The organism is Aeromonas sp. R10-2 (assembly GCF_040908445.1).
Classification (GTDB): domain Bacteria; phylum Pseudomonadota; class Gammaproteobacteria; order Enterobacterales; family Aeromonadaceae; genus Aeromonas; species Aeromonas veronii.
Genome location: NZ_JBFODS010000019.1, coordinates 44,235 through 87,563, shown reverse-complemented (window position 1 = coordinate 87,563; position 43,329 = coordinate 44,235). Strand labels below are relative to the sequence as shown.

Annotated in this window: 41 protein-coding genes and 1 tRNA gene; 26 read left to right on the top strand and 16 right to left on the bottom strand. The window is 60.0% G+C overall.

The genetic code is table 11. From position 1 onward, the window contains the following. Window positions 1-181 precede the first annotated feature (181 nt). A tRNA-Asp gene (locus tag AB5Y97_RS04355) sits at window positions 182-258 on the top strand. Between the two features lie 480 nt (window positions 259-738). Here AB5Y97_RS04355 and AB5Y97_RS04350 read toward each other — a convergent pair. Continuing rightward, complete coding sequence (locus AB5Y97_RS04350) at window positions 739-1,104, bottom strand: YijD family membrane protein (protein WP_005348493.1); 366 nt, start codon at window positions 1,102-1,104, stop codon at window positions 739-741. A gap of 19 nt (window positions 1,105-1,123) precedes the next feature. Continuing rightward, window positions 1,124-1,744: an HTH-type transcriptional repressor FabR gene (fabR, locus tag AB5Y97_RS04345; RefSeq protein WP_005339921.1), complete on the bottom strand. Its 621-nt coding sequence runs from the start codon at window positions 1,742-1,744 to the stop codon at window positions 1,124-1,126. A 147-nt stretch (window positions 1,745-1,891) separates the two neighbouring features. Here fabR and AB5Y97_RS04340 point away from each other — a divergent pair, with 147 nt between their 5' ends. After that, on the top strand, window positions 1,892-3,010 hold the full coding sequence (locus tag AB5Y97_RS04340; RefSeq protein ID WP_201947798.1) for a fatty acid desaturase: 1,119 nt from the start codon (window positions 1,892-1,894) through the stop codon (window positions 3,008-3,010). Between the two features lie 211 nt (window positions 3,011-3,221). On the opposite strand, the gene AB5Y97_RS04335 is transcribed toward AB5Y97_RS04340, so the two are convergent. Next, on the bottom strand, window positions 3,222-3,377 hold the full coding sequence (locus tag AB5Y97_RS04335; RefSeq protein WP_005348505.1) for a hypothetical protein: 156 nt from the start codon (window positions 3,375-3,377) through the stop codon (window positions 3,222-3,224). Window positions 3,378-3,552: 175 nt separating this feature from the next. Here AB5Y97_RS04335 and AB5Y97_RS04330 point away from each other — a divergent pair, with 175 nt between their 5' ends. Continuing rightward, entirely contained in the window at window positions 3,553-4,179 is a 627-nt protein-coding gene (locus AB5Y97_RS04330) for a lysoplasmalogenase (RefSeq protein ID WP_005348507.1), read from the top strand. Window positions 4,180-4,257: 78 nt separating this feature from the next. Here the strand turns inward: AB5Y97_RS04330 and AB5Y97_RS04325 are convergent, their stop codons facing one another. Next, entirely contained in the window at window positions 4,258-5,811 is a 1,554-nt protein-coding gene (locus AB5Y97_RS04325; RefSeq protein WP_201947796.1) for a DHA2 family efflux MFS transporter permease subunit, read from the bottom strand. Further along, window positions 5,811-6,863: an HlyD family secretion protein gene (locus AB5Y97_RS04320; protein ID WP_021231553.1), complete on the bottom strand. Its 1,053-nt coding sequence runs from the start codon at window positions 6,861-6,863 to the stop codon at window positions 5,811-5,813. Before AB5Y97_RS04320 ends, AB5Y97_RS04325 begins: the two co-directional genes overlap by 1 nt. A gap of 96 nt (window positions 6,864-6,959) precedes the next feature. On the opposite strand from AB5Y97_RS04320, the gene AB5Y97_RS04315 reads away from it, so the two are divergent. Both AB5Y97_RS04315 and AB5Y97_RS04310 read left to right on the top strand, forming a co-directional pair. After that, the gene (locus AB5Y97_RS04315) at window positions 6,960-7,862 is read left to right on the top strand and encodes a LysR family transcriptional regulator (protein WP_019444678.1); all 903 of its coding nucleotides are present in this window, start codon (window positions 6,960-6,962) and stop codon (window positions 7,860-7,862) included. A 9-nt stretch (window positions 7,863-7,871) separates the two neighbouring features. Further along, window positions 7,872-8,186, top strand: a complete 315-nt coding sequence (locus tag AB5Y97_RS04310; RefSeq protein WP_005339933.1) for a DUF2007 domain-containing protein — start codon at window positions 7,872-7,874, stop codon at window positions 8,184-8,186. Between the two features lie 11 nt (window positions 8,187-8,197). Here AB5Y97_RS04310 and AB5Y97_RS04305 read toward each other — a convergent pair whose 3' ends face one another. Next, complete coding sequence (locus tag AB5Y97_RS04305) at window positions 8,198-9,481, bottom strand: dicarboxylate/amino acid:cation symporter (protein ID WP_005357632.1); 1,284 nt, start codon at window positions 9,479-9,481, stop codon at window positions 8,198-8,200. Between the two features lie 209 nt (window positions 9,482-9,690). On the opposite strand from AB5Y97_RS04305, the gene AB5Y97_RS04300 reads away from it, so the two are divergent. Together AB5Y97_RS04300 and AB5Y97_RS04295 are read left to right on the top strand one after the other, a co-directional pair. Further along, entirely contained in the window at window positions 9,691-9,936 is a 246-nt protein-coding gene (locus AB5Y97_RS04300) for a YecH family metal-binding protein (RefSeq protein ID WP_005357633.1), read from the top strand. Window positions 9,937-10,035: 99 nt separating this feature from the next. After that, window positions 10,036-10,635 (top strand): YhgN family NAAT transporter, encoded by a 600-nt coding sequence (locus AB5Y97_RS04295; protein WP_040069536.1) that lies wholly within the window; start codon window positions 10,036-10,038, stop codon window positions 10,633-10,635. A 76-nt stretch (window positions 10,636-10,711) separates the two neighbouring features. Here the strand turns inward: AB5Y97_RS04295 and AB5Y97_RS04290 are convergent, their stop codons facing one another. After that, window positions 10,712-11,680 (bottom strand): LysR family transcriptional regulator, encoded by a 969-nt coding sequence (locus AB5Y97_RS04290; protein WP_005339942.1) that lies wholly within the window; start codon window positions 11,678-11,680, stop codon window positions 10,712-10,714. Between the two features lie 276 nt (window positions 11,681-11,956). On the opposite strand from AB5Y97_RS04290, the gene tatA reads away from it, so the two are divergent. From tatA to AB5Y97_RS04275, 3 genes are all read left to right on the top strand, one after another. Then, window positions 11,957-12,118, top strand: a complete 162-nt coding sequence (gene tatA / locus AB5Y97_RS04285) for a twin-arginine translocase TatA/TatE family subunit (RefSeq protein ID WP_005339944.1) — start codon at window positions 11,957-11,959, stop codon at window positions 12,116-12,118. Between the two features lie 16 nt (window positions 12,119-12,134). Beyond that, a complete protein-coding gene (locus AB5Y97_RS04280) occupies window positions 12,135-12,437 on the top strand; it encodes a YfcZ/YiiS family protein (RefSeq protein WP_005339945.1) in 303 nt (100 codons plus the stop codon). Window positions 12,438-12,665: 228 nt separating this feature from the next. Beyond that, window positions 12,666-14,087, top strand: a complete 1,422-nt coding sequence (locus tag AB5Y97_RS04275) for a lytic transglycosylase F (protein WP_021231555.1) — start codon at window positions 12,666-12,668, stop codon at window positions 14,085-14,087. Here AB5Y97_RS04275 and AB5Y97_RS04270 read toward each other — a convergent pair. Then, on the bottom strand, window positions 14,065-14,241 hold the full coding sequence (locus AB5Y97_RS04270; RefSeq protein WP_005339947.1) for a hypothetical protein: 177 nt from the start codon (window positions 14,239-14,241) through the stop codon (window positions 14,065-14,067). The genes AB5Y97_RS04275 and AB5Y97_RS04270 overlap by 23 nt on opposite strands. Window positions 14,242-14,314: 73 nt before the next feature. On the opposite strand from AB5Y97_RS04270, the gene AB5Y97_RS04265 reads away from it, so the two are divergent. Continuing rightward, window positions 14,315-15,568 (top strand): phospholipase D family protein, encoded by a 1,254-nt coding sequence (locus tag AB5Y97_RS04265; protein ID WP_323907167.1) that lies wholly within the window; start codon window positions 14,315-14,317, stop codon window positions 15,566-15,568. A 532-nt stretch (window positions 15,569-16,100) separates the two neighbouring features. On the opposite strand, the gene AB5Y97_RS04260 is transcribed toward AB5Y97_RS04265, so the two are convergent. The 6 genes from AB5Y97_RS04260 to AB5Y97_RS04235 form a co-directional block, all read right to left on the bottom strand. Beyond that, the gene (locus AB5Y97_RS04260) at window positions 16,101-18,656 is read right to left on the bottom strand and encodes a TRAP transporter permease (protein ID WP_047434608.1); all 2,556 of its coding nucleotides are present in this window, start codon (window positions 18,654-18,656) and stop codon (window positions 16,101-16,103) included. A 103-nt stretch (window positions 18,657-18,759) separates the two neighbouring features. After that, a complete protein-coding gene (locus tag AB5Y97_RS04255; protein ID WP_005339950.1) occupies window positions 18,760-19,731 on the bottom strand; it encodes a TAXI family TRAP transporter solute-binding subunit in 972 nt (323 codons plus the stop codon). 413 nt (window positions 19,732-20,144) lie between these two features. Beyond that, entirely contained in the window at window positions 20,145-22,298 is a 2,154-nt protein-coding gene (locus tag AB5Y97_RS04250) for a S9 family peptidase (protein WP_194494925.1), read from the bottom strand. A 234-nt stretch (window positions 22,299-22,532) separates the two neighbouring features. Next, window positions 22,533-22,964 carry a DUF411 domain-containing protein gene (locus tag AB5Y97_RS04245; RefSeq protein WP_101531249.1) on the bottom strand — a complete coding sequence of 144 codons (432 nt, stop codon included), beginning with the start codon at window positions 22,962-22,964 and terminating at the stop codon, window positions 22,533-22,535. Window positions 22,965-23,010: 46 nt separating this feature from the next. Then, window positions 23,011-23,334: a hypothetical protein gene (locus AB5Y97_RS04240; RefSeq protein WP_368157279.1), complete on the bottom strand. Its 324-nt coding sequence runs from the start codon at window positions 23,332-23,334 to the stop codon at window positions 23,011-23,013. Window positions 23,335-23,422: 88 nt separating this feature from the next. After that, entirely contained in the window at window positions 23,423-24,145 is a 723-nt protein-coding gene (locus AB5Y97_RS04235) for an SDR family oxidoreductase (protein ID WP_368157278.1), read from the bottom strand. A gap of 142 nt (window positions 24,146-24,287) precedes the next feature. Here AB5Y97_RS04235 and AB5Y97_RS04230 point away from each other — a divergent pair, with 142 nt between their 5' ends. From AB5Y97_RS04230 to AB5Y97_RS04210, 5 genes are all read left to right on the top strand, one after another. Further along, complete coding sequence (locus tag AB5Y97_RS04230; protein ID WP_005339957.1) at window positions 24,288-25,130, top strand: LysR family transcriptional regulator; 843 nt, start codon at window positions 24,288-24,290, stop codon at window positions 25,128-25,130. A 101-nt stretch (window positions 25,131-25,231) separates the two neighbouring features. Further along, window positions 25,232-25,828 (top strand): NAD(P)H-dependent oxidoreductase, encoded by a 597-nt coding sequence (locus AB5Y97_RS04225; RefSeq protein WP_368157277.1) that lies wholly within the window; start codon window positions 25,232-25,234, stop codon window positions 25,826-25,828. Between the two features lie 67 nt (window positions 25,829-25,895). After that, window positions 25,896-27,752 (top strand): monovalent cation:proton antiporter-2 (CPA2) family protein, encoded by a 1,857-nt coding sequence (locus tag AB5Y97_RS04220; RefSeq protein WP_274161689.1) that lies wholly within the window; start codon window positions 25,896-25,898, stop codon window positions 27,750-27,752. Next, complete coding sequence (locus AB5Y97_RS04215) at window positions 27,749-28,135, top strand: SirB2 family protein (protein WP_274161688.1); 387 nt, start codon at window positions 27,749-27,751, stop codon at window positions 28,133-28,135. Before AB5Y97_RS04220 ends, AB5Y97_RS04215 begins: the two co-directional genes overlap by 4 nt. A gap of 287 nt (window positions 28,136-28,422) precedes the next feature. Further along, complete coding sequence (locus AB5Y97_RS04210) at window positions 28,423-29,409, top strand: YafY family protein (RefSeq protein ID WP_005339987.1); 987 nt, start codon at window positions 28,423-28,425, stop codon at window positions 29,407-29,409. A gap of 855 nt (window positions 29,410-30,264) precedes the next feature. Here AB5Y97_RS04210 and AB5Y97_RS04205 read toward each other — a convergent pair. Both AB5Y97_RS04205 and rsmD read right to left on the bottom strand, forming a co-directional pair. Then, window positions 30,265-30,576: a DUF1145 domain-containing protein gene (locus AB5Y97_RS04205; RefSeq protein ID WP_019444692.1), complete on the bottom strand. Its 312-nt coding sequence runs from the start codon at window positions 30,574-30,576 to the stop codon at window positions 30,265-30,267. Then, on the bottom strand, window positions 30,560-31,189 hold the full coding sequence (gene rsmD / locus AB5Y97_RS04200; RefSeq protein WP_005339991.1) for a 16S rRNA (guanine(966)-N(2))-methyltransferase RsmD: 630 nt from the start codon (window positions 31,187-31,189) through the stop codon (window positions 30,560-30,562). Before rsmD ends, AB5Y97_RS04205 begins: the two co-directional genes overlap by 17 nt. 110 nt (window positions 31,190-31,299) lie before the next feature. Here rsmD and ftsY point away from each other — a divergent pair, with 110 nt between their 5' ends. From ftsY to hutH, 10 genes are all read left to right on the top strand, one after another. After that, complete coding sequence (gene ftsY / locus AB5Y97_RS04195; protein WP_368157276.1) at window positions 31,300-33,141, top strand: signal recognition particle-docking protein FtsY; 1,842 nt, start codon at window positions 31,300-31,302, stop codon at window positions 33,139-33,141. Window positions 33,142-33,230: 89 nt separating this feature from the next. Beyond that, window positions 33,231-33,899 carry a cell division ATP-binding protein FtsE gene (gene ftsE / locus AB5Y97_RS04190; protein WP_005339995.1) on the top strand — a complete coding sequence of 223 codons (669 nt, stop codon included), beginning with the start codon at window positions 33,231-33,233 and terminating at the stop codon, window positions 33,897-33,899. Continuing rightward, entirely contained in the window at window positions 33,899-34,852 is a 954-nt protein-coding gene (gene ftsX, locus AB5Y97_RS04185) for a permease-like cell division protein FtsX (protein WP_005339996.1), read from the top strand. The genes ftsE and ftsX overlap by 1 nt, the downstream gene beginning before the upstream one ends. Window positions 34,853-35,303: 451 nt before the next feature. Beyond that, entirely contained in the window at window positions 35,304-36,158 is an 855-nt protein-coding gene (gene rpoH / locus AB5Y97_RS04180; protein WP_005339997.1) for an RNA polymerase sigma factor RpoH, read from the top strand. Between the two features lie 125 nt (window positions 36,159-36,283). Continuing rightward, a complete protein-coding gene (can, locus tag AB5Y97_RS04175; RefSeq protein ID WP_042076162.1) occupies window positions 36,284-36,943 on the top strand; it encodes a carbonate dehydratase in 660 nt (219 codons plus the stop codon). Window positions 36,944-36,954: 11 nt separating this feature from the next. Beyond that, window positions 36,955-37,659 carry a histidine utilization repressor gene (gene hutC / locus AB5Y97_RS04170; RefSeq protein ID WP_368157280.1) on the top strand — a complete coding sequence of 235 codons (705 nt, stop codon included), beginning with the start codon at window positions 36,955-36,957 and terminating at the stop codon, window positions 37,657-37,659. Window positions 37,660-37,813: 154 nt separating this feature from the next. Beyond that, on the top strand, window positions 37,814-39,049 hold the full coding sequence (gene hutI, locus AB5Y97_RS04165) for an imidazolonepropionase (RefSeq protein WP_368157275.1): 1,236 nt from the start codon (window positions 37,814-37,816) through the stop codon (window positions 39,047-39,049). Further along, window positions 39,042-39,986, top strand: a complete 945-nt coding sequence (gene hutG, locus AB5Y97_RS04160) for a formimidoylglutamase (RefSeq protein WP_368157274.1) — start codon at window positions 39,042-39,044, stop codon at window positions 39,984-39,986. Before hutI ends, hutG begins: the two co-directional genes overlap by 8 nt. Before the next feature lie 53 nt (window positions 39,987-40,039). Next, entirely contained in the window at window positions 40,040-41,749 is a 1,710-nt protein-coding gene (gene hutU, locus AB5Y97_RS04155) for a urocanate hydratase (protein ID WP_064338911.1), read from the top strand. A 4-nt stretch (window positions 41,750-41,753) separates the two neighbouring features. Beyond that, the gene (gene hutH / locus AB5Y97_RS04150; protein WP_368157273.1) at window positions 41,754-43,286 is read left to right on the top strand and encodes a histidine ammonia-lyase; all 1,533 of its coding nucleotides are present in this window, start codon (window positions 41,754-41,756) and stop codon (window positions 43,284-43,286) included. Window positions 43,287-43,329 lie beyond the last annotated feature (43 nt).

The following is a 43,329-nucleotide window of genomic DNA, read 5'->3' as shown; positions in this document are numbered from 1 at the left end:
ATCCCATGCCGAACTCAGAAGTGAAACGCGGTAGCGCCGATGGTAGTGTGGCATTCGCCATGCGAGAGTAGGACACTGCCAGGCACCCAATTAAATGGTGATGTGAAGAATCACATCACTGGCTGCGAGGTTGACACCTCAAAAGAAGCAGCAGAAGATTTAGCGAAAGCTAACCGAATGCGGAGCGGTAGTTCAGTCGGTTAGAATACCGGCCTGTCACGCCGGGGGTCGCGGGTTCGAGTCCCGTCCGCTCCGCCACTAATTTGAAGGCCTTCCCGATGGGGAAGGCCTTTTTGCTATGGGCGTTCTTTACCCAGTGACCTCCAGATTTGCACACCAGAACGTGCGCCAAAGCCCGGCCCCATGACCGGGCTTTTGTATTTTTAGCGCGTTAAACCGCCAATATCTGGCTTTTCTCTGCCAAGTAAGAGTGCCAGATAGCGGGCTATTTCTACCATTTTCTGGCTATATCAGTGTCTTATCAGTTTCATTTACAGCCATCTGAATGACTCTACAGGGGGCCAAATCATGCTTCTGCTGCTTTCTGACTACAGGGCAGCTCCATATTGACCATCCTCTCTTCTATTTGCACATCGATCTTGAAGCCCAGCAGCTTGGCTAGGTTGGGAATACCGAGATTGCCGGATTAATCAGGTACCGTTCAAGCAAAGAGGCCTTCCCGACGGGAAGGCCTCTTTGCTTTATCTATCAACTGATTACCATCACTCGGTCGATTTATCAGCGCTTCTCTTTGTTGCCAATGCTCAGGCCGAGCTTGATGGAGAGGGCCGCCAGTAACAGCAGCATCATGATCAGGGAGAAGAAGTTGCTGCCAAGCTCCGGGTATTGCACCTTGAGCAGCGCGGAGTGGCCGAAGACACCGATAAAGAAGCAGAGCAGGGTGCAGATGGGGGTGTTACCCACCATGGGTTCATGACGATAGTGCTGGAACAGCTGATAGGCCGCCAGCCAGAGGGCAATCAGCGGAAAGAAGGAGAAAGGCACAACCGAGTTGGTCAGCACGGCCAGAGAGGCATCGCCACAGATACCAATCAGCATGGCCATGGCGAGCGGTTTTTTCGGGATCATAAGCTGTTCAGGCATGTCGTTCTCCATCCTGTGGTCATGGGTGAGGTTCACGGCGCTTCTGGTTTTGTACCTCGGCGCCCATGGCGATCATCCGCAGTTGGCGAATAGTGCGATCGGAGAGTGCACGGCACTCTTCGCTGGTCATGTCGAGTGCATCGGCACCGGCACTGAAGACGATGGTGACCATGGCTTCTGCCTGGATGTAGGCATCTTCCCGTGGTGCTTCTGTGGTGGCTTCCAGATAATCGGTCAGCTCTGCGATAAAGTGCTGGATTTCGCGAGCCACCGCCTGACGAAAGGCGGCCGAGGTGCCGGAGCGTTCCCGCAGCAGTAGCCGGAAGATGTTGGGGTTGTTCTCGACGAACTCCATAAAGGTCTGCACCGAGGTGCTGATGACACTGCCACCACCGGCAATGCGCTGGCGTGCCTGTCGCATCAGTTGGCGCAAGGTAAGACCTCCTTCGTCAACCAGGGTCAGGCCCAGCTCCTCCATATCGCGAAAGTGGCGATAGAAAGAGGTAGGAGCGATACCCGCTTCGCGAGCGACTTCCCGCAGGCTGAGATTGGAGAAACTCCGATTGGCGCACAGTTGGCTGAATGCAGCATCGATCAATGTACGCCGGGTTTTTTCTTTTTGTTGAGCGCGAATACCCACGAAATCAGTCACCTTCAGCTTAACGAGGACAAATGATAACCCGAAGGCGCCTCAGGATCAGGTTTGTATCCTACTTTTTTACCATTGACCGTGAGGAAATCACCATAGAAAATAGCTAACAGCTGTTCGCTGAAAGGATGCAATGAGATGGCCAGACCCCCCATTATTTTCACCAATACCCTGCTGTTCTCCCTCTCCGGGATAGTGGCGTTGATTGTCGTGCCCTGGTACGGCATGAGCCACGGTTACGATCTCTGGCAGTGGGCCAGTTTCCTGTTGTTGTTCTGCCTGAGTGGCCTATCCATCACCGCAGGCTATCACCGGCTCTGGTCGCACAAGGCCTACAAGGCGCACCCTACTTTGCAGTGGTTGTTTGCCATCGGCGGTGCGTTGGCGCTTCAGAATTCTGCCCTGCACTGGTCGGCCGATCACCGCCGTCACCATCGTCATGTGGATGACAACGATAAAGACCCCTACAGCGCGGGGCGCGGCTTCTGGTATTCCCACATCGGCTGGATGTTGCGGGAGCATCAAGGAGATCGCTATGGCGATTACAATAATGTGCGTGACCTGCAGAACAACCCGGTGGTCGCGTTTCAGCACCGTCACTATCTGACGCTGGCGCTGGCTGCCAATCTGGGGCTGCCGCTGCTGCTCGGCCTATGGCACGGGGATATGCTCGGCATGTTGCTGTTGGCGGGCGTACTGCGGATGGTGATGACTCACCACACCACCTTCTTCATCAATTCGCTGGCCCACATCTGGGGCAGTCAGCCCTATACCGACCGCAATACCGCTCGCGATAACGGCATCCTGGCTTTTTTCACCTTTGGCGAGGGGTACCACAACTTTCACCACCTGTTCGAGAATGACTACCGCAACGGCATTCACTGGTGGCAGTTCGATCCGACCAAGTGGTTGATTCGGCTCGCCTCCTGGTGCGGTCTGGCGGGGGATCTCAGATCCTCGCCGGAGGAGCGTATCGAACAAGCCCGGCTGCAGATGCAGCTGAAACGGGCACAAGCCAAGTTGCGCAAGCAGGAAGATCGCGAACTGTGGCAGGCGCTGCTGCAGGAGGAGTACGACAAGCTGAGCCAGCAGTTGCAACACTATTACGCCAGTCGCAAGCGGCTGCTGGAGCTGCGCAAGCGCAAGGCGCTGGCGCGCTATGACCGCCTCAAGCTGCAACTGGAGTACCGGGCCCTGCGTGACGGCTTCATCGCTGGTAAACGCAACTGGAGTCGTTTGCTGGCTGGTATTGCATGATGCCGTCCGGTTATCACAGAGACTAAAAGAGAAGACCGCCTGCTGGCGGTCTTCTCTATTTATGATTCAACTCAAGCTAGTTGGCTTGGCTCTGCTGTTGCTGCAACTGATCCAGTGCCTGTTGCTCCTGCTGGCTAAGACCCAGTTGTTCACAGGCCTGCTCAAAGCTAACCCCCGGATGGCACATCATGATATCCAATAACGGGAGGGCTTAGTTGGCTTGGCTCTGCTGTTGCTGCAACTGATCCAGTGCCTGTTGCTCCTGCTGGCTAAGACCCAGTTGTTCACAGGCCTGCTCAAAGCTGATCCCCAGATGGCACATCATGATATCGATGGCGGGCAGATAGTTTTTCATAGCTTCTTCCATGGTGATCCTCCAGACCCGTCACTTATGCCCTGAACCACTCGGGGCGGCAATTAGACTTTAGGCTTAGCCTGCCCATTTGATAAGCACCCCTGCCACTGGGGGAGGGAATTTGTTACCCTGCACCATGATAAAAACGGTTGCCGTATGACTGCGAGCAACAGGTGAGGAGCAGGGCATGTTATTGAGTTTCTTGATCATCGCTTCAGGTTGGTGGCACATCCGTGCGGCCTACGGTTCAGACAGCCGCCAGTTCTATATCAGCAAGCCTCTGACCATGCTGCTTATCATCGCGTTGGCGTTCGGCTACCAGAGTTATGACCACGATGGTTCCCACGCCTGGATCCTGCTCGGCCTTTGTCTCTCGCTGGCGGGCGATGTGCTGCTGATGCTGCCAAGCGATCGCTTCATTCAGGGGTTGGCGGCATTTCTTGTCGCGCATCTCTGCTATATCGTCGGTTTTGCTCAGGGGCCGTTGTTGCTCAATCTGGTGGATGGTTTGCTGCTGTTGCTGATCGCTGGCATGGTTTTTGGCCTGCTGTGGGGCAAGCTGGGGGAGATGCGGATCCCGGTCTTCTGCTACATGCTGGTGATCATTGGCATGGCCTGGGTGGCCGCCGGTGCCTGGCACGCCTCTCTCACTGCCGGTTCGGCCGCCGCTCTGGTGGGGGCGCTGATGTTCCTCTTCTCCGACAGCATGCTGGCGCTCGATCGCTTCCGCCGCCCCTTTCCCCACGCCCGCGCCTGGGTGATGAGCAGCTACTTCGCAGCGCAATTCCTGATTGCAGGGTCGCTGGCGGGATAACGTCTTCTGGTTGAGTGCAGGCAACAGATAACGAAAAACGGGCGCTTGCCCGTTTTTCGTTTTATGCCCTGCGGTTTTTCACGCCTCTAGCGGTTCGGCATCTGCTGCCCGTGGGGCGGGGGATTTGAGCAACAGCATCAGGCCGCTGGCGACCAGCAGGAAGATCCCCATGATGTAGAACACCTGGTTATAGGCCATGATGGCCGCTTCCCGGTTGATGGTGTTGGCGAGTATGGCGTGGGCTTGCTGCTGGGCAATCTCGGGGCCTGAACCCTGCGCCATCATGCTCTGGGCCAGCTGCAGCAGATAGTTTTGCCCCTCGATACTGCTGGCGGCCAGAGTGCTGCCAATCTGTAGCACATGGGTGCGGGTATCGTTGTCGAGCAGGGTCGCAATGATGGCGATACCGAACGCACCACCCAGGTTGCGCAGCACGTTGAGCAGAGTCGAGGAGGAGGGGATCTCGTCGTGGCTCAGGCTGGCGGTGGCGACCAGGGAGAGCGGCACCATGATGAAGGGCTGCCCCAGCGCCCGCACGATAAGCGACTGGATCAGCTGCGGCCCGGCGTAGTCGGCACTCATGTTGACGTTCATAAAGCAGCTGACGGCGAAGATCAGGAAGCCGAAGCTCACCAGATAGCGCGGGTCTATCTTGTGGGTCAGTTTGGGCACCAGTGGCAGCACCAGCAGTTGCGGCAGCCCCATCCACATCAGGACTTCGCCGATTTCCAGCGCGTTGTAGTTGTGGATCTGGGTCATGTAGAGCGGCAGCACATAGATGGAGCCCATCAACGCCATGCCGAGGATCAGATAGGCGAAGCAGGCCAGCGCGAAGCGCGGGTTGTGCAGCAGTCGCAGATTGACCAGCGGGTGACGGCGGATCAGCTGGCTGATGACAAAGAACACCAGCGCCACCGCCGAGATGACCGCCAGTCGCACGATGAAGCTTGAGCCGAACCAGTCTTCCCGGTTGCCCTCTTCCAGTACCACCTCCAGCAAGCCGAGGCCAAGCGCCATGGTGACAATCCCGATGAGATCCACCCGCTTGATCACGGCCCAGTCCACCGGTTTTTTATCCAGCCCGTGGGCCAGCATGGCCATCACCAGCAATCCTGGCGGCACGTTGAGATAGAAGATGTAGTGCCACGACATCTGCTCGGTGAGCCAGCCGCCGAGGGTTGGGCCGATGGCGGGGGCGAAGGTGGCGCAAAGGCCAAACAGCGCCATGCCGGTGGCCCGCTTCTGTAACGGCAACAGGGTGACGATGAGGGAGAAGGCCATCGGGATCAGCGCCCCGCCAGTGAAGCCTTGCAGCGCCCGGAAGACGATCATGCTGGTGAGGTTCCAGCTGAACGAGCAGAGCACGGAGGCAGCGATAAACGCACCGGTGGTCCAGAGCAGGTAGCGGCGCACACTCAGCCCCCGGCTCAGCCAGCCGCTCAGGGGGATGGCGATCATCTCCGCCACCAGATAGGAGGTGGAGATCCAGGAGCTTTCGCTCAGGGTGGCCGACAGGGCCCCCTGAATATCCTTCAGGGAGGCATTGGTGATCTGGATATCGAGGATGGCCATGAAGGCGCCGATAAGCCCCCCCATGACCGCGATCCAGTTGCGACGTGGAATGGGTTCCATCAGTTGGCAGCCACCACGGGCTCAGGAGTGCGGGTATCCACGATCACTTCGGTGGAGAGACCCGGCAGCAGCTTGCCTGCCAGCGGGCCTGGCTCGGGGATGCGGATCTTCACCGGTACCCGCTGCACGATTTTGGTGAAGTTGCCGGTGGCATTCTCCGGCGGCAGCAGAGCGAACTTGGCGCCGGTCGCCGGGGCCAGGCTGTCGATGATCCCCTCGACCGGTTGATCCGGGTAGGCATCGAGTACCACTTCGACCTTCTGGCCCGGCTGCATATGGGCGAGCTGGGTCTCCTTGAAGTTGGCCTCGACCCACACCTGCTGCAGCGGCACCAGGCTGGCGACCTGCATACCGGACTGGACGTAGAGCCCTTCCCGCAGGCTACGCTTGCCGATGATGCCATCGGCCGGTGCCCGCAGCTCGGTATAACCTAGCTCCAGCTTGGCCTGCTCCAGTTGCGCTTCGCTCAATGCCAGTTTGGCCAGATTCTGTTTGCGCTCGGCATCCAGTACCAGCAGTCGCTCACGGGCCGCTTGCAGGGCGGCTTGGGCCTCCCGGGCTTGCGCCTGATTGACCTGCAGGCCGGCACGCACCTCGTCCAGACTGTCTTGCGAGCTGTAGTGGCGCTGGTTGAGCTGACTGATCCGGTTGACCTGCTGGCTGGCGCGCAGCTGTTCGGCATTGGCGGAGGCGACCTTGGCCTCGGCCTGCTGGATCAGGCTCAGTTGTTGGGTGCGGGTGGCGGCCAGATTTTCGGCCGTCGCCTGATTGAGGCGCAGGTCGGCTTCGGCCTCCGCGACCCTGGTTTTGTATTCGCGATCATCGAGACGAGCGATCAGTTGGCCCGCTTTGACCGGCTGGTTGTCGGTGACCAGCACTTCGCGGATATAGCCGGGCAGTTTGGAGCTGATCCCGGTCACTTCACTTTGCAGATAGGCGTTGTCGGTGCTTTCAAAATAGCGGCCGTGAAGATACCAGTAACCGGCGAACAGCAGACCGAGCAGCGCCAATATCATGGCTGCCAGCAGGGGAATTTTTTTGTGTTGACTCATTTTTGTGATTCCTGAACTTAAGGGGCGCAGGCTAACACTGGTCAACTGTTTCGATTAGTATTGGTTCACGAGATATACAGTTTCACTGGTGCAACAATGGATCTCAATGCCGCGTTAATTCTGGTGCGTATCGTCGACAAGGGCTCGTTTACGGGGGCTGCCCGCGAGCTGGGGATGACCAAGGCGATGGTCAGCCGCCGCATCGCCGAGCTTGAACAGCGGCTCGGAGTGCGTCTGCTCTATCGCTCCACTCGTCAGCTCACTTTGACCGAGGAGGGGGAGAAGTACTACCTGCACTGCAGCAAAGCGGTCGATGCCCTGACCGAAGCCGAGCTGATGCTGAGCGCCAGCCAGCAGGAGGTAACCGGCACCCTCAAGCTGGCGGTGCCTATCGAGACGGGGCAACTGGTGGTCGGGCGCTTGGTCGCCAAGTTTTTACAGGCCTATCCCGCCCTGCAGGTTGAGCTGGAGCTGACCAACCGGGTGGTGGATCCCATCAGCGAAGGGTTGGATGCGGTGGTGCGGATTGGCGACATGAGCGACTCCAATCTGGCGGCGCGCCGACTCTGGAGCACCGGAAGGCTGCTCTGTGCCAGCCCGGACTATCTGGCCCGCAGCCCGGTCATCGAGCGGCCGGAGGATCTGGCCAACCACGAGCGGGTGACGGTAAGTAGCGGGTTTCTCGCCTCTCACTGGTGTTTCGAGCTGGATGGCAGAGAGGTGCTGGTTGACCCCCCATCCCGTTTTCGGGTCAATAATATTACCTGTGCCCGGGAGGCTGCGAAGGCGGGGCTGGGGTTGGCCTCGTTACCCGCTATGCTCTGTCAGGATGAGCTGGCCAGCGGCGAATTGGTGATCCTGCTGCCAGAGTGGCAGCAACCCAGGGTGCCGATTTATTTGCTGTTTCCGGAGCGGCAACTGATGCCGCGCAAGTTGCGGGCATTCATCGATTTCATGATTGAGAACGGTGCCGAGTTTGGCATCGACAAGTTGTTGTAAGGGGGAGCTATGGATAACTGGATCAATCTCTATCGCGCCTCACACACCCTGGAGGCGCACGCGTTGAAAGGGGCGCTGGAGGCGGAAGGGGTGCTGGTGCGCCTCAATGGCGAGGGGCTGTCAGGCGCCCTTGGCGAGCTGCCGGTCGACATGTTGCAGGTGACCCTGATGGTGCGGGCCGAGGATCGCAGCAAGGCAGGACGGGTCATCGAGCGTTACCAGCAGCGTCAGGGTAACGGCTGGCTGTGCGGCCAGTGCGGGGAGGAGAACGGCGCCAACTTCGACGTCTGCTGGCGCTGTCATCACGATCCCCACGACAGCTGAGCTTTCTTCCGCTAGCGCGGCGGGAACTCGATATCTTCCCCTGCGCTGGCATCGTGATAGGTCGCCAGATCCAGTTCGTTTTCGCTGCGGGCGATCAGCACCGACACCAGAATATCCCCCGAAACATTGACCGTGGTGCGCGCCATGTCGAGGATCCGGTCAATGCCCGCAATCAGTGCCACCCCTTCCAGCGGCAAGCCCACCGCCGTCAGGGTCAGGGTCAGCAGCATCAACCCGGTGCCCGGGGTGCCAGCGGTACCGATACTGGCCAGGGTGGCGATGCTGATGATGGTCAGGTAATCGACCATGTGCAGATCCACACCGAATGCCTGAGCTACGAACAGCGCAGTCACTCCCTGATAGAGGGCGGTGCCATCCATGTTGATGGTGGCGCCGATGGGCAGCACCTTGGCGGTGATGGCGGGGGAGACTCCCAGCCGCTTCTCGGCGCAGGCCAGACTGATGGGCAGGGTGGAGTTGCTGGAGCTGCTGGTGAAGGCCACCGCCTGAGCGTCAACGATGCTCTTGAAGTAGTGCAGCGGATTGAGCCGTGCCAGCAGGAGCAGCAGGGTGCTGTAGACCCCGAGCACGTGCAGCAGGCAGCCGAGGTAGACGGCGCCGATCACCTTGAGCAGCGGCAGCAGCAGATCGAGACCGTACTTGCCGGTCATCCAGGCCATCAGGGCGCAGACACCGTAAGGGGCGAGAGCCATCACCATCTGGGTCAGCTTGAACATCCCCTCTGCCAGCGAGGTGAAGAAGAGGATGGCGGGGCGGCCACGGCGACCGCTGGCATTGAGGGCCACCGCCAGCGCCACCGCAAAGACGATCACTTGCAGGATCTTGCCATCCACCATCGCCTGTACCGGGTTGCTCGGCACCAGATGGCTCAGCACGCTGGCCAGGGTGGGTGGCTCCGACATACCGACCCGCTCATAGGGGCCCATGTCGGCACCCATGCCGGGCTCCAGCAGCCAGCCCATCATCAGGCCGATGCAGATGGCGATGGCGGTCGAACAGAAGTAGAGACAGATCGCCTTGCTGCCGATGCGATCGAGGGCCTTGCCCTTGAGCAGCGAGGTGAGACCGGCGATGACCGAGCAGAAAATGAGGGGCACCATCAGCATCTGGATGGTGTTGACGAACAGGACGCCAAGGGGCTTGAGCAACAGGGCTTGCTCTTCAAAGCCGACGCCCAGACCCACCCCTGTCAGCATGCCGATCAGGGTCTTGAGCCAGAGTGGTCGGCGGGTCCAGATCTGCCAGGGCTTGAGAGCCTCTCCATGGAACAGCATGACGCCAATATCCTTATACATTGTCTGCGATGGCCAAAAAGGGGCGCCAGTGTAGCGATCCCTGACGCGGGTTGCCACATTATCGACAAAGCGGTGGCGGTGACCACTCCCCTGACCAGGTAATGCGCAATTTATTGGCCTATATCAAGATCCCTCCGGGCGTGGAGATATTAAATTGGCATTAAATATGTTCATTATTGAGGTGAGAGATGTCGCAATCGGTTCATGGTCACGAAGTGATGGAAATGATGCTGGCGCAAGGGGGGCAATTTACCCGTGCCAGCCTGAAACAGGCGATGGCCGAGCGGTTCGGTGCCGAGGCCCGTTTTCATACCTGCAGCGCCAGCGAGATGGATGCGGAAGCGCTGATCGACTTTCTGGCTGCCCGCGGCAAATTCATCGACTCGGCCGAGGGTTTCCAGACCCGCGCCGACAAGATCTGCAACCACGGTTAATCCCGCTGCGAGCGCATCATGGCGCTCGCTCAATTCTTCGCCCTTTGCTATATTTCGCCCCCTCTCTTTTCCCTATTCAGGGCGTAGCCCGGGCGTTGTATGGATACTTTCTCTGCCGCAGTCATGCTGTTTCTGATCATGGACCCGCTGGGCAACCTGCCGGTCTTCCTCTCTATCCTGCGTCATATCGATCCCAAGCGACGTCGCAAGGTGATGGTGCGCGAGCTGCTCTTCTCGCTGGCCATCATGATGCTGTTCCTGTTCGTCGGTCAGCAGATCCTCGGTTTCCTCAACCTGCGGCAGGAGGCGGTCAGCATTGCGGGGGGTATCATCCTGTTCCTGATCGCCATCAAGATGATCTTCCCGAGTGAGGGGGGCGTGACCGGGCTGGCGGCGGGCGAGGAGCCCTTCCTGGTGCCGATGGCGATCCCGATGATCGCCGGTCCCTCGATCCTCGCCTCCTTGATGCTGCTGGCCAATCAGGAGCCCAGCCGGATGGTGGACTGGTCGCTGGCGCTCTTTATGGCCTGGGCCGCCAGCGCGGTGATCCTGATGTTCTACGAGGTATTCAACAAGCTGCTGGGTGAGCGGGGACTCACTGCGGTGGAGCGGCTGATGGGGATGCTGCTGGTGATGATTTCGGTTCAGATGTTGCTGGACGGGGTACATCACTATCTGGCGGTGACTGGTCAGGGCTGAGCGGTTTACATGTTGAAGTGAATGAAACGGGGCTACGCAGAGCCCCGTTTTTTGTGCCGCCGAGAAGGGGGGGCGGTCACCCGTGAGTGGTCGCAGCGGGTTCCAGTTTGCTCATGATGAGGGAGAGCAGCAGCTCCCGCAGCCAGCGGTGGCCCGGATCCTCGCTGTGACGCTGATGCCAGATGAGCAGATGGGAGATGCTGTCCAGCCCGATGGGCAGCGGTAGCTGCAACAGCGGATAGACCTGGGTAGCGTGGCGGGCGTAGAGCCTGGAGAGCGTCACTATCATGTCGGAGTGCATCCCCATTCGCAGCGCCGCCTCGAAGGAGGGCACGGTTGCCTCGATACGCCGGTAGAGATCCTGCTCTGCCAGCTTGTGATCCAGCATCCAGCGGTCTCGCCCCTCGCAGTAAGTCTGCACATGGGGATAGCTGAGGTAGTGCTCCAGATTCCAGTTGGGCTCTCGCAGCGCGGGGTGGTGCTGCTGCACCAGACAGGTGAGATCATCGACCGCCAGCACTCGCTGACAGATGCTGTCGGGCAGGGTATCGAGCCGATAATCGGAGTTGATGCAGTTCTCTCGCACCGCGAAGGCGATGTCCACCTGTCCCTGACTCATTTCGGTCAGACTGTTCTCGGTCCACTCCTCGTAACGCAAGCGGATCCTTGGTGCCTGCCGCTTCAGTTCGCTCAGGTAGAGCGGGGCAAACAGGGTAAAGGCGCTGTCCATGCTGGCGATGACGAACTCTCGCTCCGAGCTGGCGGGGTCGAACTCGGGCGGCTGGATCAGGTTGTCCAGCGACAACAGGATGGGTTGCAACTGTTGTTGCAGTGCAAGGGCGCGGCCGGTGGGTTCCAGCCCGTAGGCGGAGCGGATGAAGAGGGGATCATTGAAGGTATCGCGCAGACGGCCGAGGGCTTTGCTGACCGCGGACTGGCTCAGATGAAGGCGGCGTGCCGCCTTGCTGCCGTTGCGCTCTTCCAGCAGTACCTGCAGGATAATCAGCAAATTGAGGTCGATGCGACCCAGTTGTTCCAGCAGCATGATATGAATCCTCTTCAATTCTAAGATGAATTTATACCATTTGTTTTCATATCTTGGCGATCTTATCCTCGAATGGTCTCAGGTTCGCATGAACCACTGGTACAGGATGTAGCGGTTGAGGGGACATGTAGCACAATCAATATGGCGACCTCAGGGTCGCCCTATTTTTTGGCTATGATTTATTTGCTCACTTGCACCTGCCTTGATTTTGCCCAACAATCCCTGCGCTCTATTTTGATACAAGTAACAGATATCTCTTTGTGAGGGAGTATCCCTATGGGACTCGGTGGAATTCATATCTGGCATATGCTGATCCTCTTGCTGGTCGTTGTGCTGGTCTTCGGCAGCAAGCGTCTTGCCAGTGCAGGTGAGGATCTGGGTACCGCCATCAAAGATTTTCGCAAGGCGATGCGTGACGACGCAAATCATCCGAAATAAGCAGTAGGAGTAGAAAATGTCTGTAGACGAGAAAGTTGAACTGAACGAAACCTGTGACAGCTGTGGCTGTTTTGCCGAGATCGGCACCATCATCGGCGAAGGCGACGATGTGATGGATCTGGTTATTGAAGCCGCTGCCGAGGCGGATGCCCGCGCCAAGCTGGCTGCCTATGAAGCTCTGGCCAAACAGGTCACTGCTGAAGCTCAAGTGAGCAGCGAACTGACTCAGGGCGCCAATGGCGTGATCCTGAAAGCCCGCCTGCAATTCACCTGCACCGCCGAAAAACTGATTTTCGAAATGCGGGCTCGCTCTATCTGAGTTGTCTGATAACGCGGCAGGTTTGCCTGCCGTGTTGACCCTTCTGCTGTGGGTCGGCGTTCTATAGTTACTCTATCCCACAGACGTTTTGCCCGGCGCGAGTCGGCCAACAGAAGGCGTAAACATCATGACGCAGCGATGGATCTCTGCCCCCAATCCCACCCTCTATCGTGATCCGTGCTGCCAACAGGCAGCGGGCGTGACCTCAGCACAGGGGCAGCCATCGTGATGCGACGCTGGATCTGGGCTCTGCTGGCCCTCTGCTGTTTTCCCCTGCTCGCGGCTGAACTAAAGCCACAGCGTCTGCCCCAACCCGGGGACCTCGAAAGCATTCTGCAAAAGCGCGAACTCAGGGCTCTGGTGGTCTATGAGCGCGGCTTCTACTTTCTCGATCGCGGCGCCCAGTACGGCATTCTGGTCAATCAGCTGCAAGGGTTCGAACGCTGGCTGAACAAGACCTATCTCGCCAAAGAGAAGGTCAAACTCAAGGTGGTCTACATCCCGGTGCGGCAGGACAAGCTGCTGGACTATCTGACCGAGGGGCGCGGCGATCTGGTTGCGGCGACCATGACGGTGACCCCGACCCGGCGTGAACAGGTGGCCTTCTCCCGGCCGCTCATTTCATCCATAGAGGAGTGGGTGGTGAGCCAGCAGAGCCTGCCCGCCTTCAGCCGCATTACCCAGCTCTCCGGCAGGCGGGTCTGGGTACGTGCCAGCTCCAGCTACTACGAGAGTCTGCGCCAGCTCAACTGGCTGTTTCGCGAGCTGGGGCTGCCCCCCGTCTATATCGAGACGGTGCCCGAATATCTGCAGGATGGCGATCTGCTGGAGATGGTGGCCGCTGGCATTATTCCCCTGACGGTGACCGACAGCTACAAGGGGAGGATCTGGCTGGGTGGGATGATCTCCGGCCTCAAGGCCCACAAGCTGATCCCCCTGCGCAGCAACGGCACCAGTGCCTGGGCGCTGCGCAAGAACAGCCCCGAGCTGCTCAAGGCGGTCAATGGTTATCTGGCGAGTGTCAGCCGCAACAGTCTCTACAGCGACATGACCCTGCGCCGCTTGCTGGTTCGCAGTGATCAGATGAGCAATATCCTGGCGCCGGATCCCATGGGGCGCCTCGCGACCATTCGCAAAGTGCTGGAGAAGTACGCCAATCAATACGATCTCGACTGGCTGATGCTGGCAGCGCTTGGCTACAAGGAGTCCGGCCTCAATCCCAAGGCGCGCTCGCCCAAGGGGGCCGTGGGCCTCATGCAGCTGCTGCCCAGTACGGGGCGGGAAGTCGGCATCAACGGTGCCAGACTCACCACGCTGGAGGGCAATGTGGAGGCCGCCTGTCGCTACATGCGGTTGATCCTCGATACCTACTTCAATGATCCCAAGCTGGATCGGCTCAACCGCCACCTGTTTGCCCTCGCCGCCTACAACGCCGGGCCGAACCGGGTGCAGGCGCTGCGAGGCAAGGCGGAGAAGCTGGGGCTCGATCCCAACGTCTGGTTCGGCAACGTGGATCAGCTGGTAGCCAACGAAGTCGGACAGGGGCCGATCAACTATGTCGGCACCATCTACAAGTACTACGTAGCCTATCGTTTCAGCCTGCCCCAGATCGAGGGCAAGGCTGCCGCTATCGAAGCGGCTCAGCCCTGAGCCGGTTGACCGGCAGGGTCGCCTGCACGGTCGGCAATTGCCAGCCACCGTCCCTGTGTTGCAAAAACCAGTGAGCAGGGCCGGTGGCCGGGATGAGATCTGGCTGGCTGAGCTGGCCCAGATAGCGCAACATCGGGGTATCATGCAGTTCCATCAGCAACTCCTTTTGAATATGTGAAGAGGCTCGCCAGCGTTATGACACCCGGCCATGACAGCAGGATGACACCATGATCCCCGGATCCTTTGCCCTGATCGATGATCCCCTGCTGGCGCTCAAGGTGCGTTGTCACTGGATCCGTCATGCCCGCGAGCGGATCCAGGCGCAGTACTACAGCTGGGAGGAGGACAGCAGCGGCAAGCTGCTGCTGAGCGAGCTGCTCCACGCCGCCCGGCGTGGCGTCAAGGTACAGCTGCTGGTGGATGATCTCTATGCCGGTGACAACCGCTTTCTGGAGATGGTGGCTCACTACCCGGGGATCGAGGTGCGGCTGTTCAACCCCTTCTGGCTGCGGGGCTGGCGCCCGCTGGCACTGCTGCTGGAAGGACTGCTCAGCTTTCGCCGCATCAACCACCGGATGCACAACAAGCTGCTGCTGGTGGATGGCAAGCTGGCGCTGATTGGCGGGCGCAACATCGGCGATCGTTACTTCGGTCTGGATCCGCAAGCCCCCTTTGTGGATCTCGATCTCGCCTGTCAGGGGGGACTGTGCCAGCAGATGGCGCAGGGGTTCGAGCAGTTCTGGCACAGCCGCTGGAGTCACCCCATCCGTCATCTGCTGCGCCGCGAGCTGCTGCCCGCCGAAATAGAGGTGGTCAACGACTTCCTGTTTACCATGACGGATCCGGCGGTGGCGACGGTCTACGATCTGCCAGCGGCGCTGTTTGACGAGCGCGATTTGCCGCTGCAATGGCATGAGGGGCGGGCCGAGGTGTGGTTCGACCGTCCCGGCAAGGGGCTTATCTCCCGTCCCACCACTGCCCGTCAGCTCTGGCGCCAGCTGGCTGACAATCCCGGCTCGCTGGGGTTGGTGACCCCTTACCTCATCCTTACTCGCGGGTTTCGGCACCGTCTGGCGCGGCTGCGCCAGCAGGGGGTCGCCATCGACATTCTCACCAACTCGCTGGCCAGCACCGATGTGCCGCTGGTCTATGGCGCCTATCAGCGTTATCTCGGCTGGTTGCTGCGCTGCGGGATCCGGGTCGCCGAGTTTGACCATGGCCACGGCAGCCTGCACGCCAAGCTGATCCTGCTGGGGGAGGAGCGGGCGCTGTTTGGCAGCCTCAACCTCGATCCCCGCTCGCTGTTTCTCAATACCGAACTGATGCTGCATTTGCACTGCCCGCCGATCTGTGAGGCGCTGCGAATGTGGCTGGCTCGCTGGCAGGAGCAGGCGGGTGGATTGCCGCGCAAACCCGAGGGGTGGTCAAGGCGGCTGATAGCCCGCTTGAGCGACTGGTTGCCACTGCGGCGTTGGCTGTGAGGCGGCCATTTTTTGTGCGAGATCTCGCAAAGCCTTGTAAGCCATTGCTGATGACCCTTGCGGGTGAATAACCATGCATGAATATATCTTACTGTTTTATAACAATTTAGTGGTGATGATAAGGCTGTTTTTTGTACTCTGATGTGAATGGAATTAGCATAAAAACGTTTTTTATTTTGTTTTTATGCGTAATATTTCAGTTGCAAGGACAAACACGGTGGCTTGTCTGCCGTGTGGATGAAGGTTGTAACGGGTAGCTGGTCGGTTGCATTGCTGCAATTGGCGCGCACTTCAGATGGGTCGCGAACTATCGGAAAGTGAAACAGAGACCCGGCGTGGCCGGACTCCAATATGGAACATGCTATTTGCGAGGGGGTGACATGGACATGTCACCCCACTTTTTTGGCCGCTCGCCACCGTTTATCTTTTTCCATGATTGTTGCTCATCGCAAGAGCCGCAGAGGGCAAGGCAATAACAAGGCAATAGAAAGAGGGCCGCAATAGCGGCCCTCTGTCTCATCTGCCCGGTGGATTAACCGGCCTTGACGCTGCGGCGACGCTGCAGCCAGACGATCGCCCCGAACAGCAGGAAGCCCGGGATCCACATCCACTCCTTGGTCCAGCGCTCGGTCGGCGCCTTGACGGTGAGGATCTCCTGATCGAACTCCAGCCCCATGGTGGCGGCCGGGCTGCCAAAGGCGACGTTGTCGATCAGCGTCTTGCCATCCTGCTCATAGAGGCTCAGCCCCAGATTGGCCAGCCGCTCCTCGCCATTTGCCCCATCCGGTACGGCGACCAGCAGGGTGAACTTGCGTGGCTTGCCCACGGCATCTTCACCGAGGATCCGCAGCCGCAGGGTGCTCTCCGCCTCCACTTCACCCATGGTTTGGGCCAGCTGGGCAGGCGGGGTCTCACGATAGGGGTCGTGCACCATGTCCATCCAGAAACCCGGGCGGAACAGGGTAAAGGCGACCAGCAACAGCAGCACGCTCTCGTACCAGCGGCTCTTCACCAGGAACCAGCCCTGGGTGGCGGCGGCGAAGATCAGCATGGCGATGGTCGCCACGATGAAGATCAGCACCCCGTGGGCGAAGTCCACGTCGATCAGCAGCAGATCGGTGTTGAAGATAAACAGGAATGGCAGCGCCGCGGTACGCAGGCTGTAGTAAAACGCCGTGATCCCGGTCTTGATGGGATCACCCTTGGAGACAGCCGCAGCCGCGAAGGAAGCCAGCCCCACCGGCGGCGTCACATCCGCCATGATGCCGAAGTAGAAGACGAACAGGTGCACCGCGATCAGCGGCACGATCAGCCCGTTTTGCTGCCCCAGCGTCACCACCACTGGTGCCAGCAGGCTGGAGACGACGATGTAGTTGGCAGTGGTGGGCAGCCCCATGCCGAGGATCAGGCTCAGCAGGGCGGTGAGCAGCAGCATCAGCAGCAGGTTACCCATGGAGAGGAACTCCACCAGATCCGCCAGCACCAGACCAACCCCGGTCTGGGAGACCGCACCCACGATAATCCCCGCGGTGGCGGTGGCAATGCCGATACCGATCATGTTGCGGGCACCGGCAACCAGCCCTTCCCGCAGATCCACCACGCCATCAGCAACGGTGCCGTAGTCGTGCTTGCCGTCCTTGCGCAGCCAGTTGAGCAGCGGGCGCTGGGTCAGCAGGATGATCACCAGCATCACGGTACCCCAGAAGGCCGACAGCCCCGGCGAGAGGCGTTCCACCATCAGGCACCACACCAGTACCACCACCGGCAGCAGGAAGTGCAGGCCGGAGAGCAGCACGGCGCGGGTGTTGGGCAGCTCGGTGAGCGGCTTGTCGGGATCTTCGGCAGGCAGTGGTTCATTGCTGGCGGCGATCTTCAACAGGGCCACATAGGTGGCAGCCAGCAGTACCGAGATCCCCGGCAGGGCGTAGTCACCCAGCGCAGGTTTGAGCCAGCCGAGGCCATAGTAGACCGCCAGTGACAGGCCGCTGATGAGGGCCGCGCCAAAGGCAAAACCGGTCAGGCGACGCAGCCAGGGTTTGGGTTGATGGTTGCCGATGGGCTGCATGCCCAGTTTCAGCGCCTCCAGATGGACGATGTAGAGCAGCGCTATGTAGGAGATGGCGGCAGGCAGGAAGGCGTGCTTGATGATCTCCACATAGGGGATACCCACGTATTCGACCATCAGGAAAGCCGCAGCCCCCATCACCGGCGGCATGATCTGGCCGTTGACCGAGGAGGCCACTTCCACCGCCCCCGCTTTCTCTGAACTGAAGCCCACTTTCTTCATCATCGGGATGGTGAAGGTGCCGGTGGTCACCACGTTGGCAATCGACGAGCCGGAGATCAGGCCGGTCAGGCCGGAGGCGACCACGGCCGCCTTGGCCGGGCCGCCGCGCAGGTGACCGAGCAGGCTGAAGGCGAGCTGGATAAAGTAGTGACCGGCACCGGCCCGCTCCAACAGGGCGCCAAACAGCACGAACAGGAATACGAAGCTGGTGGAGACGCCAAGGGCGATGCCGAACACCCCTTCGGTAGTGATCCACTGGTGGTTGGCCAGCGCGGTAAAGCCTACCCCGCGATGTGCCAGCAGTCCCGGCATCCAGGGGCCCGCCAGGCTGTAGACCAGAAAGACGATGGCGATGACCGCCAGTGCCGGCCCTAGGGCGCGGCGCGCCGCTTCCAGCAGCAGCGGAATGCCGATGCAGGCGGTCACCAGATCGGCGGTGGTGAGGGTGCCGGGACGCAGCGCCAGTGCTTCATACATCACAAACAGGTAAGAGGCGGCGCCAGCAGCGATCAGGCCGAGGGCGATATCACCGAGGGGAACTCGATCCCGCGGCGAGGAGCGAAATGCCGGGAACACCAGAAAAGCCAGCAACAGGGCAAAGGTGAGGTGAATGGAGCGGGTTTCGGTGTCATTGAGTACGCCAAACCCCACCATGAAGGGGAGTGGCGAAGCGATCCAGAGCTGGAACAGGGACCAGGCCAGCGCCAGTGCTGTGATGAGCCAGCCCATGATGCCCAGCGGCAGGCGAGCGCCCACATCCTGGGCGATCAGTTCCTCGGTAGAGAGTTGTTTATCTTGCATAGGGTTAACTTGTGCCAACGAGTACAACAAGAGCGACACCCGCCCCCGCAATCAGGCGGCGGACGGGTGTCGAAGAGAGTGACAAAGGCCCCGGGGCCTTCAATCAGAGCCAGCCGCGCTCTTTGTAGTAGCGGGCAGCCCCTTCATGCAGCGGTGCAGAGAGACCCACCTTGATCATGTCGGCCTCTTTCAGGTCGGCAAAGGCAGGGTGCAGGCGCTTGAAGCGATCCAGGTTGTCGAACACCGACTTGACCAGCTGATAGACCACTTCCGGATCGGTTTTGGCGCTGGTGGAGAGCACCGCTTTGCCACCGATGGAGGGGGTCGGCTTGTCGCTGCCCTTGTAGATGCCGCCCGGGATCTCGGCCTTGCTGTAGTAGCTCTTCTCGGCCAGCAGCTTGTCGATGTCGGCGCCGGTCACAGGTACCAGTACCGCATCTGTGGTGGTGGAGGCTTCCTGAATGGCGCCGTTCGGGTGACCGACGAAGTAGCTCATGGCGTCGATGTTGTTGTCACCGAGGGCGGAGGCCTGTTCGGCCGGTTTCAGCTCGGAGACCAGACCGAAGTCACCCTTCTTCCAGCCTTTGACCGCCATGATCTCTTCCATGGTGTCACGCTGGCCGGAGCCCGGGTTGCCGATGTTGACGCGCTTGCCTTTCAGGTCGTCAAAGCTGGCGATCTTGGCATCGCGGCGAGCCAGGATGGTGAACACCTCGCTCTGCAGGGAGAAGACGGCGCGCATATCGTCCATGGCCCCTTCGGCCTGGAACGGTGGCAGCCCCTTCATCGCCTTGAACTGGTGGTCGGATTGCATGATGCCGAAGTTGAATTCACCGCTGCGGATGCCGTTGACGTTAGCAACACCGCCGCCACTGGCCGGGGCGTTGCACTTGATCTGGTGATCGGCGGCGCCGCGATTGAGGAAGCGGCAGATGGACTGGCCAGCGACATAGTAGACGCCGGTCTGACCGCCGGTGCCTATGGTCACGAAGCGCTCCTGCGCTTGTACCGGACCACCGAATGAAACACCGACCAGAGCCGCCGACAGGGCGCATGCCAAAGTTAATCCTTTCATTTTTTCTCCCTTTTCTTTGATTTTGTTTATCCGATCCCCGGATAAATTGATGGCAATCCCGTTCTGCGCCGGGCTTGCCCGCTCTTCTCGTTGCGCGAAAGCGGGGGAGTTGATCACCCCCTTTCCGGCAGTCACCCTCATCCTGTGGTGAGGCTACCGACCTCCTGTCGGTCGAAGATAAATTGGCCCCTGAGGGGCCAAATAAAAAGTTGCAAGCACTCCGATTAAGCACATTCACCCAACATAAATCAAACGAAATGGCAAAATAGCGGAGTTAAATCTTGAGAAACATGACCTCGATCATTCATTTTCTTGCCGAAGATTAATTTGATATGGAGGGAAATGGAAGAGGGAAAAACTACGAGAGGATTCTTATGCGGCCCTTGAATGACAAGGGCCGGAGTCATGAGAGATCAGTTGGCCGGGGTGGCCAGATCCAGGATAAAGGCGTATTCCAGCGCGATATCCTCGTAGGCTTTGAAGCGGCCCGACTTGCCGCCGTGGCCGGCATCCATGTCGGTGTTCAGTAACAACTTGTTATCATCCGTCTTCAGTTCGCGCAGCTTGGCGACCCACTTGGCGGGCTCCCAATACTGCACTTGCGAGTCGTGCAGCCCGGTGGTGACCAGCAGGTTGGGATAGGCTTGCGCCTTCACCTGATCGTAGGGGCTGTAGCTCTTCATGTAGTCGTAGTAGCGCTTCTGGTTCGGGTTGCCCCACTCGTCATACTCCCCGGTGGTGAGGGGAATGGACTCGTCCAGCATGGTGGTGACCACATCGACGAACGGCACCTGCGCCACCACGCCGCAATAGAGTTCGGGCGCCTGATTGATGACCGCCCCCATCAGCAGGCCGCCGGCGCTGCCGCCCATGGCGTAGACCTGATCCCTGGCACCGTAGCCTTGCTCCACCAGCGCCTTGGTGACATCGATAAAGTCATTGAAGGTGTTCTGCTTTTTCAGCAACTTGCCATCTTCGTACCAGTGACGGCCCAGCTCTTCACCACCCCGGATATGGGCGATGGCGTAGACGAAGCCTCTATCCAGCAGGCTCAGGCGCGAGCTGCTGAAATCGGGATCCATGCTGGCGCCGTAGGATCCGTAGCCATAGACCAGCAGCGGATTCTTGGGCGCATCGGCCTGATCTTTCTTGAATTTGTCTTTGCGATAGACCAGCGACACCGGCACCGATACGCCGTCGCGGGCGGTCACCCAGAGCCGCTCGCTGGCGTACTGGTCGGCCTTGAAGCCTGCCACCGGCTGCTGCTTGAGCAGGGTGCGCTTGCCGCTCGCCATATCCAGCTCATAGGTAGAAGCGGGGGTTGTCATGGAGGAGTAGCCATAACGCAGGGCGCTGGTATCCGGCTCCGGGTTGTAGGCGAGCCAGGTGACATAGGCGGGATCGTCGAAGGCGATCTCCTTCTCGTCACCGCTCTGCCAGTTGATCTGGCGCAGTCGGGTCAGCCCCTTGTTGCGCTCTTCCAGTACCAGCCAATCCTTGAACAGGGCGTAGCTCTCCAGCAGCACATCCGGATTGGGGGCGATCACCGCCTTCCAGCGATCGACCGGGCTCTCTTTGGTCTCGTAGAGGCCGAAGTTCTTGCCGTCCTTGTTGGAACGCACATAGAAGCGGCCGCGGTAGTGATCCAGGCTGTATTCGTGATCCACCTGACGGGGCAGGAACAGGCGTGGGGCGTGCTCCGGCTGGTTGGCATCGATCAGCCGTGCTTCGCCGGTGGTGGTGCTGGAGAGGGCGATGACGATGAAATCTTCCGAGGTGGTGGCGTAGAGGCTGATGTAGAAGGAGTCATCCTTCTCCTCGTAGACCAGCTTGTCCGTGGCTGGATCCGTCCCGAGCGTATGGCGATAGACCTGATAGGGCAGCAGGGTCTGCGGGTGCTTGCGCACATAGAAGACGGTCTTGTTGTCGTTGGCCCACACCAGATTGCCGGAGGTATTTTCCAGTTTGTCGGTGGCCCACTGGCCGCTCTCCAGATCGAGGAACTGGATCTGGTACTGACGGCGGGAGAGGAAATCTTCCGCCACCGCCAGCCAGCGGTTGTTGCGGCTCACCTCAAGGGCGCCGAGGGCATAGAACTCGCGCCCTTCAGCCCGCAGGTTGCTGTCGAGCAGCAGACTCGACTGCTCTTCACCGAGCTTGGTGCGCGAGTAGATCCCGTACTCCTTGCCCGGCTCATAGCGGGTCTGGTAGCGGTAGCCATTCTTCACATAGGGCACCGACTCATCCTGCTGGGGGATGCGGGCGACCATCTCTTTGTAAAGCTGTTCGCGCAGGGGTTGGGTCGGCTTGAGCATGGCCTCGGTATAGGCGTTCTCGGCCTTGAGATAGTCCAATACCTCGGGCTTCTGCCGCTCGTCGTCACGCAGCCAGTAGTAGTTGTCGATGCGGGTATCCCCGTGTTTTTTCAGGGTGCGGGGATGTTTGGCGGCCACGGGCGGCTGGATTGGATGTTCGCTTGTCAGCATGGCGGGCTCTTCATTGGCATAAGTAGGGGGGAGAACTGTCAGAAAGGCTAGCAGCAGAACTCCTCGGGAAAAGGTAAACATGTCGCATCCTTGGCGCTGGAAAGGGTTGGTAGACCTGAGCATCGGCTCCATGAATTGGCGTTAAATCTGCCCCTTGTTGCCGGTGGTTGCAAGCAATCCCTTGTTATTGCAGGAAATGTAATCAAAAAAAGCCGCTATCTCGCGATAGCGGCCCTCTTTCTGGCCATGAGCGGCAAGAGTCCGCTCAGGTGTGCCTCACATGATATGGGAGTGCCCTCTCATGACCAGTTTTCGTCAGCCTGGGTAGCTCGACCAGCTGTTGGTCGCGCCCTCGTTGCTGATACTCAGTACCTCATAGGGATGGCCCGGAATATCCATGCCCGGCGCACTCTGGGGCATGCCCGGAATGGTCAGGCCACGGATTGCCGGTTTTTCCCTGAGCAGCTTCTGCACATCGGCGGCCGGTACATGCCCCTCGATCACATAGCCATTTACGATACCGGTATGGCAAGAGGCTAGTTCAGGCGCGATACCGTATTGCTGCTTCACTGCGCCGAGCTGTTCGGTTTCGATGACCTCCAGTTCGAAGCCATTCTGCTCCATGTGCTCGTTCCAGCTTTGGCAGCAGCCACAATATTTGGATTTGTAGACGGTCATCTTCTCGGCCGCGAGAGCCGAAAAGCTGACGGTACCGGCCAGCATGGCCAGTAACAGGGGTTTGTACATCACTCACCTCAGATTGAAAGAAAAGATGCCCGATACGGGATGCGTTTCAGATCCGGGTGCGTGGGGGGCGTTCGAGCCGCTCGCACGGAGCGTCCGGCATATAGAGAGAGGGGGAGGCGAAGTCGGGGGTATCCGGTTCCAGTACGGCGACCGTCAGGCTGTCGCTGCCTACCAGTGTCATCGAGAGGGCGGTGGTAAAGCTGCCGCAGGGCATCGCTTTTTCCAGGGTGCGCTCGCTCTGGCTGCAGTGGGTAGTCAGGGTACAGAGGTCGGTTGCGGCCCGGCTGCCAAACGACATCAACACCAGCACCAGACTCCACAAGGGGAGCCAGCGACGGGCGTGAGCGAGTTGGCGACGGGTGAGAACCATGGAATGACTCGAAAATAACAAGGGGCACATGGTAACCCTGTGCCCCGGGGGAGGGTCAAGCCCTCCCCATGGTGTCAGTCAGCCAGGATTAAGGTTGCTGACGGGTCGCAGCCAGCACGATCTCGCGCACGCAGACGTTGGCAGGCTGGTTCCAGGCGTAGAGCACGGCATCGGCGATCACTTCCGGCGCAATGACGCCGCCCATCTGATCTTTCCAGTCGTGGTAACCGGCCTTGATGCTCTCGTCAGTGGTGTGGCTGAGCAGCTCGGTCTCGACCGCCCCCGGGGCAATGGTCACCATACGCACGCCGACATCGGCCACCTCTTCCCGGATGTTCTCGGTCAGGGCGTGCACGGCGAACTTGGTGGCGCAGTAGGCAGCATGGTTCGGGAAGGTCTTGCGACCGGCGATGGAGCTGATGTTGATGATGGTACCGCTGCGGCGCTCCTTCATGCCTGCCAGCACTGCGTGGACGCCGTTCAGCACCCCCATCACGTTGATGTTGAGCATCTGCTGCCATTCGGCGGGATCCTGCACATCGGCCTGACCCAGCAGCATGACGCCGGCGTTGTTGACCATGCAGCCGACCGGGCCAAATTTGGCTTCTGCCTGCTGGACGGCGGCCTTCATGGCGGCGGTGTCGATCACATCGACCCCGATGCAGAGGGTATCAGGCAGATTCAGCGCCTGCATCGGCTCGACCCGGCGGGCCAGCAGCAGCAGCGGATGGCCGGCGGCAGAGAAGGCACGGGCGATGGCGGCACCGATCCCGGCGGAGGCACCGGTGATCACGACGAGAGATTTGGACATGGGTCTTTCCTTCTGATTCAAGAGTCGGTTTGAGCAAACAGGTGGCTGGCCAGCACGGAACCCAATCACTATAGTCACTGTATCTATAAGTGATAAATATTGTTTTCCGCTGGTTATCATCTGAAAAAACTATGGTTGGTTTATGCTGGACTTGAGATTGCTGCGTTTCTTCATCGCCATCTATGAAGAGAAGAACATCACGGCGGCGGCCGAGCGCTGCCACGTCAGCCAGCCCTCCCTCTCGGCGGGACTGCGCCAGCTGGAAGAGGCGCTCGGTGACAGCCTGTTTGTCCGGGGCAAGAAGGGGGTGGTGGCGAAAGATCCGGCCCACTATCTCTATCCTCACGCGGTCAAGCTGGTGGAGGAGGCGCGCCGTTTGCCGGAGCTGTTTCGCCAGAAAGCGACGCGTGCGAGGCTCAATATCGCCATCATGCCGGACTTGAGTCGCCGCCGGGTGGCCGGGCTGCTGCAGCAAGTTCAGCGCGTGTTGCCGCAACTGGATCTCACCCTCTCCGACTACACTACGCCCGCCGACTGCCGCTTGACGCTGGATGCCTTGCGCCGGGAGGACGAGATCTTTCTGCCGCTGTGGGAGGAGGATTACGTGCTCTGCGTGCCGGTCGACCATCCCCTCGCAAGTCGCGAAAGGATCGAGCTCGCCGAGCTGCAACATTATGATTTTATTGAGTGCCCGCCCTGCGAAGCGCACCAGCAGACTATCGGCTTGCTGGCCTGTGACCGGCTTACCCTCAATCTGGTGGCCAAGGCCGAGAGCAAGGGGCTAGTGATGGCGCTGGTGCTGGCGGGGGTCGGCATCAGTTTTCTGCCGGACGGGCTGGTGGAAGATGAGGCGGGTCTCTGTACCCTGCCGGTGAGCGGGCCGCGGATGTTTCGCCGGATCGGGCTCTGCTATCCCGCCCACCAGACCCTCAATCCGGCGCTGCGGGAGCTGATCCCCGAGTTGGCAGGCTATGGCGCTTCCTGATAAGGTCGCTCTCCTGTGCACCTTTACGATGCAGCTCCCCAGACTCCCCTTTTCTGTTTACCTCGCCTTGCACCGCAAGGCTTTGTTCGGGTGATGTGGTCATGAAACGCATTCTGGTTATTTTTTCCCATCCCGCGCTGCAGAGCTCGCGGGCCAACAAGCAGCTGTTGCAGGCGATTGAGGGGCTGGAGGGGGTCACGGTTCACGACCTCTATCAGCACTATCCCGACATGTTTATCGATGTGAAGCGGGAGCAGGCGCTGCTCTGTGAGCACGACATCATCGTCTTCCAGCACCCGTTTTACTGGTACTCCTGCCCGGCCATCATGAAAGAGTGGATGGATCTGGTGCTGGAGTATGGCTACGCCTACGGCCCCGAAGCCCACGCCCTCAAGGGCAAGCAGTGGCTGAGCGCCATCACCACCGGCGGTGCGCCGGAGTCCTACTGCAGCGAGGGTTACAACAGCCGACCGTTGCTCGATTTTCTGCTGCCATTTCAGCAGGCGGCCACCTTGTGCGGCATGAACTGGCTGCCCCCTTTCGTGCTGCACTCCTTTCACAAGATCAAGGATCCCGCCGCCCTGCGCCGCTGCGGGCATGACTATCGCCAGCTGCTTTGCGCCCTGCGTGACGATCAGCTGACCCCGGGGCAGCTGGCCGGGCGTCCTTATCTGCGCGACTTGCTGGAGGTGCTCTGATGAAACACTGGCAGCTTGTTGGCCGAGCTTATGAGCCGGATCTGATGTTCACACGGAGGGCTGACTGATGGGCCACGGGATCCTGTTTGATGCCTTTATCTACCTCTCCGCCGCCGTCATCGCGGTGCCGCTCGCCAAACGCTGGGGGTTGGGCTCGGTGCTCGGTTATCTGCTGGCGGGGATCATCATAGGCCCCTTCCTGCTGGGGCTGGTGGGGGAGCAGAAGGATGTGATGCACTTCGCCGAGTTTGGCGTGGTGCTGATGCTGTTTCTGGTCGGTCTTGAATTGCGTCCGGCCCTCTTGTGGCAGCTGAAGGGGCCGATCCTCGGCACCGGCGGCCTGCAGGTGATGCTCACCACGGCGGCGCTGACCGGCGTGGCGCACCTGATCGGTCTGCCGCTGCAACAGGGGCTGGCCATCGGCCTCATTCTGGCGCTCTCCTCCACCGCCATAGTTCTGCAGAGCCTGCAGGAGCGCAAGTTGATGCAGAGCGAGAGCGGTCGCTCCGCCTTTGCGGTGCTGCTGTTTCAGGATATTGCAGTCATTCCGATCCTGGCGCTGCTGCCGCTGCTGGCCATGGCACCGGTCGCCAGCAGTGGTGGCTCCGAGCTGGCGGGTTGGCAGCACGGTCTGCTGGTGGTCGCGGCCATCTCCGGCATCGTGCTGGGTGGCCACTACCTGATGCGGCCGGTATTTCGTGCCATTGCCCAGTCCCACATGCGGGAGATCTTCGTCGCCGCCGCTCTGCTGCTGGTGATCGCCATCGCGGTGCTGATGGAGTCGGTGGGGCTCTCGCCCGCTCTCGGCTCCTTCCTCGCCGGTGTGGTGTTGGCCGATAGCGAATATCGCCACGAGCTGGAGGCAGACATTGAGCCGTTCAAGGGCTTGCTGCTCGGCCTCTTCTTTATGTCGGTGGGGGCGGGGATCGACTTCGGGCTGTTTGCCGAGCACCCCTTCCTGATACCAACCCTGGTCGTTGGCCTGATGGTGCTCAAATGGCTGGTGCTGATGGCGCTTGGCTTCATCATCCGCATCTCGCCGAGCCAGCGCTGGACCTTCGCACTGGCGTTGGCGCAGGGGGGCGAGTTTGCCTTCGTGCTCTTTTCGTTTGCCGCGCAAAATCGGGTGCTGCCCGGCGAGACCATCTCGCTGCTGACGCTGGTGGTGGCGCTCTCCATGGCGCTCACCCCGCTGCTGCTGATCCTCAATGATCGGGTGATCCAGCCCTGGTTCGATTACCGTAACCAGAGCGACGCGCCGCAGCATGAGCAACCTGAGCTGGTGGAGCATCCGGTGATCATCGCGGGCTTCGGCCGCTTTGGTCAGATCGTGGGGCGCCTGCTGCACGGTCACGGCATCGGTACCACCATCCTCGAGCAGGATGCCAGCCAGATAGAGACCCTGCGCAAGTATGGCTATCAGGTCTTCTATGGTGATGCCAGCCGGATCGACCTGCTCCATGCCGCCGGGGCGCACAAGGCGAAGCTGCTGGTGCTCTCCATCAACGATCCGGCTACCTCGCTGGCGGTGATCGAGATGGTGCAGAAGCACTTCCCGCACCTGAAGATCCTGGCGCGCGCGCTGGATCGGCCCCACGCCCACGAGATCCTGCGCCACGGGGTCGAAAGCGTGCACCGGGAAACCCTGGGCTCTGCGGTCGATCTGGGGGTGGAAGCCCTGACCCAGCTCGGTTTTCGGGCCAACCAGGCCTGGCGGGCGGGGCAGACCTTCAAGCAGCACGATAACTGGCTGTTGCGCGAGCAGGTCAACTATCTGGACGACGAACACACTTATATCAACAAGAGCCTGCAATACCGGGAGATCCTCTCCGATCTGTTGCAAGACGACGAGGAGGGGCAGGAGCGTATCCATGCCCACAACTGGAATAGCGGGTTACCCGACGACGACAAGGAAGCAAAATGATTGCCTATTACCCCATGTTCAAACACCTGCATATGACGCTGGCGCTGGTCAGTCTGCTGCTCTTTATCTATCGCTGGAGTCTGGCGCTGGCCGGCAGCGCTCGGTTGCAGCAGAAGTGGCTGAAGATCCTCCCGCATATCAACGACACTTTCCTGCTGCTGTTTGGTGTGTTGCTGGCTGTGGCCTTGCAGTTGAGCCCGGGTCAACAACCCTGGCTGATGGCCAAGCTGGTTGCACTGGTGCTCTATATCGGTCTGGGTGTCATGGCGCTCAAGCGCCCGGCCCGCGGTCAGAAGCTGGTAGCCGGTGTGGCGGCACTGGCGGTGTTTGGCTACATGGTCGGTGCGGCCATCACCAAGTCAGCCTGGTCGTGGCTGATGTGAGCAAAAGGGGAGAGCTATGCTCTCCCCTGAAATCATATTCTGTGATGAATTAATTAATTGGAGTTTTATGCTAACAATAAATCGCAACATAGAACTTTCATTTGAGGGATTTTTGGCTAATTTTAGCCTCTAGCGGCTCCTTTTTTGAGTGCATTGTCTTTATAAATCAATTGGTTAATGTGTTTTGTATGAAAATGGCGACAGTTGTCGCAGCAAAACTTGCGACATAGACTGTCGCAAGTCACGACTAGCATACAGTCAACGCTAAACCAGTGAAGGCAAGCACCATGAGCAAGAAGCTGTTACGACAACTGACCTTGGCGCGTTGCATCCCGCACCGCCCTTACAAGCTGACCGCCAGCCAACTCCAGGTAAAACTGGAAGAGGAAGGTATCCACGTCAGTCTGCGTACCGTGCAACGGGACCTGGAGGAGATGTCCGGCATGGGACTGTTCGACCTCACCTCGGACGAGCGCAGCAAACCCCATGGCTGGTGCTTCGAGCGCCACGGCCTCAACGACTTTGCCAATATCATGCCGCTCTCGCTGGCGGTGGCCCTGAAAACCTGGAGTGATCAGGCGAGCCAACTGTTGCCGGCGAGTGTACTGACCGAATTGAATCCGCTGGTCGACAAGGCGAGCCAGGTGATCCGCGACAGCCAGAGTGAACTGGCCGAACGCTGGTTGGAGAGTGTCCACCAGTCACCGCGTCCGTTTGCTGGCAACCCGGAGATCCGCCGCAGCACCCTGATCCGCGATGCGCTCTGGCGTGGTCGCAAGTTCAGTGCCGAGATCCAGCGCGTGATCAAAGAGCGCACCGTGTGGCTCTGCTACGACCGTATCAACCCGCTCGGCATTCTCAATCAGCCGGACGGCCCGATCCTGCTCTGCACTCTGTCCGAGCTGGATCCCAAGGTCTACGGCATCCCGTTTGACCATATCAAGAACGTGGAGCTGACCAACTTCAGTGCCACCCAGCCGAAGGATTTCAATATCCAGAAGCTGATCCGCGATCAGGGCTATCAGGATGTGAGCGGCCCGATCCGCTTCGTCGGCCGGATCGATGCCAACAGCCAGTCGCTGGTGGATAACCAGATCCCCGGCAACAATCCACGCATGACCCGCTATGACAAGCGCAGCGTGGTGGTGGAGACTGAAGTGCAGGACACCCCGGAGTTTCGCAGCTGGTTGAACAACATCGGCGGTGAACTGGAGGTGCTGGCACCGGAATCGTTGCGCAAGGCCTATCTCAATCCGGCCAACCGCTTGAGCTGATTAAAAAATTGGAATGTTAAAGAGTCGAGCCTGGTCTCGGCTCTTTTTTTTGCGGTTTTTTTAAGCATATTTATTCAACTAATTTTTAAGTCTTAACGTCAGGATTGAACCGTTTTCCTGCCCCGTTTTCGGGGGCAAAACCCGTGTAAGAGATCTGCCATAGCGACTGTAAGAGGCTGGCGCTTTGAGCCGTACGCGAAGCCATGCCAGAATGATCGAGCTTTCCCGTGAAACTAAATAACTAACTGATATTAAAGGGTTAGTTTTTAGGTTCATTTTTTGAGATGGGGGCTGCATCGGATCTTTATCATCGGATGGCCCTTGTTCGGGGTGTGCATTTCCTTAGTATGGGTCTCACAAGGACGGAGCTGGTCCGGCAGGAAGCAGGGCAGCGCATAAAGATGGAATAGTCCGCAGGATGTGGACAAGGGACACCTCAGGATGAGTTCGATAATCAGGACGATTATCGCCACGGATGAATAAAGGAACACCGCGGGATGCGGCAGGACACTCTCGGGATGGGAGCAGAACGAACGGAACCTCGTTCTTCAGGATGAACAGGACCTCGCCGGATGCGAGAGGAATACTTCAGGATGAAGTGAGATAACCCGGATGGTTATCTGTCAGGAAGACGCAAGGAACCCCACAGGACGTGGTAATGGACACCTCCAGGATGGAGACAGTGAAGCAGTTCAGGATGAATTGCCAGGCCAGGAACGCCGCAGGACACGCCAACGGATTGGAAAGGGGATATTCCAAAGGATTAGGATAACGTCAGGGATTGCAGGGAGCATTGCAGTTCTACGGACAGGACGACACGACTCTAGGGGACGGCTACCGCCGTCCCCTTTTCTTTTATGGTTTGCCCGAGAGATTGCCGCGCTGGGCGGCGTTGACGATCTCTTGCAGGCGCTGACGAATGTCGACCATGCCAAACACACCAAAGATCAGCACAGTGACAAATTCGGCCTTGGTGACCGCGAAGTAGCGTTTGCAAGCTGCCTTGATCATGCTGGCCTGCAGCCAGTGTAGCAGGGCGACGATCACGCCGCAGACCGGCAGAAAGCCGTTGAGTTTGCCGGGCAGCGGGGCGATCAGGCTTATCAGCACGCCAAACCAGAAGAACAATATCAGCCCCATCGCCAACAGATTAAAGACTCGCTTCATTGTTTACCTCCCTTAGATAGAGTTGATAGCAGACCTGACCGGCTTGTTTGTCCTTGAGTAGTTGCCAGCTGGCGGGTAGCGCCAGATCGGCCATCTCCTTCTCCCGCTCCAGATAGATGAGGGCGTCCGGCGCCAGCCAGCCGCGCTGCTCCAGCAGTTCGCACACTTGCGGCAGCAGCTCGCGGCGAAACGGCGGATCGAGGAACACCAGATCAAACGGCGTGGCCGGGCCTTGCAGCCAGCTCACTGCATCTGACTGGATCACCTGACCCTGGCTGCTGCCGAGGGCGGTCAGGTTCTTCTTGATCTGGTCAGCGGCCCCTTTGTCCATCTCGATCAGGGTCACCTGCTCGGCATAGCGCGACAGCGCCTCCAGTCCGAGTCCGCCGCTACCGGCAAACAGATCCAGGCAGCGGGTGCCACGAATGTGGGGGGCCAGCCAGTTGAAGATGGTCTCCTTGACGCGATCCGTGGTGGGTCTGAGCCCCTCCACATCCTTGACCGGCAATTTGCGGCCTCGCCACTGGCCGCTGATGATTCTTACAAAGCCCGATTTTCCTTGCGGGGCGGGACTCTTGCTCGGGTTGCTACGGCTGGATTTCACTCTGGGCATCGCGTTTCATCGTCAGAAAATAAAGTGGTAGTATAAGGCGGTTCATTTTTATGCCGACCCGCCAAGGGACGGCTATCTTAGCAGTCAGCCTTTGATGTGAGTATTTTTAGATGGCAAAAGGTTTGTTTTCCTGGCTGGGTTTCGGCCGCAAGAAAGAAGAGGCTGAGGCTGTCCAACCACAGACACCCCAAGCCACCCCCGTTACCGTTGAGCCCGAGGTCACTGCTACCCCCGCTCCCGTTTCCGATACCACTGTTTCCGATAGTACGCCGGCTGTTGCCCCCGAAGTGCCTGCCAGCGCACAGAATTCCGTTTTGCAAGATGATTGCTGCCTGCCGACCGAGCTGGACGACCACGGCCCACTGGTGGTGGAGGAGTGCGCTTCCGATCTGGAGCCGGTGATCGTCAACGAAGCGCTGATCGCCGAAGAGGAGCGTGCCGCTGAAGCCGCTCGCACTGCCGCAGAGGCGCAAGCCGCTGAGGTCAAGGCAGCCGAAGAGGCCCGTATTGCTGCCGAAGCTCGTGCTGCGGAAGAGGCTCGTATTGCTGCCGAGGCTCGCGCCGCGGAAGAATCTCGCATTGCCGCCGAAGCTCGCGCTGCGGAAGAGGCACGTATCACTGCCGAGGCTCGCGCTGCGGAAGAGGCTCGTATCGCTGCCGAAGTCCGCGCCGCGGAAGAGGCCCGTATTGCTGCCGAAGCCCGTGCCGCGGAAGAGGCTCGCATTGCTGCCGAAGCCCGTGCTGCGGAAGAGGCTCGCATTGCTGCTGAAGCTCGCGCTGCGGAAGAGGCTCGTATTGCTGCTGAAGCTCGCGCTGCGGAAGAGGCCCGTATCGCTGCCGAGGCTCGCGCTGCGGAGGAGGCTCGCATTGCCGCTGAAGCTCAGGCTGCGGAAGAAGCCCGTATCGCCAAAGAGGCCCAGCGAGCGGAAGATATGCGCCTGGTCGCCGCGATGGAGGCTGAGGCCGCCGCCCTGGCAGCCCTGCCGCTGGCCGCCAAGGTGGACGACGACACCCAGGACAAACCGCAGCGGGAGGGCTTCTTTGCTCGCCTCAAGCGCAGTCTGGTGCGCACCAAGGAGAATATCGGCTCCGGTTTCTTCGGCCTGTTTCGTGGCAAGAAGATCGACGATGAGCTGTTTGAAGAGTTGGAAACCCAGTTGCTGACCGCCGATCTCGGTGTGGATACCACTACTCGTATCATCGAGGGGCTGGTGCAGCACGCGGATCGCAAGCAGCTCAAGGATGCCGAGGCGCTCTACGGCCTGCTCAAGCAGGACATGGGCGAGATGCTGGCCAAGGTGGAGCAGCCGCTGGTGATCGACACCAGCAAGAAGCCTTATGTGATCCTGATGGTCGGCGTGAACGGCGTCGGCAAGACCACTACCATCGGCAAGTTGGCCAAGCAGTTCCAGGCTGAGGGCAAGAGCGTGATGCTGGCGGCGGGTGACACCTTCCGTGCCGCTGCGGTCGAACAGCTGCAAGTTTGGGGTCAGCGCAACAACATTCCGGTGATTGCCCAGCACACCGGTGCCGACTCCGCTTCCGTCATTTATGACGCCATCGAGGCCGCCCGCTCTCGCGGGGCTGACGTGCTGATCGCCGACACCGCCGGTCGCTTGCAGAACAAGAGCAACCTGATGGAAGAGCTCAAGAAGGTCGTGCGGGTGATGAAGAAGCTGGATGAAGAGGCTCCCCACGAGATCATGCTGACTCTGGATGCCGGCACCGGCCAGAACGCCCTGAGCCAGGCCAAGCTGTTCAGTGAGGCGGTTGGCCTGACCGGTATCACCCTTACCAAGCTGGATGGCACGGCCAAGGGCGGCGTCATCTTCGCGGTGGCTGACAAGTTCCAGATCCCGATCCGCTACATCGGGGTGGGCGAGGGGATCGACGATCTGCGTCCCTTCGTTGCCAACGACTTCATCGAGGCGCTCTTCAGCCGCGATGAATAAGTCCGGCCGCGATGAGTCAGCTCAGCCGTGATGATTAAGTGTTCCATACCCCGACTCCGGTCGGGGTTTGTCAATTTCAGGGAACCGTTATGATTCGTTTTGACAAGGTCAGCAAGGTATACAGCGGCGGCCATCAGGCGCTGCAAAAGGTCAGCTTTCACCTGCGCAAGGGAGAGATGGCCTTTCTGACCGGGCACTCGGGGGCGGGCAAGAGTACCCTCCTCAAACTGATCAGCGTGATGGAGCGTCCGACCGATGGTCGCGTCTTCTTCCATGGCGACGATGTCAGCCATATCCAGCGCAGCCAGATCCCCTATGTTCGCCGCCAGATCGGGATGATCTTTCAGGATCACCGCCTGCTGATGGACCGCACCGTGTTCGACAACGTGGCGCTGCCGCTGGTGATCGATGGCTACAGCCATGCGGACATCAACAAGCGGGTGGCGGCGGCGCTGGACAAGGTGGGGTTGCTCGGCAAGGAGCGTTACCAGCCGCGCATGCTCTCCGGTGGTGAACAGCAGCGGGTCGGCATCGCCCGTGCCATCGTCAACAAGCCGCCGCTGCTGCTGGCGGATGAGCCGACCGGTAACCTGGATCCCCAGCTATCCATGGATATCATGCGGCTATTTCAGGAGTTCAACAATTTTGGGGTCTCGGTACTGATTGCCACCCACGATCTGGGGCTGATCGCTCGCATGCGCTATCGCACCCTGACCCTCAAGGCGGGGCGGATGTATTCGGCAGGGGAGGAGCTCTGATGGCTATCGTTCGTCATAAACAACCGCCGCTGCGCCGTCTGATGATGTACGGGGTTGACCATGTGCGGCAGGCGTTTGCCAGTCTCGGAGAGTTGTGGCGCAATCCGCTCGCCTCTCTGATGACGCTGGCGGTGCTTGGCGTCAGTCTGGCGCTGCCATCCTGCTTCCACGTGCTGCTGAAAAACGCCGAGGTAGTGGAGGGGAGCTGGCAGAGCAGTTCCCAGATCTCTCTTTACCTGCGCAAGGATCTGCCGGAGCAGAGCATTCTCGATCTGCAGCACAGGATCCTGCTCTATCCCGAGGTGGATTCGGTCACCTACCTGAGCCGTGACGATGCGTTGCGGGAGTTTCGCGAGATCTCCGGCTTCGGCGATGCCCTCGATTATCTGGACAGCAACCCGCTGCCGCCTGTGCTGAGCGTCATTCCGGATCCACGCTGGCAGAACCCGGAAGGGGCCGCCGAGCTGCTCAGCAAGCTCAACAACGAGGTGGGGGTCGAGCAGGGCAAGCTGGATCTGCAGTGGCTGACGCGGTTGCAGGGGATCATGAACCTGCTGCGCCACACCATTACCGGTATCGCGGTGCTGCTGCTCTCCGCCGTGTTGCTGATCGTCGGCAATACCCTGCGTCTCAACATCCTCAACCAGCGTTCCGAGATTGAAGTGCTCAAGCTGGTGGGGGCGACCGATTCCTTCATTCATCGTCCTTTCCTCTATACCGGTATCTGGTTCGGGGTCATTGGCGGCATGCTGGCCTGGTGGCTGACCGAAGTGATGGTGATCTGGAGCGAAGGGGTGGTGAAGGAGCTGGCGGGCTTGTATAACAGTAACTTCCGGCTGGTTGGCATGGGGGCGGTAGACGGGATCAATCTGATCCTGCTGGGCGCCCTGCTGGGGCTGATTGCCTCCTGGTTCTCGGTCCATCGCCACATTCGCGACATCGAACCATCCTGATTACTTTGTCATCAAAGTAAATCGCTGGATTTTGAGAGGCGGATCAAGTAAAAGAGGGGCCGTTTCTGGCTTGGCCCCCATAGTCAGAGTATTCTGAATAACAATGATCTTCCGGATCTTCGCTAGATCCAGTGAACCTTCTGATTTATAAGCAGTCTATTAAAGCTGAAGCATTTATACGGGTGTGGCCCCTCTGCCTTGCTCGTCAGACTTGGCAAGCATGTGAAGGTTGCGAGCTCCGCAACAATGGACTTAGCATGCTACTTTTCGGGGGTCCTTCATTGTGACCCCCTTTTTTTGACTGTTCATTCATGATTCATCCTGCAGGCTTAAGATAAGCCGGTCTAAAACTGGGCATGTTCTTTGATACACGCCGCAGAATGGCATCCGGTCAGTAGACAGACCCTCTCAGGGTGTTAGACTGATTCGATTGAAAAGTAAGAGGTAACAGATGGGAACTTCATTGCAGCGCACTATGGCTCTGATTCCGCAAGGTAGTCTGGAAGGCTATATCCAGGCAGTAAACTCTATTCCTGTGCTGAGCGCAGAGGAAGAGCGTGAACTGGCTGAGCGTTTGCAGCAGGATGGCGATCTCGAGGCTGCTCGTCAGCTGGTTATGTCGCATCTGCGCTTTGTCGTTCATGTCGCCAAGAGTTATGCCGGTTACGGTCTGCCTCAGGCCGATCTGGTTCAGGAAGGCAACATCGGCCTGATGAAGGCGGTCAAGCGCTTCGACCCGACGGTCGGCGTGCGTCTGGTCTCCTTTGCCGTGCACTGGATCAAGGCCGAAATCCACGAATATGTCCTGCGCAATTGGCGCATGGTCAAGGTGGCCACCACCAAGGCCCAGCGTAAGCTCTTCTTCAACCTGCGCAAATCCAAAAAACGTCTGGGCTGGCTGAACCACGAAGAGGTTCAGGCCGTGGCGGCCGATCTCGGCGTTTCTGCCGCTGACGTGACCGAAATGGAAGCGCGGATGGCCAACTACGATCAGGCGTTCGATCTGGTGGGTGACGATGAGGAAGAGGGCGGTTTCGCTCCGGTTCACTATCTGGAGGACAAATCCTCCGATCTGGCCGCCACCATCGAGAACGACAACTGGGACGATCACGCGACCCGTCGTCTGAGCTCGGCCCTCGCCACCCTGGATGAGCGCAGCCAGCACATCATCCGCGCCCGCTGGCTCGATGATGACAGCAAGACCACTCTGCAGGAGCTGGCCGATACCTACGGCGTCTCTGCCGAGCGTGTGCGTCAGCTTGAGAAAAACGCACTCAAGAAGCTGAAAGATGCCATGGAAGCCTGATGCTTCCTCTCATAAAAACAGGGCCTGATGGCCCTGTTTTTGTTTCGCAAGGATCTGGTCGGCCTTGCTTTGGTTACCCTTGAGTGTGTTATGTTGCCGCCACTGCCACATTAGGGAGAGCAGAAGTGAAACTGTTGAACGACCTGTTTACCAACAACCGTGAGTGGGCCGAACGGATCAAAGCCGAAGATCCCAATTTCTTTGCCACTCTTTCTGCCCAACAGGCCCCCGAATACCTCTGGATCGGTTGTTCCGACAGCCGGGTCCCCGCCAACCAGCTGATGGGCTTGCTGCCGGGGGATGTCTTCGTCCACCGCAACGTTGCCAATCTGGTGGTGCATACCGATTTCAACTGCCTCTCCGTGCTGCAATACGCGGTAGAAGTGCTCAAGGTGAAGCACATCATCGTCTGCGGTCACTATGGTTGCGGCGGCGTCAAGGCCGCGATGCAGAACCAGGAGTTGGGTCTCATCGACAACTGGCTGCGCAACATCAAGGATGTCTACTTCAAATACGGTGAAGAGCTCGAGGCCATCGAGGATGAGCACGAGCGCTTCGACTACCTGTGCGAGCTGAACGTCGCCGAGCAGGTCGCCAACGTCTGCCACACCACCATTATCCAGAACGCCTGGCGCAAGGGGCAGGAGCTGGCCGTCCACGGCTGGATCTACGGGATCAAGGATGGCTTGCTGCATGATCTCGATCTCTGCATCAGCGGCCCGGATCAGATCCCCGATGTCTATCGTGCCTGGCCGGACATGCGTCCGCCCCACCGTCGGCGCTAGGGTGCTTCATGGTGGCACCAGCTCTCTATCTGCAGATCAAGCAGCACATTCTGGACGGGATCCGCGAACGCCACTATCAGGCGGGGGACAGGATCCCGACCGAAGCGGCCCTGTGCGAGCAGTTCACCGTGAGCCGGATGACGGTCAACCGGGCGTTGCGGGAACTGGTGGCGGAAGGGTGGCTGGTGCGTACCGCCGGTTCCGGCAGCTTCGTGGCGGACCGGCGCACCGAGTCACCGCTGCTGGCTATTCGCAATATTGCCGACGAGATCGCCGAGCGTGGCGGTGAGTACAGCGCCCGGGTGATCCGGCTGCAGAGACTGGCCGCCGACGAGAAGGTGGCGGTACAGCTGGGGCTGCGGGTTGGCGCCCCCATCTTTCACAGCTTGATTGTCCATCAGGCCGATGGGGAGCCGTTGCAATTGGAGGAGCGCTTTGTCGATGCCGGGCGCCTGCCTGGCTATGGCGAGCAGGATTTCACCCTGCAAACTCCCAACCGCTATCTGATGGATGTCTGCCCCCTCTCCGAGATGGAGCACGTAGTGGAAGCCGTGTTACCCAGCGCCGGTGAGGCGGGATTGTTGCAGATCCGCGTAGATTCCCCCTGCCTGTTGTTGCACCGGCGTACCTGGTCGGAGGGGCATCTGGTCTCCTACGCCCGTTTGCTCTCCCCCGGTTCCCGCTACAAGCTAAGCTCCAAGGCTCAGATGGAGTAAATGTATATACAGCTCGATTTTGCAAAGCCCACCTCCTGGTGGGCTTTTTTGTGCTTAAACTCTAAGTTTGATGCTGTTATCAGGATGTGAACGCCGCTCTTTCTTTCGTCATAGAGATCGACTATAAGGATATGTATATACATTTGAGGTCGCTATGAACAAGGAACTGTTGAACTGCGAGCGTGTCTGGCTCAACGTGACGCCCGCTACCCTGAATGATGAGCTGGCCGACTACGGCCTGCTGCCGCACCACGCCATCGGCGTGAAGGATGGCAAGATCCACGCGCTGGTGCCGATGGCCGAGTTGAAGGGGCCCCATCCTGCTCACTGGCAGGATATGCGGGGCAAGCTGGTCACTCCCGGCCTTATCGATTGCCACACCCATCTGGTCTTCGCCGGCAGCCGTGCCGAGGAGTTCGAGCAGCGTCAGCAGGGAGTGGCCTATGCCGAGATCGCCCGTCGGGGCGGTGGCATCATCAGCACGGTGCGTGCGACCCGTGCCGCCAGCGAAGAGCTGCTGTTCGAGCTGGCGTTGCCAAGGGTGACATCCCTGATCCGCGAAGGGGTCACCACGGTGGAGATCAAGTCCGGCTACGGTCTGACGCTGGATGACGAACTCAAGATGCTGCGGGTGGCCCGCCGACTGGGAGAGGCGTTGCCGATCCGGGTCAAAACTACTCTGCTGGCGGCCCATGCGGTGCCGCCGGAGTATCGCGACGATCCCGACAGCTGGGTCGAGACCATCTGTCAGGAGATTATCCCGGCCGCCGCCGAGGCGGGTCTGGCCGATGCGGTAGATGTCTTCTGCGAGCATATCGGCTTCTCGCTGGCCCAGACCGAGCAGGTCTATCTGGCGGCGGATCAATACGGTCTGGCGGTGAAAGGGCATATGGATCAGCTCTCCAATCTCGGTGGCAGCACGCTCGCTGCCAACTTTGGCGCCCTCTCGGTGGATCATCTGGAGTATCTGGATCCGGAAGGGATCCTGGCGCTGGCCCACCGTGGCGTGGTCGCCACCCTGCTGCCCACCGCCTTCTACTTCCTCAAAGAGACCAAATTGCCCCCTGTTGCAGCTCTGCGCAAGGCGGGGGTGGCGATGGCGGTCTCCTCCGACATCAACCCGGGTACCGCGCCCATCGTCTCGCTGCGGATGGCGATGAACATGGCCTGCACTCTGTTCGGCCTGACCCCGGTGGAGGCCATGCTCGGGGTGACCCGTCACGCCGCCAAAGCGCTCGGCGAGCAGGATCGCCTTGGCCAGCTCAAGGCTGGCATGACGGCCGATTTTCTGATCTGGCACTGCGCCCATCCGGCCGAGCTGAGCTACATGGTCGGCGTCGATCAGCTGGCAGGCCGCATCTTCAAAGGCGAGGAGACTCTCCATGGATAAGTTCAACCCGATCGACATGTCGCTCTGGCAGGGGCGGCAGGATCCGGAAGATGGCGAACTGGCCCTGCGTTGGCACGACAAGGTGCTGCCCTGGACCGCCGGAGCACAAGACTCTGCCGGTGTAGTACTGCTTGGTTTTGCCTGCGATGAAGGGGTTCGCCGCAACAAGGGGCGTGTCGGCGCCGCCGGTGCTCCGCAAGCGGTGCGCAAGCTGCTGGCCAACACCGCCTGGCACCTGAATCGACCTGTCTACGATGGTGGGGATGTGAGCTGTACCGATGGCAATCTCGACGCCGCCCACGGCTATCTGGCCGAGCGGGTCGCCGCTGCGCTCGATCTGGGCCACTTCCCGCTGGTGCTGGGGGGCGGCCACGAGGTGGCTTTCGGTAGCTGGAGCGGCCTTAACAATCATCTGGGCGGCAATGGCAAGATAGGCATCATCAACCTCGACGCCCACTTCGACCTGCGCATGAAACAGGAGCAGGCCAGCTCCGGTACCCCCTTCTTCCAGATCGCCGAGCAGTGTGCCGCTCAGGGCACGCCGTTTCACTACGCCTGCCTCGGGGTAGCCGAGACCGCCAATACCCAAGCCCTGTTTGCCCGTGCCAAGGCGCTGGGTGTGTGGCATGTGCTGGATGAGGCGATGACCCAGACCGAGCTGCCAGCCTTGCTAAGCGGACTGGACGCCTTTATCGCCCACTGCGATCACCTATATCTGACCATCGATCTTGATGTGCTGCCCGGCAACCTGATGCCGGGAGTGAGCGCCCCCGCCGCCCGTGGTGTGGAGCTGGCGGTGATCGAACCGCTCATTGCCCATATCCGGGCCAGCGGCAAGCTGAGGCTCGCTGATCTGGCCGAGTACAACCCGACGCTGGATCAGGATAACCGCAGTGCCCGCGTGGCCGCGCGACTGGTTCATCTGTTGACCCGTTAACCCTTTGGCCGCCCGTCTCCAAAGGCACCCTATTGATACAACAAGGAGTGTGTATGTCTGTGCAACAGCAGGATCCCCGTCATGATCCCAATCGCTTGATCCGTGCCCCGCGCGGTACCGAACTGACCGCCAAGAGCTGGCTCACCGAGGCGCCGCTGCGGATGCTGATGAACAACCTGGATCCCGAGGTGGCCGAGCATCCCCAGTCGCTGGTGGTGTATGGCGGCATCGGTCGCGCTGCCCGCAACTGGGCCTGCTTTGACAAGATCGTCGAGGTGCTGACCCGGCTCGAGGAGGATCAGACCCTGCTGGTGCAATCCGGCAAGCCGGTCGGGGTGTTCCAGACCCACAAGGATGCACCGCGGGTGCTGATTGCCAACTCCAACCTGGTGCCCCACTGGGCCAACTGGGAGCACTTCAACGAGCTCGATAAGAAGGGCCTGATGATGTACGGCCAGATGACCGCGGGTTCATGGATCTACATCGGCACTCAGGGGATCGTGCAGGGTACTTACGAGACCTTCTTCGCGGTGGCCAATCAGCACTTCAACGGCTCGCCTGCGGGCCGCTGGATCCTCACTGGTGGTCTAGGCGGCATGGGCGGTGCCCAGCCGCTGGCCGCCACCATGGCCGGTTTCTCGATGATCGCGGTGGAGTGCGACGAGACCCGCATCGATTTTCGTCTGCGCACCCGCTATGTGGACAAGAAGGCTCACAGTCTGGATGAGGCGCTGGCCATGGTCGAGGAGGCCAAACAGAGCGGCAGCGCCGTCTCCGTCGGTCTGCTCGGCAACGCCGCCGATGTGTTCGCCGAGCTGGTGGCCCGTGGCATCACTCCTGACGTGGTGACCGACCAGACCTCTGCCCACGACCCGGTGCACGGCTACCTGCCACAGGGTTGGAGCGTGGCCCAGTGGCGCGAGCTGCAAAAGAGTGCACCGCAGGAGGTGAATCTGGCCGCCCGTCGCTCCATGGCCCGTCAGGTGGAGGCGATGCTGACCCTGCAAGAGCGCGGCGCGGCGACTCTGGATTACGGCAACAACATCCGCCAGATGGCGCTGGAGGAGGGGGTTGCGAACGCGTTCGACTTCCCCGGCTTCGTTCCCGCCTACATTCGCCCGCTGTTTTGCGAGGGGATTGGTCCGTTCCGCTGGGTGGCGCTCTCCGGCGATCCGGAAGATATCTACAAGACAGATCAGAAGGTCAAAGAGCTGATCCCGGATGATCCTCACCTGCACAACTGGCTCGACATGGCCCGCGAGCGCATCGCGTTTCAGGGGTTGCCGGCTCGGATCTGCTGGGTCGGGGTCAAGGATCGGGTACGCCTCGGTCTGGCCTTCAACGAGATGGTGAAAAACGGCGAGCTGAAAGCCCCCATCGTCATTGGCCGCGACCATCTGGATTCCGGCTCGGTGGCGAGCCCGAACCGCGAGACCGAGTCGATGATGGATGGCTCCGATGCCGTCTCCGACTGGCCGCTGCTCAACGCCCTGCTCAACACCGCCGGTGGCGCGACCTGGGTGTCGCTGCACCACGGCGGCGGGGTCGGCATGGGCTTCTCCCAGCACTCCGGCGTGGTGATCGTCTGCGACGGCTCCGATGACGCTGCCAAGCGGGTCGGTCGGGTGCTGCGCAACGACCCGGCCACCGGGGTGATGCGCCACGCGGATGCCGGCTACGAGATTGCCATCAACTGTGCCCATGAGGCGAAACTGGATCTGCCGATGATTGACGGCGCCAACGGTGTCAAAGTAAAGGTGTAACACCATGTTTGAATTGACTATTACTCCGGGCGAGCTGGATCTTGCCACCCTGCGCCGCGTCAGCCGCGAGCCGGTACATGTTTCACTGGATCCGGCCGCGCTGCCGGGGATCCACGCCTCAGCTGCCGTAGTTACCAAGGTGATCGAGCAGAACCGGGTGGTGTATGGCATCAACACCGGCTTTGGCCTGTTGGCCAACACCCGCATTCCGGTGGAGCAGCTGGACGAGCTGCAGCGCTCCATCGTGCTTTCCCACGCGGCAGGGATTGGCGAGTACATGGATGACGCCACCGTGCGGCTGATGATGGTGCTCAAGCTCAACTCGCTGGCGCGCGGCTTCTCCGGCATCCGGCTGACGGTGCTTGAGGCCCTGATGACCCTCATCAACGCCGAAGTCTATCCGGTGGTGCCGAAGAAGGGCTCCGTCGGTGCCTCCGGCGATCTGGCGCCGCTGGCTCATATGAGCTGCCTGCTGATCGGTGAAGGCAAGGCCCGCCACAAGGGCGAGCTGATCGACGCCGCTACTGCACTGAAAATTGCCGGGCTCGAGCCTATCGCACTGGCACCCAAAGAAGGATTGGCGCTGCTTAACGGCACTCAGGCGAGCACCGCCTTTGCGCTGGAAGGGCTGTTCCATGCCGAGGATCTCTACGCCGGTGCCATCACCATCGGCGCCATGAGCGTTGAAGCTGCGCTCGGCAGCCGCCGGCCGTTCGATGCCCGCATCCACGAAGTACGCGGTCAGCGTGGCCAGATCGATGCGGCCGCCTGCTATCGCCACCTGCTGGTGGATGGCAGCGAGATCGGCATGTCCCATCACAACTGCGAGAAGGTGCAGGATCCCTACTCATTGCGCTGCCAGCCGCAGGTGATGGGTGCCTGCCTGACCCAGATCCGTCAGGCCGCCGAGGTGCTGGTGTGCGAGGCCAACGCGGTCTCCGACAACCCGCTGGTGTTTGCCGAGGATGAAGATATCCTCTCCGGCGGCAACTTCCATGCCGAGCCGGTCGCTTTTGCCGCCGACAATCTGGCGCTGGCCATCGCCGAAATCGGCTCACTTTCAGAGCGGCGCATGGCGCTGTTGATTGACTCTCGGATGTCCGGTCTGCCGGCGTTTCTGGTCAACAACGGCGGGGTCAACTCCGGCTTTATGATCGCTCAGGTCACTTCGGCGGCGCTGGCCTCCGAGAACAAGACCCTGGCCCATCCCGCCTCGGTGGATAGCCTGCCTACGTCGGCCAATCAGGAGGATCACGTCTCCATGGCCACCTTCGCCGCTCGTCGATTGGCGGACATGGCGGAGAACACCTGCGGCATTCTGGCGGTTGAGCTGCTGGCGGCGGCACAGGGTCTGGACTTCCGTGCGCCCTTGCGCAGCACCGAGCTTATCGAGCTGGCCAAGGGACGACTGCGGGGAGAGGTGAGCTTCTACGACAAGGACAGGTATTTTTCGCCGGATATCGAAGCGGCAGCTGCCCTGCTGGGTCGTGCCAGCTACAACGACCTGATCCCGGCCGGGGTGCTGCCCAGCCTGTAAGCCTTGATCCCCCTTCTCCCCTGGCGGGAGAAGGGTGGGGGAT

What these genes read in the sequence shown, in the direction of transcription:
- AB5Y97_RS04350 (WP_005348493.1), bottom strand. Translation starts at nt 1,104, where the DNA reads ATGCCTGAACAGCTTATGATCCCGAAAAAACCGCTCGCCATGGCCATG.
- AB5Y97_RS04340 (WP_201947798.1), top strand. Translation starts at nt 1,892, where the DNA reads ATGGCCAGACCCCCCATTATTTTCACCAATACCCTGCTGTTCTCCCTC.
- AB5Y97_RS04335 (WP_005348505.1), bottom strand. Translation starts at nt 3,377, where the DNA reads ATGGAAGAAGCTATGAAAAACTATCTGCCCGCCATCGATATCATGATG.
- AB5Y97_RS04330 (WP_005348507.1), top strand. Translation starts at nt 3,553, where the DNA reads ATGTTATTGAGTTTCTTGATCATCGCTTCAGGTTGGTGGCACATCCGT.
- AB5Y97_RS04325 (WP_201947796.1), bottom strand. Translation starts at nt 5,811, where the DNA reads ATGGAACCCATTCCACGTCGCAACTGGATCGCGGTCATGGGGGGGCTT.
- AB5Y97_RS04320 (WP_021231553.1), bottom strand. Translation starts at nt 6,863, where the DNA reads ATGAGTCAACACAAAAAAATTCCCCTGCTGGCAGCCATGATATTGGCG.
- AB5Y97_RS04315 (WP_019444678.1), top strand. Translation starts at nt 6,960, where the DNA reads ATGGATCTCAATGCCGCGTTAATTCTGGTGCGTATCGTCGACAAGGGC.
- AB5Y97_RS04310 (WP_005339933.1), top strand. Translation starts at nt 7,872, where the DNA reads ATGGATAACTGGATCAATCTCTATCGCGCCTCACACACCCTGGAGGCG.
- AB5Y97_RS04305 (WP_005357632.1), bottom strand. Translation starts at nt 9,481, where the DNA reads ATGCTGTTCCATGGAGAGGCTCTCAAGCCCTGGCAGATCTGGACCCGC.
- AB5Y97_RS04300 (WP_005357633.1), top strand. Translation starts at nt 9,691, where the DNA reads ATGTCGCAATCGGTTCATGGTCACGAAGTGATGGAAATGATGCTGGCG.
- AB5Y97_RS04295 (WP_040069536.1), top strand. Translation starts at nt 10,036, where the DNA reads ATGGATACTTTCTCTGCCGCAGTCATGCTGTTTCTGATCATGGACCCG.
- AB5Y97_RS04290 (WP_005339942.1), bottom strand. Translation starts at nt 11,680, where the DNA reads ATGCTGCTGGAACAACTGGGTCGCATCGACCTCAATTTGCTGATTATC.
- tatA (WP_005339944.1), top strand. Translation starts at nt 11,957, where the DNA reads ATGGGACTCGGTGGAATTCATATCTGGCATATGCTGATCCTCTTGCTG.
- AB5Y97_RS04280 (WP_005339945.1), top strand. Translation starts at nt 12,135, where the DNA reads ATGTCTGTAGACGAGAAAGTTGAACTGAACGAAACCTGTGACAGCTGT.
- AB5Y97_RS04275 (WP_021231555.1), top strand. Translation starts at nt 12,666, where the DNA reads ATGCGACGCTGGATCTGGGCTCTGCTGGCCCTCTGCTGTTTTCCCCTG.
- AB5Y97_RS04270 (WP_005339947.1), bottom strand. Translation starts at nt 14,241, where the DNA reads ATGGAACTGCATGATACCCCGATGTTGCGCTATCTGGGCCAGCTCAGC.
- AB5Y97_RS04265 (WP_323907167.1), top strand. Translation starts at nt 14,315, where the DNA reads ATGATCCCCGGATCCTTTGCCCTGATCGATGATCCCCTGCTGGCGCTC.
- AB5Y97_RS04260 (WP_047434608.1), bottom strand. Translation starts at nt 18,656, where the DNA reads ATGCAAGATAAACAACTCTCTACCGAGGAACTGATCGCCCAGGATGTG.
- AB5Y97_RS04255 (WP_005339950.1), bottom strand. Translation starts at nt 19,731, where the DNA reads ATGAAAGGATTAACTTTGGCATGCGCCCTGTCGGCGGCTCTGGTCGGT.
- AB5Y97_RS04250 (WP_194494925.1), bottom strand. Translation starts at nt 22,298, where the DNA reads ATGTTTACCTTTTCCCGAGGAGTTCTGCTGCTAGCCTTTCTGACAGTT.
- AB5Y97_RS04245 (WP_101531249.1), bottom strand. Translation starts at nt 22,964, where the DNA reads ATGTACAAACCCCTGTTACTGGCCATGCTGGCCGGTACCGTCAGCTTT.
- AB5Y97_RS04240 (WP_368157279.1), bottom strand. Translation starts at nt 23,334, where the DNA reads ATGGTTCTCACCCGTCGCCAACTCGCTCACGCCCGTCGCTGGCTCCCC.
- AB5Y97_RS04235 (WP_368157278.1), bottom strand. Translation starts at nt 24,145, where the DNA reads ATGTCCAAATCTCTCGTCGTGATCACCGGTGCCTCCGCCGGGATCGGT.
- AB5Y97_RS04230 (WP_005339957.1), top strand. Translation starts at nt 24,288, where the DNA reads ATGCTGGACTTGAGATTGCTGCGTTTCTTCATCGCCATCTATGAAGAG.
- AB5Y97_RS04225 (WP_368157277.1), top strand. Translation starts at nt 25,232, where the DNA reads ATGAAACGCATTCTGGTTATTTTTTCCCATCCCGCGCTGCAGAGCTCG.
- AB5Y97_RS04220 (WP_274161689.1), top strand. Translation starts at nt 25,896, where the DNA reads ATGGGCCACGGGATCCTGTTTGATGCCTTTATCTACCTCTCCGCCGCC.
- AB5Y97_RS04215 (WP_274161688.1), top strand. Translation starts at nt 27,749, where the DNA reads ATGATTGCCTATTACCCCATGTTCAAACACCTGCATATGACGCTGGCG.
- AB5Y97_RS04210 (WP_005339987.1), top strand. Translation starts at nt 28,423, where the DNA reads ATGAGCAAGAAGCTGTTACGACAACTGACCTTGGCGCGTTGCATCCCG.
- AB5Y97_RS04205 (WP_019444692.1), bottom strand. Translation starts at nt 30,576, where the DNA reads ATGAAGCGAGTCTTTAATCTGTTGGCGATGGGGCTGATATTGTTCTTC.
- rsmD (WP_005339991.1), bottom strand. Translation starts at nt 31,189, where the DNA reads ATGCCCAGAGTGAAATCCAGCCGTAGCAACCCGAGCAAGAGTCCCGCC.
- ftsY (WP_368157276.1), top strand. Translation starts at nt 31,300, where the DNA reads ATGGCAAAAGGTTTGTTTTCCTGGCTGGGTTTCGGCCGCAAGAAAGAA.
- ftsE (WP_005339995.1), top strand. Translation starts at nt 33,231, where the DNA reads ATGATTCGTTTTGACAAGGTCAGCAAGGTATACAGCGGCGGCCATCAG.
- ftsX (WP_005339996.1), top strand. Translation starts at nt 33,899, where the DNA reads ATGGCTATCGTTCGTCATAAACAACCGCCGCTGCGCCGTCTGATGATG.
- rpoH (WP_005339997.1), top strand. Translation starts at nt 35,304, where the DNA reads ATGGGAACTTCATTGCAGCGCACTATGGCTCTGATTCCGCAAGGTAGT.
- hutI (WP_368157275.1), top strand. Translation starts at nt 37,814, where the DNA reads ATGAACAAGGAACTGTTGAACTGCGAGCGTGTCTGGCTCAACGTGACG.
- hutG (WP_368157274.1), top strand. Translation starts at nt 39,042, where the DNA reads ATGGATAAGTTCAACCCGATCGACATGTCGCTCTGGCAGGGGCGGCAG.
- hutU (WP_064338911.1), top strand. Translation starts at nt 40,040, where the DNA reads ATGTCTGTGCAACAGCAGGATCCCCGTCATGATCCCAATCGCTTGATC.
- hutH (WP_368157273.1), top strand. Translation starts at nt 41,754, where the DNA reads ATGTTTGAATTGACTATTACTCCGGGCGAGCTGGATCTTGCCACCCTG.